Below are 56,850 nucleotides of genomic sequence, written 5' to 3' on the forward strand. Positions count from 1 at the left end.
CGGTCGAATATGAAAAGCAGTATTTCCAGCGGCTCGCGAGTGTCTAGTAAACTCGTGGCGATTCATTTGGGTCTGGAGAAGGCGCATCTTGACCTCAAGATCTCACCAGAAGAATTCGACGAGGTGGCGGCCGAGCTGGGGCGCAGCCTTGACTTCGCCAAAGTACCTGCGCGTGAGAAGAGAGAAGTTCTCGCCGCCTTCGCAGCGCATAAGAAAGAGGTAACGGCTGGCTACAAGACGAAGTGATTTGGGCGATCAGAATAAGGTTACAGTTAGCCGAGCATTTGAAAGATCTGGCGCTATTCAAGTTGGCAATCGACAGTAAGCTCCGTGGCTGCGATCTTGTGAGTCTTCGCGTGAAGGATGTCGCACAATGCCAAAGCAGATCAGGTAGGTGTTTCAAGTTATATTGGCACGGGGGGGAGCCGCGTCTATGTACCGGCGGATGTCTGCTTCGGCATGGTGTCAAGCAGATCGGCGTCGATGACCCGTCGCTGCGGCCTGCACTGTAGGCCGCAGCGCTTGAACTCCCCGACCTGGCCGAGCGCTACTGTGCGTCTGCTTATAACGCTCTGGCGGCACTGCCGGCGCGATCCGCCTGGCGATAGCAGCGGCACGGCGCATTCACCGCGCCATTGGCAGCTAGCTCCGAGCGGGTGGTCCGGCGGTCTGGGACCAGGGCGTCTCGACCACTGGGATCCAAAGCCTGCTCTGCTCGGCCTTGCCCTGGGGGACGTGGCAGCAACACGCATCATCATGCGTGAAACACCGCGCAAAGACCTGTGGCAGCGCCCCTGATCAGTGCCCGGATGGACGCTGGTCCCGGTCCTCTCGGGCGCTGGTGGGAAGACCCCGCCTGTCGTCCTGCAGCTTCTTGCGCAGCTTGGCGGCAGACTCGGCATAGACGAATCCGAATGACACACAGCCATCACGACCCTTTACTGCGTGATGCAACCGGTGGGCCTGGTAGACGCGTTTGAGGTAGCCTTTGCGCGGCACATACTTGAATGGCCAACGCTGATGCACCAGACCGTCGTGCATGAAGAAATACAACACGCCGTAGATCGTTATGCCAATGGCGATCCACCACAATGGCCACAACCAGGCTGCTCCGAAGTACAGTGCAATTGCGAACGCGGCGAAAACAACGGCATAGAGATCGTTTTTCTCCAGCGCTGCATCATGCGGTTCGTGGTGGGACTGATGCCAGCCCCAGCCCCAGCCATGCATGATGTGCTCATGCGACCAGGCCGCAAACCATTCCATGAAAGCTACGGCCCCCACCACGAGCATCATGGGGATAAGGTAATACAACAGGCTATCCATTCCCGACCTCAGGATATTCCCGGTTGATTGTCGACCGGCGCTGCGCCGGCAGTTTCCACCACGGCACCGATGGTGCGTCGTGGTGCTCATAATGGTAGCCGAAATGAAAGCAGGTCAGCAGGGATGCGAAATGCGAAAGGTCGTTGCTGCGGGCGCGGTGCCGGTCGCCGAACGGTATGTCATCGACGCGGTGCGGACGATAGGTGCCGAAATAAAATAGCTGCACAGATGACAGCAGCGCTGGCAAAGCCCAGAACACTAACATGGTCGGGAAGCGCTCACGCAGGATGAGCAAGTACATGACCACGGCGACGGTGAGCATCCCGAATTCACGCCAGCCAAAGTAGTGGCGGAAGAATTTGAAGTACCACGGCCAGAAGCTCCTGGAATGATCGATATCGAAATCGGGATCATCGGCCGTGCCGGCATTGCGATGGTGGGCGTGATGGTTTTCGTAGAGCTTGTCGTACGAAAAGCCGGCATAGATAAAGACGCAGAAGCAGCCGATGGCGCGGTTCAGCCACGGACGTTGCGGCGCCAGTGAGCCGTGCATCGCGTCATGGGCGACAATGAACAGGCCAACGCTCAGCCAGCACTGAAGGGCAACGACAACAGGTGCCGCGAGCCAAAGCCATGTCGCCGTCCAGTCGACCAGGAAGATCGCGCCGATATGGACGGCCAGCCATGTGCCTACAACCAGGCCCGCAAGCACCAGCCCGACCGCTGTAGTAGCACTGCTGACCCGTCTATCGATCGTCGATGTCGCCATGTTGGATATCCCTAGGACCGAGCCTCAAGCTGGACACCAGCACCGCCAGCGTCGTACCCATGATGGCCACGACCAGTAGGCAGCCCAGTTCCGGCAGCAGATCCCTCAGGTCTTCTCCGCGCCAGAGCACCTCATGATAGGCACAGGATTGAAAATGAAACGTTTGATTCGTACGGACGAATGTTAACATAGATGTGCTTGCACCAGCGGGAGACGTCATTGGCAGCTGATCGCAAGAATGAACACCGCGACATTGTCCGCAGCGGGAACGTGGGTTGCGACGGCGACCAACGAAAACTTCGCGATCGCCTGCCAAAACCTGGCTGGCGCTGGCCGTGGGATCGCAGCGGGTTGCACTGGAGAACCGGGAATTTGCGGGGCGTGGCGCTGGGTCGCGCCGGCATGCTCCCGACATACCCCTGCTTGCCAATTTCGGCGCGGCGCAGCTCCATCCAGGTTGCGGTCTCGGCGAGACGGCGCGCGGTGGACATGATCGGTGCCGGAACGGCGAGCTTGCAGAAACGCGCACGGGGATGAATGCGGCGCCAACGCGGTTGGAAAGAATGCGTCCCATCCTGTCTTCGGCCCGTCGCCGCGACGTCCTTCGCAGGCACACCTTTGGCAGAGGCTGTGTGTGCACGATGCATCTGGCACGTTCGATATATCGCTCTCGACCGATCTTTAGACAGATGGCGGTGGGTCGTTGAGCGGACTTTTGAATGGCTTCACGGTTCCGCGAGCCATGAAAACACGCATTTCCGGGCGAGTACTTAAAATAGCGGTTCCGGCGCGCCGCGCCGCCTTTTTTCGGACACCGCATGAACCGTCACCTCCTTGCCAGCGTCGGCCTGGCCTGCCTGGCCGCGACCGCCGCCCACGCCCAGTCGTCCACCGCGCTCGCCGGGTCGCCTGCACAACCGCTGTGGGAGCTGGGCGTGGCCGCCGGCGCCGTCGGCACCCCTTCGTATCCGGGAGCGAGCGACCGCGAAACGCGCGCCTTGGCACTGCCCGTGTTGATTTACCGCGGCAAGGTGTTTCGTTCCGACCAGGGCGGCATCGGCGCGCGCGTGTTCAAGAGCGATACAGCCGAATTCGACATCGGCCTGGCCGCCTCGCTGCCGGCGGAGTCGGACGACGTCGCCGCGCGAACCGGCATGCCGGACCTGGGCACGCTGGCCGAATTCGGCCCGCGCCTGAAGCTGCGCCTGGCGCGCTTCGACGCCTATAGCGGCTTGCGCGCCGACCTGCCGCTGCGCGCGGTGATGGAAGTGCGCGGCGGCGTGCGCCACCAGGGCACGATCTTCGAGCCGCGCCTGGTCTACGAACGACGCAGCGCCGACGGCAAGTGGGCCTTCGACACCCAGGTCGCCGCCGTTGTCGGCGACGGCAAGATCAACCGCTACTTCTATGAGGTGCGTCCCGAATTCGCGACCGCCACCCGCGCCGCTTATAGCGCAGACGCCGGCCTGATCCTGGTGCGTGCCGGCGTCTTCGCCGCCCGCGTGATCAATCCGGACGTGCGCGTCTACGGTTTCCTGCGCGCCGAGAACTATGGCGTCGGCGCCAACCGTAACAGCCCGCTGCACCTGCGCGACAATGGCCTGTCGGCGGGCGTGGGGCTCATCTGGACCCTCAAGCGTTCCACCAGGCTCGCCAGCGACTGAGAACCTGTTCCGGCGGGGAGGAGAAGCTGGTGGCGTAAAGGACTCGGCGCTAGCTTTTCGCAAGACCTTGTTCATCCGCAATCCCGAAGGATTGCAGCAGGGAAGAATGTACTGTTTTCACTTCCTGCCAAGGAACGAACATGCGCATTCGCACCCTGTATCTCTGCTATTGCCTTTGCGTGGTCGGCGTGCTGCTGGCGCTGCCGGCGGCAAGCGCCGCTGCCGACCCCTACCTCGACCATAACGGCCACACGCCGCCCCGTTCGGACTATGCCGGGCCGCTTTTCAAGCTCAGCCACGCCTATCCCTCCGGACTGCCGGCACCCGCCATGCCCTGGCGCGCGGCGATTGGCAATGCACCGATCACGGTCGCGAACGCCCCCGTTTATGTCCAGGCGCTGAAAGACCATGTTGCACAGGACATGCTGGCCTTGCTGGCCGGCGACGGCGGCTGGGACCCCGGCCGGCGCGGCTGGTTCAACGACCCCTGGCTGGGACCGCAGCGCGAGGCGATCCACGGCATGCTGCTCGGCCACGAACGCGTCGACGACGGCCTGTTCAAGAAGAGCGGGCTGACGAAACCGTTCACGACCTATGTCATCACCTATTACAACCGCACGGCGGCGCAGACGATCGGCGCCATCTGGCGCGATCCGCATGTGCCCCGGCTGGGCGGCGGCGCCACGCAATATGCGGACGGCTCGATCACGGTGAAACTCGCCTTCACGACGGCCGGGCCGCACGACTGGCCGGCAATGCGCGGCGCGCCGAGCTGGCCCATGATGATGACGGCCAACGCCACCACCGGCCACTACGACCGTCCGACGCTGGGCAAGGCCTACCTGATGCAGCTCGATATCGTGGTCAAGGACAGGCAATCGGCGCCGCAGACCGGCTGGGTGTTCACGACCCTGGTCTACGACCGCGCGGCGCGGCCCGGCAGCGACGGCGTGTGGGACCAGATGGTGCCGCTGGGCGCGCAATGGGGCAACGATCCGCGTGTCGACAGCGCCGCCAATCCGGGCGCGCCCTTGTTCGAATCGTGGATCAACCGCAACGCGCCGCCGTACGCGCTCGAGACCCTCGGCTGGGGAGGGCGCCTGTCGGGACCGAACGACCTTGGCGTGAACGATCTCTCGGTCGTGGCGGCAGGGCGCCGCAGCCTGGTGCGGCGCGCGCCCAATTCGTCCTGCCTCAGCTGCCACGGCGCCTCGCAGTGGAACCCGGCCAATCCGGCCAAGGGCATGGCCTCGTTCATGATGCCGCTGGTGCCGCCCGCGCCGGACGCGGCCGCGAACGCCGGCGCGCCCTACCTGAATTCGCCCGCGCCCGGCGCGGCGGCCTGGCTGCGCTGGTTCCAGAACCGCGCCGGCGACGTGCCGATGGACGCCGGCAGCATCGCCGGCGACTACGACCTGGCGCTGACCTTCCGCGTACTGCCGGCCTGGCACGCAGCGCGCAGCGGCAAAAAGCCTCCGCCGCAAGAGCGCGATGCCGGCGCGCAGGCGCTGCCGCGCGACTAGACGTCGCGCTCCGCCAGGACGCAGGCAGGGCGCGGGCGCCAACCCGGGATGCACCGGTACCGCCTGCCGCCTACGCCTTTGCACCCTGCCGGTCAGCGCGATTTCACGAACGGCTTGCCTACCGCCTTCGGCGCCACCGACTTGGCCATCAGGCCCGCGAGCACGATCACGGTGACGACATACGGAATCATCTGGATCAGCGAGCCCGGAATGCGGCCCACCAGCGGCAGGTCGACGCCTTCGATCTGGATCTGCACGGCCGAGAAGAAGCCGAACATCAGGCAGCCGAGCACGGTCTGCAGCGGACGCCAGTTGCCGAACACGAGGGCCGTCAACGCGAGGTAGCCGGCGCCGGCCGACATGTCGCGCAAGAAGAAGCCGCTCTGGACGATCGCCAGGTAGGCGCCCGAGAACGAGCACAGCACGCCGGCGACCAGCATCGCCAGGTAGCGCGTCTTGTCGACCGAGACGCCGGCGGCATCGGCCGCGTGCGGATTTTCTCCGCAGGCGCGCAGGCGCAAACCGAAACGGCTGTGGTAGACCACCCAGTGCACGAGCGGCAGCAGGGCGAAGGCGAGGTAGACCAGCGGCGAATGACCGCCCAGCACACTGCCGTAGAACCAGCCGAGGAAGGGAATATCGGCGAGAAGCACGGTGCCCGGCAAGACGACGTCCGACAGGCGCGCCGCGCCCAGGTCCGGCGTGCGGCCGCCCTGCTGGAAGATGTACTGGGCGACGACGAAGGTCAGGCCGCTCATGGCGATGTTGATGGCGATGCCGGCCACCAGCTGGTTTCCTTTTTGGGTGATCGACACGAACGCCTGCACCATCGCGAGCGCGACGGAAACGGCGATGCCGGCGGCAATGCCTGCCCACGGGTTTTGCGTCGTGTAGCCGACGGCGGCCGACACGAAGGCCGAGGCGAGGATCTTGCCCTCGAGGCCGATGTCGACCACGCCGCTGCGTTCGGCGAAGAGGCCGGCCAGCGCTGCGAACATCAGCACCGGCGCGTTGCGGATCGTCGAGACGACGATGCTGGCGATATGGAAGTCTTCCATGGCTTAACCCTTGCGCGTTGCGTTGATCAGTTTCAGGACTGCCGGGGCATAGAAGTTTTCCATCGCGCCGCAGAACAGGATGATCAATCCCTGGATGAAGACGAAGGTCTCGACCGGGATGTTCGGTTTTTCCAGCGACAGGTCGAAGCCGCCCTGGATCAGCGCGCCGAACAGCACCGAGGACAGGAAGATGCCGACCGGATGCTGGCGTCCCATCAGCGCGATGGCGATGCCGACGAAACCGGCGCCGGCCGGGAAGTTCAGGCTCAGGTAGTGGGTCGAGCCCATCACCGAGTTCACCGCGGCCAGGCCGGCGAGGGCGCCCGAGATCAGCATCGCCACGATGATCATGCGGCTGATGCGCACGCCCGCGTAATGGGCCGCGTGCTGGTTCAGGCCGGTGGCCTGCAATTGATAGCCCCAGCTCGAGCGCGAGACCACCACGCCGTAGATCACCAGCGCCACGATCGCCACGGGCAAGCCGATGTTCAGGGGCGTGTCGCCGAAGAGGGGGAACCAGGCGTTCAGGGTCGGCAGGGCGGCGGAGTCCGCGAACACGCGGCTGGCCGGGTTCTGCTCGCCCTCGGGAATGAGGTATTTCACGATGATGAAATTCATCAGGCTGGCGGCGATAAAGTTGAACATGATGGTCGTGACCACCACGTGGCTGCCGCGTTTCGCCTGCAGGTAGCCCGGCAGGAAAGCCCACAGGGCGCCGAAGAGCGCGCTGCCCAGCATGGCCAGCGGGATCAGGAGCCAGGGCGGGAGCGTGGCGTCGAACGCGAGCACGGCCAGCGTCAGGCCGAGGCCGCCGAAATACATCTGGCCTTCGGCGCCGATGTTGAACAGGCCCGCCTTCATGGCGATCGATACCGCCAGGCCCGTGAAGATGAAGGTACTGGCATAGAACAGCGTATAGGCCAGGCCTTCCGGGTTGATGACGGCCGAGTCGACCAGGATCTTCATCGATTCGGCCGGGCTTTCGCCCAGCAGGTGGATGACGAGCGCGGCGACCAGCAGCGCCGACAGCAAGTTCAACAGCGGCAGGACGAAGCCGGTGGCCCAGCGTGGCAGTTCGGTGGTTTTCATCTGTTTCATGACTTGTGCATCCCGCCCATCAACAGGCCGATGCGGGTAGTGTCGAATGCGTCGATCTCCAGTTCGCCGGTGATGCGCCCGCCCGACATGACGACGATGCGGTCGGCCAGCGCCCGCACTTCTTCCAGCTCCACCGACACCAGGAGGATCGCCACGCCTTCGTCGCGCAGGCGCAGCAACTGGGTGTGGATCGATTCGATGGTGCCGATGTCGACGCCGCGCGTCGGCTGGCCGACCAGCATCAGTGTCGGCTGCGCCGACACTTCGCGCGCGATCACGACCTTTTGCTGGTTGCCGCCCGAGAGCAGGCCGATGCGCAGGTGGGGATTATTCGGACGCACGTCGAAGGCTTGCAGCAGGTGGGCGCAGCGCCTGGCGATGGCGTCGAAGTCGAGCAGGCCCCAGCGGTTCTTCACGCGGTCCTGGTAGCCGAACACGGTGTTTTGCATCACCGAGAAATCCTTGATGACGCCGTCGCGCAGGCGGTCTTCCGGCACGTGGCCGATGCCGAGCTTGCGGAAGGTGGCCGGCAGGCCGTCGGCATTCGCGCGGCGCCCGAAGGGCAGGGGTTTGCCTGCCAGCTCGACCTGGCCGGAGCTCGGCAGGCGCATGCCCGCCAGGATTTCCATCAGTTCGCTCTGGCCGTTGCCCGAGACGCCGGCGATGGCGACGATCTCGCCGGCACGCACGCTCAGGTCGATGTCGGCCAGCAGCTGGACGCCATTGGCGTCCTTCAACTGCAGATGCGATACCTTCAACACCGGCGCGCCGGGAGCGAAGGGTTCGCGCGGCAGGTTGCCTTCGATCGGGCGGCCGACCATCATGTTGGCAAGCTGCTCTTTCGAGGTGGCGCCGGTGGCGACGGCGCCCGACACACGGCCGGCGCGCAGCACCGTCACCTGGTCGGTGATGTCCATGATCTCCTGCAGCTTGTGGGTGATCAGGATGATGGTCTTGCCCTGCTCCTTGAACAGGCGCAGGATGTCGAACAGCGAGGCCGTCTCCTGGGCGGTCAGCACGGCGGTCGGCTCGTCCAGGATGAGGATGTCGGCGCTGCGGTAGATTTGCTTGAGGATCTCGACGCGCTGCTGGGCGCCCACCGACAGGTCGGCGACGGTGGCGAGCGGGTCGACGTCGAGACGGTAGCGGCTGCAGATCGCGCGCAGCTTCGCTTCGACTGCGGGACGCCTGGCGGCCAGCTTGAAGCCGCCCTCGGCGCCCAGCATCACGTTGTCGAGCACGGTCATGTTCTCGACCAGCATGAAGTGCTGGTGCACCATGCCGATGCCCAGAGCGATGGCTTCCTGGCTGTTGCGGATCGAGCGTGCCTGGCCGTCGATCAGGAGCTGGCCACTGTCGGCATGGTAGTAGCCGTACAGGATGCTCATCAGGGTGGACTTGCCGGCGCCGTTCTCCCCGATGACGCCATGGATGGACCCCTTGGCGACCGTGAAGCTGACGTCGGCGTTCGCTTGCACCGGCCCGAAGGCCTTGCTGATGTTGCGAAATTCTACGGCTGGCTGCATAGCGATGAGTAATGAAAAAGAGATTGCATTCATTTAAAAGCGCGCCGGACCGGAACATCCGGTGCGGCGCGCTCTTGTAGTGAGACGCTGTAGCTTAAACCGGGCAGCTGCCGCCGGCGCGGTAGTCGATGACCTTGATCTTGCCGTTGATGATGTCGGCCTTCACGCCATTGACGCGCTTTTCGATCTCGGGCGAGACGACCTTGCGGTTGTCCTTGTCCAGCACCCAGTCGACGCCGCCTTCCTTCAAGCCTTTATACGTGGTGCCGGCCTTCCAGGTGTTGTTCTTCACTTGCATGAACGAGTCGTACACGGCCAGGTCGACGCGCTTGACCATCGAGGTCAGCATCGAACCCGGGTACAAGTAGTTCTGGTTCGAATCGACCCCGATCGCCAGCTTGCCTTTTTCCTTGGCCATCTGCAGCGCGCCCATGCCCGAACCGCCGGCGACGGCGAACACGACGTCGGCGCCGCGGTCGAACTGCTGGCGTGCCAGCTCGCCGCCCTTGGCCGGGTCGTTCCATGCCGCGCTGGTGGTGCCTACCATGTTCGACATGATGTCGATCTTCGGCAACTGGGCTTTCGCGCCCTGGCTGTAGCCGCAGGCGAAAGCGCGGATCAGCGGAATGTCCATGCCGCCGACAAAACCGATTTTCTTGGACTTTGAGGCCATGGCGGCGGCAACGCCGACCAGGTAGGAGCCTTCCTGTTCCTTGAACATGATCGAGTTCACGTTCGCGCCCGGCGCGATCGAGTCGATCAGGACGAATTTCACCTTCGGGAATTCCTTGGCGACCTTGGCCACGGCCTGGGTTTGCGAAAAGCCGACCGCGGCGATCAGGTCGAGCTTCTTGCGCGCCAGGCCGCGCATGACCTGCTCGGCCTGGGTATCGCTGTTGGCCTGGACTTCGATATACGGGATGTTCGTCTCTTTCTTGAAGCGCTCGGCGCCTTCGAAAGCGGACTGGTTGAACGACTTGTCGAACTTGCCGCCGGCATCGTAGACGATACCCAGCTTCGGTGCGCCGGCGGGGGCTTGCGCCATCGCGCTGCCGGCGATGAACAACGCCGCAATCGTCGTGCTGAGTTGCTTGAATTTCATGAATGGGCTCCTGGAATTTCGATATTGTACCCGGCGCAACGGCTGCGTTGGCAGGGGCAACCTAGAGGCAAGGCTCGGCGCGCCTTGTTATTAGGCAAGGGCGCGGCGGCGGTGCCGTGCGGATTGTGTCAGTCCCCGACATTCCATGTGGTTACGATTTGTATCGCCCGATTCCTCCCAACGTGCTGCGGGCGCCGATTGTCGCGTCATCGCAACAGCAAACGGAGGGAAAGGCCGCCGTGCGCCGCGGGGCGCCGGGTAGCGACATCCGGCGCAGCTCAACCCGTCAAATATGCATCAGCCGGGCGATGGCAGGCAAATACGATTTTACTTGGCGATTTATTCGACAGAAATATAAATGCCGGCCAGTGCCGGCATCCTGTCGGCTCACGCCACAGTCTGGATGAGCTCGGGCGTGGACAAGGGCTGGCTGAAGCGCCCGGTGAGAAAGCCCGCGATGCGGCTTTGCGTCGCGTCGAGATAGGGGATGTTCATGTGATCGGAATCGGGCACGATGTCGTCGAGGATAAGGTTGGCGAGCTTTTCGCACAGCTGGTCGGTATGCGAGTGCGGCACGATATCGTCGCTGGCGGCGCGCAGCACATAGGTCGGCACCTTCAGTGAAGGCGCGTGCTTGATCGACTCGAAGCGGTGGCGCAGCATGTATTCGATCGGCATCGCGCGGAACTTGCGCTTGGCAATGGCTAGGATCGAATCGTAGGGCGTAATCAGGACCACCGAGTGGGCGGCGCGCTCTTTCGCCACCTGCACCGCCACGCCCGAGCCGAGGCTGCGTCCCACGACGGCGATGCGGCGCGCGTCGACCTGGCCGAGGGCGGCGAGCCAGTCGAACAGGGTGCAGCCGTCTTCGACGAGCAAAATCTCGTCGGGAATGCCGTGCGAATTGCCGTAACCGCGGTAGTTCAGCGCCAGCACCGTCATGTTCGGGAACAGATTGCCGGCGTCGCGCACGACCCAGGAGACTTCTTCCGACCGTCCGCCGAAATACAGCACGGCCGGACGCGGACCGGGAACGCGCGGCGTCATCAGCCAGCCGCACAGGCGGGTGCCGTCTTTTGCGCGCAGCACGATCGGGCGGGTGCGATGGCCGCTGCTGCGCGGGTTGTTGACTTCAGGCGTGATGGTCGGATTGAACACCAGCCGGCGCTGATTCGCGGCAACCGCGGCCGTGAGCCCCAGCCACAACACGCTGGCGAAACCCGCCATCCCCGCCGCCATTTTTTTGCTTGATGTGTTCATGGTGACAGTCTACCTCGGCGTTGGAATTTGTTCTGTGCGTCATGTCGCAATGCACTGCAGCATGAAAGATGGTCGGCGCGGTAGTGTGTTTTTCGCTACACATGCTGGGAACGCGCTAACCTGGCCTCCTGCAAGCCGAGGGCGCGCCGAGGCGTCAATCGCGTACCATGGGCAGGTCAGCTTGCCAATCCATCCACGAAGAAGGAATTCCCGTGCATTTCCTGCTCACCTATGACCTCGCCCCCGACTATCTGGAGCGCCGCGCCGAATTTCGCAATGCTCACCTGAAACTTGCCTGGGAAGCGCAGGCGCGCGGCGAACTCGTACTCGCCGGTGCGCTCGACGAACCCGCCGACCGCGCCCTGCTGGTGTTTCACTGCGACTCGCCGCAGACCCCGCAACTGTTCGCGGCCACCGATCCCTACGTCACCAACGGCCTGGTGCGCGCCTTCCATGTCCGGCGCTGGAACACGGTCGTGGGCGACCTGGCCGCCACGCCGGTGCACCCGACTGGGACCTGACTCGGCAGCGAGCGCAGCTGAGATAGGTTCTTAGCGCGGCACCAGTTTCAACACCAGGTTCTGCGAGGTCACGGCAAGCGCATCGATGCCGAGCACCGCGATGCCGCGCGGCATATTCAAGCCGCCGGGCAGGGGACCGAGCACGTTGTTCTGGCTGCCGGGCACCCCGATCACGGTCGTCACCGCGTTCGCCACATTGATGCGCCGGACGGTGCCGTTGCCGGTATCGGCCACGAACAGGCTGCCCCCGCCGTCGAGCGCCAGCCCGGCCGCGCGGCACAGGCGCGCGCTGCCGGCCGTGCCGTCGGCGCTGCCGCATTGCTCGGCCGCGCCGGCGATGGTGCGCACCTCGCCGTTCGGCGCGATTTCGCGGATCGTCGAATTGGCCGTGTCGGCCACGTACAGGTAACCGGCCGAATCGACCTCGATGTCCTGCGGTTCGCAAAAGCGCGCCGCGCTCCCGCGCCCGTCGCTGCTGCCGCAGGCACCGGCCACGCCCGCGATTGTGGTGACCACATTGGCGCGGTCGATGCGGCGCACCGTGTGGTTCAGCGTGTCGGCCACGTACAGATTGCCCTGGCGGTCGAGCGCGATTCCCTGGGGCGCGCAGAAGCGCGCATTGCGCGCGTCGCCATTGGCGCTGCCGCATTCGCCCGCCGCGCCGGCAAGGGTGGTGACGGCGCCGGCGGCGCTGATCCTGCGGATCGTCGAGTTGCCGGTATCGGTGACGTACAGGTTGCCGTCGGCATCGGCCTCGATCCGGGTCGGCATATTGAAACGGGCTCCCGTGCCGGCGCCGTCGCTGCTGCCGGGCGCCCCGACGCTGCCGGCGAAGGTGACGGCGACGCCCTGGGGCGAGACCCTGCGGATGGTCGCGCTGTTCTTTTCCGCGACATACAGGTTGCCGTCGGGTGCGGTGACGATGCCTTCCGGCGCGTCGAAGCGGGCGCTCGAGCCGGAACCGTCGAACGAGCCGCCGCAGGTGGGGCACAGGCCGCCCGCGATCAGGAAGACGCCCGATTCGCGGACGGGCGGCCCGTGCCGGTCGGGCTTGTCCGGGTGGCCGCCGTCGTGGTCGGAGTAACCGAGGCCGATTGCCACGCTGCCGCCGCAGGCGGCCAGCGTCGCGCACAGGACCACGGGACCCAGGCGCCTGGCGAAGCGGCGCAAGGCGTCCAGGAAGTCGGGCAGGCGCATGGTGTCTCCTTGTCGATGGCGGGGCATCCCGCCGCTTGTGAGCCGAGATTAATGTCCGATCAAGCCTCGAGTATGCGCGCGATCAAGCGTGCGCGGGTGCGCGGGGCGCGTGGCGGGGCGGGCGCTGCGCCGGCGCCACAAACCGCTGGGCCGGTCGCGCTGGCGGCGCGACGCGGCATGTTTCGTTCGCGCAAGCTTCATTCGGTTACACTTGCCGCGCCAATCACCAAGCCGGAGAATGCATGCAAACCGCCGTCAACCTGTGGCCGCTGCTGGGCGTGGCCGTCATCGCCGCCGGCTTCCTGCTGCGCGCGAACCCCGTGCTGGTCGTCGTCGCCGCGTGCGGGGTCACCGGCGCCGCCGCCGCGATGCCCGTCATGGGAATGCTCGAGTCGCTCGGCACGGCCTTCCTCAAGACGCGCAACCTGCCGCTGGTGCTGCTCTTGCCGCTGGCGGCGATCGGCCTGCTCGAACGCTTCGGCTTGAAGGAGCACGCGATGGCGAGCATCGCCAGGATCCGTTCCGCCACCGCCGGGCGCCTGTTGATCGTCTACCTGTTCCTGCGCGAGACCTCGGCCGCCGCCGGCCTCACCAGCCTGGGCGGGCAGGCGTCGATGGTGCGTCCGCTCGTGGCGCCGCTCGCCGAGGGCGCCGCCGAGGCGCGCAACGGAACGCTGCCGGACGCGCTGCGCTACCGCATCCGCGCGATGACGGCGGCGACCGACAACGTCGGCCTCTTCTTCGGGGAAGACATTTTCGTCGCCTTCGGGGCGATCGTCCTGATGCAGACCATCCTGCGCGCCGAAGGCATCGAGGTCGATCCGCTGCACATGGCCCTGTGGGGCATCCCGACGGCGGTCTGCGCTTTCATCATCCACGCCTGGAACCTGCGCCGGCTCGATGCCGCGATCGCCCGCGAAGGAGGTGGCCGATGATCTTCTCGCTGGACCTGCTGTATGCGCTGGTGGGCCTGCTGCTGGCGTTCGTGGCGCTCTTGACCGCCTTCGACCGCGCCCACCCGCGCCGTTTCACGTCGGCCCTGTTCTGGGGACTGTACGCGGCCGTCTATCTGGCCGGCGACTTCATGGCGCCGGCGCTGGCCGGTGCCTTGATGATCGCGATGGCGCTGCTGGCCGGCTGCGGCCTGGTGACACCGGGCAGGCACGGCACGCTCGAAGCGGATGCGCGCCGCGCCAGCGCTGCGCGCCTGGGCAACCGGTTGTTCCTGCCGGCGCTGGTGGTGCCGCTCGTGACGGTGCTGGGCGCGACCGTCCTGAAAGACGTGCACATCGGCCGCTTCGCCCTGTTCGACCAGGCCCACCTGACGCTGGCCAGCCTCGGCCTGGGCTCCCTGCTGGCCCTGGGCGCGGCTTGCTGGCTGACGCGCGCCAGTCCCGTGCAGGGCCTGCGCGAGTCGCGGCGCCTGATCGACGCCATGAGCTGGGCGGTGACGCTGCCGCACATGCTGGCCGTACTGGGCCTGCTGTTCGCGCAGGCCGGCGTCGGCAAGGCGGTGGCCGAGGTGACCACCGCCTGGTTCGCGGTCGATTCGCGCTTCGCCGCGGTGGCCCTGTATTGCATCGGCATGGCGCTGTTTACTGTCATCATGGGCAATGGCTTTGCAGCCTTTCCGGTGATCGCCGGCGGCATCGGGGTCCCGGTGCTGGTGGGGCAGTACGATGCCAATCCGGCGGTGATGGCTGCCATCGGCATGTTCAGCGCGTATTGCGGTACCCTGATGACACCGATGGCCGCGAACTTTAATATCGTCCCCGCGGCCTTGTTGGAGTTGCCTGACAAAAACGCGGTGATCAAGGCGCAAATCCCGACGGCGCTGCCCTTGCTGGCGGCGAACATCGTCCTCCTCTACTTCCTGATGAATCGATAGCCATGAAAAAAACGGTGCTGCTGACGGGTTTCGAACCGTTCAACGGAGCGACGATCAATCCGGCCTGGGAGGCGGTGCGCTCGTTCAAGGGCTGGGTGGACGAGGACTACCTGGTCGAAATCCTGCAGCTGCCCTGCGTGTTCGGCCAGGCCAACCGGGTGCTGTGCGGGGCGGTCGACGAGATCAGGCCGGACGTCGTGCTCTGCGTCGGCCAGGCCGGCGGGCGCGCCGACCTGACGGTGGAGCGGGTCGCGATCAATGTCGACGATGCGCCGATCGTGGACAACGGCGGGCAGCAGCCGGTCGATGCGCCGATCGCCGAGGACGGCCCGGCGGCGTATTTTGCGACGCTGCCGGTGAAGGCGATCGTCGGCGCCATGCGCGCGCGCGGGCTGCAAGCGTCGGTGTCGCAGAGCGCCGGGACGTTCGTGTGCAATCACGTCTTCTATGGCTTGCTGCATCACCTGCAAGGGCGGGCGGCGGTCGGCGGCGTCGTACACGTGCCGTATCTGCCGGAGCAGGCGGCGAGCGGGGCAGTGCCGTCGATGCCGCTGGCGCAGATCGTCGAGGGCTTGCGGGTGGCGATGGAAGTGGCGGTGCGCGGCGGCGGCGCGCACGCTCAGGCCAGCGGGGCTACCCATTGACCTAGCAGTCCGGGTGCCGGTGCGCCGCGCCGGACGAGGGCGCGTCAATCCCCGTCCGGTTTCAGGATTTTCAGGAAGGCGCGCACCACCGGCGCGTCGTCCTGGCTCGTGTAGGTGATATATAAGTTCGCCGACGGCGCATGCGTCCGGATCGGCAGGAAGGCCACCCCCGGCCAGCCGATCCGGCTGGTGGTCTCGGGCATCAAGGCCACGCCAAGGCCCGCTCCCACCATCGCCAGCAGCGTCTGCGGCTCGGCCGCTTCCTGGAAAATCGTCGGCTGGAATCCCGCGTTGACGCAGCACTGGACCAGGTAGCGCGGCTCGGCCGACTGATTCAGGCGCAGCGTCAGCATCGGTTCGCTGGCGATGTCGATCAGGTCGATCGCCTCGCGCGCGGCCAGCGCATGCCCCTTGTGCACGGCCACGCAGACGTCCTCGCGAAAGCACAGTTCCTGGTGCAGGCGGGCGTTCCTCAGCGCTTCCTCCTCGAGCCGCGGCTCGCGCCAGAAGCCCACGTCGATCTGCTTGGCGCGCAGCGCCTCGAACTGTTCGTCGGGGCCGAGTTCGTGGATGGTCCAGGTCACGCGCGGGAACTCGCTCTGGAAGCGTTCCAGCAGGCTCGGGATCGGCCCCCACATCGCCGAGCCGACGATGCCCACGCGCAGCCGGCCCACTTCGCCGCGGTCGATCTGGCGGATGGTGTCGATCGTCATGCGCATCCGGCCCAGCAAATCCGACGCTTCCGCCATCAGCGCCCTGCCGGCCACGGTCAGCTCGAAGCTGCGCGTGGTGCGCGCGAACAGGCGCACGCCGAGTTCGGCTTCCAGCTTCATGATCTGCTGGGACAGGGGCGGCTGCGAGATGTGCAGGCGCTCGGCGGCGCGGCTGAAGCTTTTTTCCTCGGCCACGGCCAGGAAGTATTTCAGCTGTTTCAGGTCGATCGACATGGCCGGTCGATCACGCCGGGTGGGCGTGCAGGGCCACGGCCAGGCGCGCGCCGACCAGGGCGTTGTGCTCGACCAGGGCGATGTTCGTCGCCAGGCTGCGCCCCCCGGTCAGCGCCTTGATGCGCGCGAGCAGGAAGGGCGTCACGTTCTTGCCGGTCACGCCCTGCCGCTTCGCTTCTTCCAGCGCCTGTTCGGTGATGCGGTCGATTTCCTCTTTCGGCATCGCGAACTGCTCCGGCACGGGATTGCCGACCACGACGCCGCCCTCCAGGCCCAGCTGCCACTTGGTGCGGATGAAGCCGGCCTGGCTGGCGGGGCTGTCGAGCCGGAAGTCGGCGTCGAAGCCGCTGTCGCGCGTGAAGAAGGCCGGGAAGCCAGGCTGGCCGACGCCGACCACCGGCACGCCGTGGGTTTCCAGGTATTCGAGGGTGAGGCCGATGTCGAGGATCGACTTGACGCCGGCGCAGACCACGGCGACGCTGGTCCTGGCCAGTTCCTGCAGGTCGGCCGAAATGTCGAAGCTCGTCGCGGCGCCGCGGTGCACGCCGCCGATGCCGCCGGTGACGAAAACCTCGATGCCGGCCAGCTTCGCACAGATCATGGTCGCCGCCACCGTGGTCGCGCCCAGCAGGCGCTGCGACAGCACGTAGGCCAGGTCGCGCCGGCTCACCTTGACGGCATCGGGCGCGGTGCCGAGCCGTTCCAGCTGTTCGCTCGACAAGCCGATGCAGACCTTGCCGTCCATGATGGCGATCGTGGCCGGCACGGCGCCGGCCTCGCGGATGACCTGTTCGACCCGGCGCGCGGTCTGGACGTTCTGCGGATAGGGCATGCCGTGCGAGATGATGGTCGACTCGAGCGCGACGACGGGGAGGCCGGCGTTGCGGGCGGCGGCGACTTCGGGGGAAAACAGCAGGAAGGAGTGCATGGAAATTCCGATTGTCAGAGGAGGGCGCCGAAGGTCTCGGGCGCCAGTTGCGGACAGACTGTCTCGCGGCAGGCGATGGTGAGCGCGGCCAGCCGCAGGCCGCGGCGGCAGGCCAGCGCCAGGTCGGAGCCGCCGCTGTGCAGCGACAGAACGACGCCAGCCGCAAAGGCGTCGCCGGCGCCGGTGACGTCGACGACATCGGCCGGCGCCGCATCGAGCCGTTCGACCGTGCCGTCCGCGCCGGTGAAGAGCACGCCGCGCGCGCCGCGCGTGACGACGACGTCTTGTGCGCCTTGCGCCTGCAGCGCGCGGCAGGCCTCGGCCAGTGCGGCTTCGTCCGGCGCAGCGCGGCCAAGCCGCGCGCCCAGTTCGCCTTCGTTCAGGATCAGCAGGCGCACGCCGGCCAGCGAGGCGGGCAGCCGGTTCATCTTCGGCTCCGACACCGCGACGATCACCAGCGCGACGCCGTCGCGCGCCGCATCGCGCTGCAGCGTCTGGATGGCGTCGTGCGTCAGGTTCAGGTCGGCCACGATCAGCGAGCTTGCCGCGCGCTGCTGCTCGCGCAGGGCCAGGAAGCCCGGCGTGATGCGGTCGTACAGGGCCATGTCGGCCAGGGCCACCGCCATCTGGCCGTCGTGGTCGAGCACCGCGGTATAGGTGCCGCTGGCGGCGTCGTCGAGCTTGAGGGCGCCGCGCGCGTCGATGCCGAGGCCTTCGGCGTGGGCGAGCAGGGCGGTTCCCGAGGAATCGTTGCCGACCGCCGTGATCAGCGCGGTCGGCGCGCCCATGCGCGCCAGGTTCTCGGCGATGTTGCGGGCTACCCCGCCGAAGGATTCGACGGCGCCGGCCGGATTCGAGGTGCCCATCGCCAGCGGCTGCACCGCGCGCAGCTTGCGGTCCAGGTTGGCCGCGCCGATGCACAGGATCGGGCGCTCGCCGGGCAGCACGTAGGCGCGGCCGAGCAGGCGCCGTTCGCGCACCAGGGCCGCGACATGGCCCGCCACGGCCGAGCGCGACAGATTCAGCTCGGCGGCGATGTCGTGCTGCGCGATGAACGGGTTGGCGCGGATCAGGGCGTACAGTTGTTCTTTTTTCGACGGTTCGGTCACGGCGGGTGCGCTCCTCAACATATGTTTGCCAATGCTAGACAAATGTTCGAAGCGAGTCAATCGTTATCCCGGCTGCGCCATACGGTCGCGGCCCCGGGTGTCGAACGACTGTACCGCGACTTATTCGACCGTCGTATAAATGGATAAGGGAAATGGTATTTGCCATACATATCCGGGATAATGCATAGTTTCATCGTTCCTGGCTTGTCTGCGCCCCTTCGACGGCGCCGGGCCGCTCCTGCGCCGGCCCGCGCGACTGCCTGTCCCCATTTCGGATTCAAAGAAGGAAACCTCATGTCCAGCAATACCCCATTCGACGCTGCCGATATCATCCGCGCCCGCAAGCCGGGCTTCGCGCCGCGCGTGGCGATGATCCTCGGCTCCGGCCTTGGCGTGCTTGCCGAACAGATGCTGGACGCCGTCACGATCAGCTATGCGGAGCTGCCGGGCTTCCCGATCAGCACCGTGCACGGCCACGCCGGCGAACTGGTGCTCGGCCTTCTGGCCGGCGTGCCGGTGGTCTGCATGAAAGGCCGCGGCCACTTCTACGAAGGCTATGGCGCCAGCGTCATGACCTCGGCCGTGCGCACCTTCAAGCTGCTCGGCTGCGAGATGCTCCTGGTGACGAACGCCGCCGGCTCGCTGCGCGCCGAGGTCGACGCGGGCAGCGTCGTCGTCCTGAACGACCACATCAACATGCTGCCTGGCAGCCCGATGGCCGGCCCGAACGACGAGCGCTTCGGCCCGCGCTTCTTCAGCATGGCCAACGCCTACGATGCCGAACTGCGCGCGCTGGTGAAGGCCACCGCGCACGACAAGGGCATCGCCATCGCCGAAGGCGTGTACCTCGCCGTGCCCGGTCCGAACTTCGAGACCCCCGCCGAAATCCGCGCTTTCCGCTCGATGGGCGCCGACGTCGTCGGCATGTCGGTGGTGCCGGAAGTGATCGCGGCGCGCCACTGCGGCCTGAAAGTGGTCGGCATTTCGGCGATCACGAACCTGGCCGAAGGCTTGAGCCCGTTCGCGCTGTCGCACGAACAGACCCTGAAGTACGCGGCTGTCGCGGCCAAGGACCTGGTCACCCTGATCCATTCGTTCACCGAGCGCCTGGGTGCGATCCAGGGTGTCGCAAACCCGGCGGCTCAATAATCGAGGACATCCATGTCACGCGCATTCATCCTCCTGCTCGACTCCTTCGGCCTGGGCGCGCTGCCCGACGCCGACAAGTACGGCGACACCGGCGCCAATACCTTCGGCCACATCGCCGCATGGGCGGCGAAGGAAGGCAAGCCGATGTCGCTGCCGAACCTCGAGCGCCTGGGCCTGGCCGCCGCCGCCCACAAGGCATGCGGCGAATGGGCTCCCGGCTTCGACCGGCGCGACGGCTTCACGGGCGCCTGGGGCGTCGCGCGCGAGCAGTCGACCGGCAAGGACACCCAGAGCGGCCACTGGGAAATCGCCGGCGTGCCGGTACTGTTCGACTGGGGCTACTTTCCGAAGACCGTGCCGTCCTTCCCGCCAGCGCTGACCGATGAACTGCAGGCGCTGACGGGCGTGCCGGGCTGGCTCGGCAACTGCCACGCCTCGGGCACCACCATCATCGACAAACTGGGCGACGAGCATGTCGCGAGCGGCAAGCCGATTCTCTACACCTCGGCCGACTCGGTGCTGCAGATCGCCGCGCACGAAGCGCATTTCGGCCTCGATCGCCTGTATGCGGTCTGCGAAGCGGCCTATGAACTGGTCAAGCCCTACAACATCGGCCGCGTGATCGCGCGTCCCTTCCTGGGCGAGAAGGGCAAGTACAAGCGCACGTCGAACCGCCACGACTACGCCGTGCCGCCCACCGCGCCGACGCTGCTCGACCACGTCGCCGACGAAGGCGGCGAAGTCATCGCCCTGGGCAAGATCAGCGACATCTTCGCCGCGCAGGGCGTGACGCGCCTGATCAAGGGCGTCGACAACATGGCCCTGTTCGACCGCCTGCTGGAAGTGGCCGACGAGGCCCCTGAAAAATCGCTGTCGTTCGTGAATTTCGTCGACTTCGACATGCACTTCGGCCACCGCCGCGACGTCGCCGGCTACTCGAACGCGCTGCACGAACTGGACGCGCGCCTGCCCGAGTTCATGGCCAGGCTGAAGGACGGCGACCTGGTGGTGATCACCGCCGACCACGGCTGCGACCCGACCGCGCCGGGCTCGGACCACACGCGCGAACACATCCCGATGATCTTCTTCGGCCCGAACGTGGCGCCGCGAGAACTCCCGATCGCACCGACCTTCTCCGACATCGGCGCCACGCTGGCCAAGCACCTCGGCGTCAAACCCCTCTCCAACGGAACCGCACTGCTATGACCCAGAACCCGGACTTCAAACGAAACACCGCCGTCGGCCTCGACCTCGGCTGGGTGAACCACATCAGGGTCAACCGCAATGCGGCCGACCGCCGCGCCGCCAGCCTGGCCAACCGCCGCACGGTCAAGAAGGAATACCAGGCCGCCTGGCTGGTCCGCGCCGTGCAGTGCATGGACTTGACGACCCTGGGCGGCGACGACACGCCGGGCCGCGTCGAGCGCCTGTGCATGAAGGCGATGCGTCCGCTGCGCGCCGACCTGATGCAAGCGCTGGGCCTGGAGTCGCTCACCACCGGCGCCGTTTGCGTCTACCACGAGATGATCGCGCCGGCCGCCCGGATCCTGCGGGGCCGCCTGCCGATCGCCGCGGTGTCGACCGCGTTCCCGGCCGGCCTGGCGAGCCTGGAAACCAAGCTGCGCGAAATCGAACTGTCGGTCGCTGCCGGCGCGACCGAGATCGACATCGTCATCACCCGCCAGCATGTATTGACCGGCAACTGGCAGGCCCTGTACGACGAAATGCTGGCCTACCGCCAGGCCTGCGGCGAAGCCCACGTGAAGGCCATTCTCGCCACCGGCGACCTGGTCACGCTGGAGAACGTGGCCAAGGCTTCGTGGGTCTGCATGATGGCCGGCGCCGACTTCATCAAGACCTCGACCGGCAAGGAAGGCGTCAACGCCACCATCCCCGTGTCGCTGGTGATGACGCGCGCGATCCGCGAATACTACGAGCAGACCGGCTTCCAGGTCGGCTACAAGCCGGCAGGCGGGGTGTCGACCGCGAAGGCCGCCCTCCAGTACCTGACCGTCATGAAGGAAGAGCTGGGCAACGACTGGCTGCAGCCGCACCTGTTCCGCATCGGCGCGTCCAGCCTGATGACCGACATCGAGCGCCAGCTCGAGCACTACGTGACAGGCGCCTACTCGGCCGCACATCGCCACGCGCAACCTTAAATACCGAACGGATTCGTCATGCCAACAATTAACGAGATTTTGCACACCATGGATTACGGCCCCGCACCCGAAAGCACCAAAGAAGCACAGGCGTGGCTGGACCAGCATGGACGCCGCTTCGGCCTTTTCATCGACAACGCGTGGACCGGCGCGAACGACACCTTCGCCACCACCAACCCGGCCGACGGCGTCGAGCTGGCGCAGGTAACGCAGGCCACCCCGGACGATGTCGACCGCGCCGTCGAAGCGGCGCGCCGCGCGCAGCCGGGCTGGGTCGCGCTGGGCGGCCACGGCCGCGCCAAGATCATGTACGCGATCGCGCGCCTGCTGCAAAAGCACGCGCGCCTGTTCGCGGTGCTCGAAACGCTCGACAACGGCAAGACGATCCGCGAAACGCGCGATGCCGACCTGCCGCTGTCCGCACGCCATTTCTACCACCACGCCGGCTGGGCCCAGCTGCAGTCGGAAGAATTCGCCGACTACCGCGCCGTCGGCGTCGTCGGCCAGATCGTCCCCTGGAACTTCCCGGTCCTGATGCTGGCCTGGAAAATCGCGCCGGCCCTCGCCGCCGGTAACACCGTCGTCTTCAAGCCGGCCGAGTACACTCCGCTGACGGCCTTGCTGTTCGCCCAGATCTGCCTGCAGGCGGGCGTGCCGCCGGGCGTGGTCAACATCGTCACCGGCGACGGCCGCGTGGGCGAGGCGATCGTCAACCACCCCGGCATCGACAAGATCGCCTTTACCGGTTCGACCGAAGTGGGCCGCATCATCCGCAAGAGCACGGCCGGCAGCGGCAAGAAGCTGTCGCTGGAACTGGGCGGCAAGTCGCCGTTCATCGTCTTCGACGACGCCGACCTCGACGCCGCCGTCGAAGGCCTGGTCGACTCGATCTGGTTCAACCAGGGCCAGGTCTGCTGCGCCGGCTCGCGCCTGCTGGTGCAGGAATCGGTCTACGACCGCTTCATCGCCAAGGTGAAGAACCGCATGCAGAACCTGCGCGTCGGCTCGCCGCTGGACAAGTCGAACGACATCGGCGCCCTGGTCGATCCGGTGCAGCAGCAGCGCATCCACGGCCTGGTGGAAGCCGCGCGCGCCGAGGGCTGCGAGATCTGGCAACCTGGCTGCGCGGCGCCGGCCGCCGGCTCGTGGTACTTGCCGACCCTGATCACCGGCGCGTCGACCTCGGCCGCCGTGGCCCAGACCGAAATCTTCGGACCGGTGCTGGTCGCGATGAGCTTCCGCACTCCCGGCGAAGCCGTCCAGCTGGCGAACAACACCGTCTATGGCCTGGCCGCCTGCGTGTGGTCGGAATCGATCTCGCTGGCGCTGGACGTGGCGCCGCAGATCAAGGCCGGCGTCGTGTGGATCAACACCGCCAACCAGTTCGACGCGGCCTGCGGCTTCGGCGGCTACAAGGAATCGGGCTTCGGCCGCGAAGGCGGCAAGGAGGGCATGTACGAGTACCTGACGCCGCTGTCGGAAGATGCGCGCCCAGGCGCGCCGGTCGTCGCCGAAAAAGGCCAGGTACGCCAGGCCGAGGGCGCCAGCCCGTTCGCCGTCGACCGCACCGCCAAGCTCTACATCGGCGGCAAGCAGGTTCGCCCCGACGGCGCCTACAGCCGCGCCATCGGCGGCGCGGACGGCGCCTTCCTGGCCGATGTCGGCGAGGGCAACCGCAAGGACATCCGCAACGCCGTGGAAGCGGCGCACAAGGCCGCCGGCTGGGCGAAGGCCAGCGCGCACAACCGCGCCCAGGTGCTGTACTACATCGCCGAAAACCTGGCCATCCGCGCCGAGGAATTCGCCGCCCGTCTGAGCGCCATGACCGGCGTGCGCGACCCGCAGCGCGAAGTCGCGGCATCGATCGAGCGCCTGTTCTATTGGGCAGCCTGGGCCGACAAGTACGACGGCCAGGCCCACCAGCCGCCGATGCACGGCATCACCGTCGCATTGAACGAGCCGGTCGGCGTGATCGGCGTGATCTGCCCGAACGAGAACCCGCTGCTCGGTTTCATCTCGCTGGTGGCGCCCGCGCTGGCGCTGGGCAACCGCGTCGTCGCGGTGCCGTCGGAAGCGCATCCGCTGGCCGCGACCGACCTGTACCAGGTGCTCGACACCTCCGACCTGCCGGGCGGCGCGCTCAACATCGTCACCGGTTCGGCCGACGAGCTGGCGCGCACGCTGGCCACCCACGGCGACGTCGACGCGCTGTGGCGCCACGACGGTACGGCGCAAGGCTGCGCCGAAGTCGAGCGCCTGTCGTCCGAGACGCTCAAGCGTACCTGGGTCGGCGGCGGCAAGGGGCGTGACTGGTTCGATCCGAAGCAGGCCTGCGGCCGCACGCTGCTGCAGCACGCGAGCCAGGTCAAGAACGTCTGGATCCCCTACGGCGTCTGAGCGGTCCGGCAGGGTGGGCACGGGGCGTCCACCCTGCGTCGTTTTCGGCGTGACCGGGATGGTCGCGTCCTGCCCCGATTCACATTGAGAGGCGCCTACGCCATGTTCCTTCCCCAAGAAATCATCCGCAAAAAACGCGACGGCGGCACCCTCAGCGCCGAGGAAATCCGGTTTTTCGTGCGCGGCATCCCCGGCGGTGAAGTCACCGAAGGCCAGATCGCGGCCCTTGCCATGGCCGTCTATTTCAACGACATGGACATGGACGAACGCGTCGCCTTCACGCTGGCGATGCGCGACTCAGGCCAGGTGCTCGAATGGAAATCGATGGACCTGCCGGGCCCCGTGCTCGACAAGCATTCGACCGGCGGCGTCGGCGACGTCGTCTCGCTCATGCTCGGACCGATGATCGCCGCCTGCGGCGGCTTCGTGCCGATGATCTCGGGCCGCGGCCTGGGCCACACCGGCGGCACGCTCGACAAGTTCGATTCGATCCCCGGCTACAGCACCGTGCCCGACCCGGCGCTGTTGCGCAGGGTCGTCAAGGAAGTCGGCGTCGCCATCATCGGCCAGACCGCCCAGCTGGCGCCGGCCGACAAGCGCTTCTACAGCATCCGCGACACCACGGCGACGGTCGAATCGGTGGCCATGATCACCGGCTCGATCCTGTCGAAGAAGCTCGCGGCAGGCCTCGACGCCCTGGTGATGGACGTGAAGGTCGGCAACGGCGCCTTCATGCCGAGCTACCAGAAATCGGTCGAACTGGCCGAGAGCATCGTCAGCGTCGGCAACGGCGCGGGCACCCGTACCTCGGCCATCCTGACCGGCATGGACGAGTCGCTCTGCCACGCCGCCGGCAATGCGGTGGAGGTGCGCGTCGCGATCGACTACCTGAGCGGCAAGGCACGCCCGGCGCGCCTGCACGAAGTGACGATGGCGCTGTGCGCCGAGATGCTCGTCATCTCCGGCCTGGCCGCCGGCGATGCGGCGGCGCGCGCCCGGCTGCAGGCCGCGCTCGACTCGGGCGCAGCGGCGGAACGCTTCGCGCGCATGGTCGCGGCACTCGGCGGCCCCGCCGACCTGATGGACAAGCCGGATGCCTACCTGGAAACCGCACCGGTCATCGTGCCGGCCCCAAGCCTGCAAGCCGGGTACGCCAGCGCCGTCGATACCCGCGGCCTCGGCCTGGCGGTGGTCGCCCTGGGCGGCGGGCGCGTGCGTCCGCAAGACACGATCGACTTCGCGGTCGGCCTGACCGGCCTGGTCGAACTGGGCGACACGATCGCCGCCGGCCAGCCGCTGGCGATGGTCCACGCGCGTTCCCGGGAAGCCGCCGCGCAGGCCGTACGCCAGGTGCAGGCCGCCTATCGGATCGGCGCCGACAAGCCGGCCGCCGCGCCGATGATCTACCGCACCATCCGCCCACGATAAGGACCCGCCATGCGCTACCAAAAACTGATCGACGAAGCGAGGGCGGCGCGCGAACTGGCCTACGCGCCGTACTCGCAATTCCAGGTGGGCGCCGCCCTCGAATGCAGGGATGGCCGCATTTTCCGTGGCTGCAACGTCGAGAACGCCTCCTACGGCCTGTGCAACTGCGCCGAGCGCACCGCTTTCTTCAGCGCCATTGCTCACGGCTACAAGCCGGGCGACTTCGCGGCGCTGGCCGTGATCGGCCAGACCGAGGACCCGATCGCCCCCTGCGGCGCATGCCGCCAGGTGATCCTGGAACTGGGCGGGAATGCGCTGCCGGTCGTATTGAGCAACCTGAAGGGCGACATCTTCGAGACCACCGCGGCCGCCCAGTTGCCGAACGCGTTTGGCGGGCGGGATCTGAACAAGTAATCGCCGCTTCGCCCCCGCCAGGCAGCGCGCAACGGCGGCAATCGTGTCACATCTGCTGGAACAGGTGCGTATGGTTGCGGCTGACTTCCAGCTCGTGCGGGTAATTGCGCACCCTGAGCATCTGGCGCCCGCGCAGGTCGCGCGCCACCTCCGCGATCGCATCGACCCGCACCAGGGTCGAGCGGTGGATGCGCCAGAATTCGTCCGGGTCGAGTTCGTCCGCCAGTTCCTTGAGTGTCTTGCGGATCAGCAGTTCGGCCGTTGCCGTCTGCACGCGCGTGTATTTTTCGTCGGACTGGAAAAACAGGATTTCGCGCGTACTGACCATGCGCAGGCTGGCGCCGACTTGCGCCTGGATCCAGCGCAGGCAGGAACGTTTCGGCGTCGCGCCCTGCTGCAGCAGGCTGCCCAGCCGCGCCAGCTGGGCGCCGATGTTCTGCGGGGCTTGCGGCAAGCGGCGCCGCAGGCGCTCGCAGGTGGTCGCCAGGCGCTCGGCCGTGACTGGCTTGAGCAGATAATCGATCGCGCCATGTTCGAAAGCGTCCACGGCGTACTGGTCGTAGGCGGTGGCGAAGACGATGTGGCAGCGGTCGTATAGCTGGCGCGCCGCCTCGATGCCGCCCATGCCCGGCATGCGGATGTCGAGGAAGGCGATGTGCGGCCGGTGGCGCGCGGCCAGTTCGAGCGCCTCGATGCCGTTCGAGGCGATGGCGACCACGTCGAGTCCGGGCCACGCTTGCGCCAGGCGTGCGCGCAGCTGGTCGCGCATCGCCGCTTCGTCGTCGGCGATCAGGGCGGTGACCGGGTTCATGCGCCCTCCATCATCTTGTAGGGAAGGCGCACCGAGGCGCAGGCGCCGCCGCCCGGAGGCGCTTCGATCACCAGCTCTGCTTCGGTGCCGTACAGCAGGTGCAGGCGTTCGCGGATGTTGGCCAGGCCGACGCCGTCGCCGGCATGCGGGTCGATGCCGATGCCGTCGTCGCAGACGTCGACGACCAGCGTGGCGCCGTCGACCCGGGCGCGCACCGTGACGGTGCCGCCTTCGATCTTCGGTTCCAGCCCGTGCTTGATGGCGTTCTCGATCAGGGTCTGCAGCATCATCGGCGGAAAGGGCGCGCTGCCCAGGAAGTCCGGCACGTCGACGCGCAAGGCGAGGCGCTCCTTCATGCGTGCCTGCATGATGGCGAGATAGGCGCGCGACAGTTCGAGCTGCTTGCCGAGCGTGGCGCCACCCGCGGATCGCATCTGCGGCAGGCTCGAACGCAGGTAGGAGATCAGGTGGGCATGCACCTTGGCCGCTTCCGGCGGATCGGTCTCGATCAGGCGCCCGATCAGGGCCAGGGTGTTGAACAGGAAATGCGGTTCGACCTGGGCTTGCAGGGCCGCCATTTGCGCCTCGGTCAGGCGCCGCTCGAGCGTGGCGACTTCGGCCTTGAGTGTCGCATCCTTCGCCACGAGATCGGCGCGGCGCTTGCCGCCGGCCAGCACCTTGATGCCGAAGGAAACGAAGATGTACCAGAACGCCGGCTCGGGCGTGCTCACGACGGCGAAGAAGACGAAGGCGAGCAGCCAGGTGATGGCCAGCTGGCGCCATTCGACGACGGCCAGCCAGTCGAAAAAGGACCAGCCGAGCCTGCTCGCTTCCCTGCAGGCTTCGCGCGTGAAGTCGAGGGTCCGGTTGATCTGGCTGGCATGCATGGTCAATCCTCGAGCGGGATAGTCTTGTCGCCATTGATCGCCAGCACTGCGTACTTGATGGCGAGAAAGAGCGCGAACAGCATCAGGGCCGTCGGGATGACGGCGATTGCGCAGGCCGCCAGGATGGCCGCCAGCAGCAGCGCCGGCCAGGGCAGGGCCGAGAAGGTGCGCAGGCCGCCGCGAAAAACGCGCAGGCAGCTTGCCGCGGCGTCTTCGAGTTCGGCGGCGAAGGATCGGAAGGTCGTCGTTTTCATGGGGATGCTCCGCTTGTCAATGGTCGATGGAGGCACTGTATCCCCGCTCGCGAATGCGGACGAGCCGACTGCGACGAAACGCGGTTTTCGTGGGCTAACCGGCAGCGGCAAGCGACGAACGGGCCAGGGCGCGCTCGTCCCAATAGCGCTTGAGCAAGCCATAGAAGGCGGTGTCGGCCTTTTCGCCGTCGACGATCCAGCGTTCCGGCATGAAGCCTTCCTGGCGAAAGCCCAGGCGCTCGAGCAGGCGCGCCGAGGCATCGTTGCGCGGATCGATGTCGGCCTCGATGCGGTTCATGCCGAGCGCCTCGAACGCGTGGCCGAGCAGGGCCTCGAGCGCCTCGCCGGCATAGCCGCGGCCCCAGTACGCGCTGCCCAGCGCGTAGCCGAGTTCGCAGCGGCGGTTTTGCTCGAAGAAGCCGCGCAGGTTGCAGATGCCGATCAGCTCGCCGGTAGCGCGCAGCGTGATCGCATACCGTGACAGGCCGCCTCCCCGATAGGCCAGCATGGCTTCCTCGATCATCCTTTCGGCCTGGCCGATCTCGGTCCAGGCGCCGGCCGACCAGAAACGCACGACTTGCTGGTCGGAAAAGATTCCAAATAGCGCTGTGGCGTCGTCCCGGTGGAAGGGGCGCAGCACCAGACGCCGGGTGCTCAGGACATCGGGCAGGGTAGCGGACATTGGCGGTCTCCGGTAAGCATCGCGCTCCTTGGCCGCGATGGCTGAGTTTGCGTCAGATCAAAAGCGTTGTCATTCTCACACTGGCAGCGGGCCCGGTGATTTAGCATGCCTGTTCATCGCCGTTGACTTCGCATATATTCATTACGCTATGACGGCATCGCGGCGCACGGTTATATTATCGGATCGGCAGGTTTTTTTGCATTTTTGCAACGTACTCCGTGCGGCCGGCAAGCCTTGCGTCCCTCCCGGGCTTTACATTCGCGGCGCCGACGTGCACATTGCTATGATTGCCTCATCGTTTTGCCATACAGACCAATAATTGGCTGCAAACAAGGGAGAGCCCGCATGAACGAGTCCAGACCTGAATCGATGTCCGCCTTCTGGATGCCGTTTACGAACAACCGCGACTTCAAGGCCAGTCCGCGCCTGCTGGTCTCGGCCCAGGGCATGTACTACAAGGACGTCGACGGCAACCAGATCCTCGACGGCACCGCCGGCCTCTGGTGCGTGCCGTGCGGCCACTCCCAGCCGAAGATCGTCGGCGCCGTGCGCGAAATGATCGGCCAGCTCGATTTCGCGCCCACCTTCCAGATGGGTCACCCGGCCGCCTTCGACCTGGCCGAGCGCCTGATGGACTACACCGGCCACAAGTTCGGCCACGTCTTCTATACCAACTCCGGGTCCGAGGCGGTCGATACCGCCCTCAAGATCGCACTGGCCTACCACAGGGCGCGCGGCGAGGGCGGGCGTACCCGCCTGATCGGGCGCGAGCGCGGCTATCACGGGGTCGGCTTCGGCGGCCTGTCGGTCGGCGGCATCGGCCCGAACCGCAAGCAATTCGGGCCGCTGCTGAGCGGCGTCGACCACCTGCCGCACACGCACAACCTGCTGAAGAACGCGTTCTCGCGCGGCGAGCCCGACTTCGGCGCCGAGCTGGCGGACGAACTCGAGCGTCTCGTCACCCTTCACGACGCTTCCACCATCGCGGCCGTCATCATCGAGCCGGTGTCGGGTTCGACCGGGGTGCTGGTGCCGCCCAAGGGCTACCTGAAGCGCCTGCGCGAGATCTGTACCAAGCACGGCATCCTGCTCATTTTCGACGAAGTCATCACCGGTTTCGGGCGCCTGACGACGCCGTTCGCCGCCGATTATTTCGAGGTCGAGCCGGACTTGATAACGACGGCGAAGGGCTTGACGAACGGCGTGATCCCGATGGGCGCGGTGTTCAGCAAGAAATATATCCACGATGCCTTCATGGACGCGCCGGCCGGCATCGAACTGTTCCACGGCTACACCTATTCGGGCCACCCGGTCGCCTGCGCGGCGGCCCTGGCCACGCTCGAGGTGTTCCAGGACGAGCGGATCCTCGACCACGCCCGGGGCATCCAGGCGTATTGGGAAGACGCGGTGCATGCCCTGAAGGGCTTGCCGCACGTGATCGACCTGCGCACCATCGGCCTGATCGCCGGCATCGAGCTCGAACCCATTCCCGGCAAACCCGGCGCGCGCGCCTACCAGGCGTTCAAGCGAGCGTTCGCCGACGGCGTCCTGATCCGGACCACCGGCGACATCATCGCGCTGTCGCCGCCCCTCATCCTCGAAAAACAGCATATCGACGAATTGTTCGGCAAGCTCACTGCCGTATTGAAAACCCTGGACTAGAAGAGATAAGACATGAACCAACTTGAAACCATTGGCCACTTCATCGGCGGCCGCGTCGTCGACACGGCGGGCGACCGCTATGCGGACGTCTTCAATCCCGCCCTGGGCGAGCCTTGCGCCCGCGTGAAGCTTGCCAGCGTCGACGAAGTCGATGCCGCGGTCCTGGCCGCCCAGGCCGCCTTCCCGGCCTGGTCGGCCACGCCGCCGCTGGGGCGCGCGCGCATCCTGTTCAAATACCTGCAGCTGTGCCAGCAGCATATCGACGAATTCGCGGCGATGATCACGCGCGAGCATGGCAAGACCTTCAGCGACGCCCAGGGTGAAGTGGCGCGCGGCATCGAGGTCGTCGAGTTTGCCTGCGGCATTCCGCAACTGCTCAAGGGAGAATTCACCGACCAGATCGCGCGCGGCATCGACGCCTGGTCGATGCGCCAGCCGCTCGGTGTCGTGGCCGGCATCACGCCTTTCAACTTCCCGGTGATGGTGCCGATGTGGATGTTCCCGGTGGCGATTGCCTGCGGCAACACGTTCGTCCTGAAACCGTCCGAACGTGATCCGTCGCCGTCGATGCTGCATGCGCGCCTGCTCAAGCAAGCCGGACTGCCAGACGGCGTCTTCAACGTGGTCCATGGCGACAAGGTCGCCGTCGACGCGCTGCTCGACAACGCGGCCGTGCAAGCCATCAGCTTCGTCGGCTCGACCCCGATCGCCGAATATATCTACGCCCGCGGCAGCGCCAACGGCAAGCGCGTGCAGGCCCTGGGCGGCGCCAAGAACCACATGGTCGTCATGCCCGACGCCGACATGGACATGGCGGTCGACGCCCTGATCGGCGCCGCCTACGGCTCGGCCGGCGAACGCTGCATGGCGATCTCGGTGGCCGTGGCCGTCGGCGACGCCGCCGACAAGCTCGTCGCCACGCTGGCCGAGCGCACGTCGAAGCTGAAAATCGGCGACGGCATGAGCGAGGGCGCCGAAATGGGCCCGGTCGTCACGCAGGCGGCGCGCCAGCGCATCGAGCGCCTGATCGGCGAAGGCGTGGAGCAGGGCGCGACCCTCGTCGTCGACGGCCGCAACTTCAGCGTCGCCGGCCGCGAGAACGGCTTCTTCGTCGGCGGCACCCTGTTCGACCATGTCACGCCCGAGATGAGCATCTACCAGGAAGAAATCTTCGGCCCGGTGCTGTGCGTCGTGCGCCTGCCCGATGTCGGCAGCGCGGTCGAACTGATCAACGCCAACGAATACGGCAACGGCGTGGCCGTCTTCACCCGCGACGGCGGCGTGGCGCGCGAATTCGTGCGCCAGATCCAGGTCGGCATGGTCGGCGTGAACGTCCCGCTGCCGGTGCCGATGGCCTTCAACAGCTTCGGCGGCTGGAAGCGCAGCATGTTCGGCGACCACCATGCCTACGGACCCGAAGGCGTGCGCTTCTACACGCGCCACAAGGCGGTGATGCAGCGCTGGCCGAATACGGCGAGCGCCGGCGTGGAATTCGCCTTCCCGCAGATGAAATAAGGGGCGCATTACCCACGGGCGGGCATGCGCCGTGCCGGCGGTATCGGCGCAAGGCCCGTGGCGCCGGGCGCGTCGCCCGCGCGCCGAGCGCCGTCGCGCGACCGGCCGCGCGACCGGTCGAAGTATCGAGCACCGCCAGCATCGCCAGCACCGCCAGCACCGCCAGCACCGCCAGTATCGCCAGCAACAGGTAAGCAGCAGTCGAACACCAGCACTCCACCTCAATAAGGGATGCACATGATCGAGACTCTCTTGCACCTGCCGCCCGCAGCCGATTCCCACGACGCACTCGCGGCGCAATTCACGGACCTGGCGCCGCCCCTGACCAGCCGCCAGGCGGCCATCGAAGCGGCGCGCTGCCTCTACTGTTACGACGCCCCCTGCACCCGCGCCTGCCCGACCGGCATCGACGTCGCCAGCTTCATCCGCAATATCCACGACCGCAACATCGACGGCGCCGCCGTCGGCATCCTGGGCCAGAACATCTTTGGCGGCAGCTGCGCGCGCGTCTGCCCGACCGAGATCCTGTGCGAGGACGCCTGCGTGCGCAACCACTACGCCGAGCGCGAGCCGGTGAAAATCGGCCTGCTGCAGCGCCACGCGATCGACAATGCCAGCTTCCATGGCCACCCCTTCGCGCGCGCGCCCTTGACCGGCAAGACGGTCGCCGTAGTCGGCGCCGGCCCCGCCGGCCTGTCCTGCGCGCACCGCCTGGCCATGCTCGGGCACGACGTCGTCGTCTTCGAGTCCAGAACCAAAGCCGGCGGCCTGAACGAATACGGCATCGCCAGGTACAAGCTGCCTGGCGACTTCGCCCAGCAGGAAGTCGATTTCCTGCTCTCGATCGGCGGCATCGACATCCAGTACGGCCAGGCGCTGGGCGACAACCTCCAGCTGCACGACCTGCATGCGCGCTTCGACGCCGTGTTCCTGGGGCTGGGCCTGGGCGCCAGCCGCCGTCTCGGCCTCACCGGCGAAGACGCGCCCGGCTTGCTGGCGGCGACCGACTACATCGCCGCCTTGCGCCAGGCGCGCGACCTGTCGACCCTGCCGGTGCCGCGCCGCGCCATCGTGATCGGCGCCGGCAACACCGCGGTCGACATGGCGGTGCAGCTCAAGCGGCTGGGGGCCGACGAAGTGACCCTGGTCTACCGCCGCGGCTTCGATGCCATGAGCGCGACCGGCCACGAGATCGAGATCGCCAAGCTCGACTCGGTGCGCATCAAAACCTGGGCGTCGCCGCTGGAAGTGCTGGTCGACGACGCCGGCCGCGTGGCCGGCATGCGCTTCGAGGAAACGCGCATGGACGAAGGCCGCCTGGCGCGTACCGGCGCCTTCATCGAGATCGCCGCCGACGCCGTCTTCAAGGCGATTGGCCAGGCGATGGCGCCGCCCTCCGGATTCGATACGCTGGCCCAGGGACTGTGGCGGGGCGGCGAACGGATCGTCGTCGACGGCGCCCTGCGCACCCGGGTCCCCGGCATCTATGCGGGCGGCGACTGCGTGGCGCTGGGACCCGACCTGACGGTGCAGGCGGTCCAGCACGGCAAGCTCGCCGCGCTGGCGATCCATCACGACATCCTGGAGGGGGCAGCATGGCCGACCTGAGCATCGATTTCTGCGGCATCAAATCGCCCAATCCGTTCTGGCTGGCCTCGGCCCCGCCAACCGACAAGGCCTATAACGTGGTGCGCGCCTTCGACGCCGGCTGGGGCGGCGTGGTGTGGAAGACGCTGGGCGAAGATCCGCCGGCGGTCAACGTCTCGTCGCGCTATTCGGCCCATTACGGCAAGAACCGTGAAGTGATCGGCTTTAACAACATCGAACTGATCACCGACCGCAGCCTGGAAATCAACCTGCGCGAAATCACGGCCGTCAAGCAGGCCTGGCCCGACCGCGCCATGATCGTGTCCTTGATGCTGCCCTGCGAGGAAGCGCCGTGGGCGGCAATCCTGCCGCTGGTGGAAGCGACCGGCGCCGATGGCATCGAACTCAATTTCGGCTGTCCGCACGGCATGCCCGAACGCGGCATGGGCGCGGCCGTGGGCCAGGTGCCGGACTACGTGCGGATGGTCACCGCCTGGTGCAAGAAGCATACGCGCCTGCCGGTGATCGTGAAACTCACCCCCAACATCACCGACGTGCGCGCCCCGGCAAGGGCCGCGCTGGCCGGCGGGGCCGATGCGGTCTCGCTGATCAACACCATCAACTCGATCACCCATCTGGATCTGGACAACATGGTTGCGTTTCCGGCCGTGGGAAACGCCAGCACCCATGGCGGCTATTGCGGCGCAGCCGTGAAACCGATCGCACTGAACATGGTGGCGGAAATCGCGCGCGATCCCGCTACCGCCGGCTTGCCCATTTCCGGCATCGGCGGAATCGGCAACTGGCGCGATGCGGCCGAATTCATCGCGCTCGGCGCCGGCTCGGTGCAGGTGTGCACCGCGGCGATGCTGCATGGTTTCCGCATCGTCGAGGAAATGAAGGACGGCCTGGCGCGCTGGATGGACGGCAAGGGATATGCGAACATCGCCGCCTTCTCGCGCAAGGCGGTGCCGAACACGACCGACTGGAAATACCTGGACATGAATTTCCAGACGATCGCGCACATCGACCAGGACAAATGCATCGCCTGCGGCAAGTGCTTCGTGGCCTGCGAGGACACCTCGCACCAGGCCATCGGCCGCTCGGTGCTGGAGAACGGCGCGCGCCGCTACGAAGTGCTGCGCGACGCCTGCGTCGGCTGCAACCTGTGCGAAATCACCTGCCCGGTCGACACCTGCATCACGATGGTGCCGCAGGAAACCGGCAAGCCCACCATGAACTGGACGCAAGACCCGCGCAATCCGCACGCCGAGACGCGGCCGCTGCTGACCGTCGTGGGCGCGGCGGCCGCCGTCGAAACGGCCTGAACCGATAGGTACGCGCGATGTTTTTGAAAGGAAACAAACGTGAAACCGTGTAAGCAGGGGCGGAGGCGGTGCAGGCACGCTCCGGTGCGGCAACGCGCCGCTTCCGGCAGCCGGGAAGCTGTTTATTCCTGGGTGAGTGCTTTAGACTGCGTCGCAGTTTCAACCTGATTGGAGAAATCTACCGTGACGCAACACCCTGTCAGCCCTGAATTGTGGAACCACGACCTGGCGCCCACCAGCGCCGCCCAGCGTACCTGGCGCTGGTACCATTTCGCCGCGCTCTGGGTCGGGATGGTGATGTGCATCCCCGCCTATACGCTCTCGGCCAGCCTGATCGAGGCCGGCATGTCGGGCTGGCAGGCGGTATGGACAGTATTCCTGGCAAACGCCATCGTGCTGCTGCCGATGCTCCTGATCGGCCACGCCGGCACCAAGTACGGCATCCCCTACGCGGTGCTGGCGCGCGCCTCCTTCGGCACGTCCGGCGCCAAGCTGCCGGCGCTGATGCGCGCCATCGTCGCCTGCGGCTGGTACGGCATCCAGACCTGGTTCGGCGGCAGCATGATCTACACGCTGCTCGGGGTGCTGCTGGGCCACCCGGTCGGCGGCGAGCCGATCGCCGGCCTCGGCATCAACCTTGGCCAGCTGCTCTGTTTCCTGGCCTTTTGGGCGATCCAGTTCTATTTCATCGTGCACGGCATGGAATCGATCCGCAAGCTCGAGACCTGGACCGCGCCCCTGAAAATCGCGATCTGTTTCGTGTTGCTGGGCTGGGTGTACGAGAAGGCGGGCGGCTTCGGCCCGCTGCTCGACCAGCCTTCGCAGTTCGTCGAAGGCGGCAAGAAAGCCGGCCAGTTCTGGACCACCTTCTGGCCTTCGCTGACCGCCATGGTCGGTTTCTGGGCCACGCTCGCCTTGAACATTCCCGATTTCACCCGCTTCGCCAAATCCCAGCGCGACCAGATCGTCGGTCAGACGATCGGCCTGCCGGCGCCGATGGGTTTATTGGCGGCATTGGCGGTGATTGTCACCTCGGCCACGGTCGTCCTGTACGGCAAGGCGCTGTGGGACCCGGTCGACGTCGCCAGCCGCATGACGGGCGTGGCGGTGCTGGTGGCCCTGATCGTGCTCCTGATCGATACCGTCAGCGTCAATCTCGCGGCCAACCTGGTGGGACCGGCCTACGATTTTTCCGCGCTCGCGCCCAGGCAGGTCAGCTACCGCGCCGGCGGCTACCTGACGGCCGGCATCGCGCTGGTGATGATGCCGTGGAAAATCCTGGAGACGACGCAAGGCTATATCTTCACCTGGCTGATCGGCTACTCGGCGCTGCTCGGGCCGATCGCCGGGATCATGATCATCGACTACTACTTCATCCGCAAGACCACGCTCGACGTCGACCAGCTGTACCGCCACGGCGGCATCTACTCGTACGGCAGCGGCTGGAACGTGGCGGCGATCGTGGCCTTCCTGCTGGGCGTGGCGCCCAACATCCCGGGCTTCCTGAACGCCGCTTTCCCGGCCTCCTTCCCCGGCGTGGGCGACACCTTCAAGACCATCTACACCTATGCCTGGTTCGTCGGCGTGCTCATTTCCGGCCTCGCCTACGGCCTGATGATGAAAGGGCGCGCGCTGCCGGCACTGCGCCCGGCGAGAACCTGAACCTCCGGAGCGCTCCATGACGACGATTATCCGCGGCGGCACCATCGTCAACGCCGACCGCGCCTTCCGCGGCGACGTGCTTTGCTACGGCGACAGCATCGTGGCCGTCGGCGAGAACCTGGAGGCGCCGGTGAACGCCACCGTGATCGATGCCGGCGGCCAGTACGTGATGCCGGGCGGGATCGACCCCCATACCCACATGCAGCTGCCCTTCATGGGCACGGTCAGCGCCGACGATTTTTTCACCGGCACCGCGGCGGGCCTGGCCGGCGGCACGACGACGATCATGGACTTCGTCATTCCCGACCCGAAGCAGCCGCTGATGGAAGCCTGGCGCGCCTGGCGCGGCTGGGCGAAAAAATCGGCCGGCGACTACACCTTCCACGTGGCCGTGACCTGGTGGGACGATTCGGTCCATGCCGACATGGGCACCCTGGTGCGCGAGCATGGCGTGAACAGCTTCAAGCACTTCATGGCGTACAAGAACGCGATCATGGCCGACGACGGGACGCTCGTGAAGAGCTTTCGCCGTTCGCTCGAACTGGGCGCGATCCCGACGGTGCACGCGGAAAACGGGGAGCTGGTCTACCAGCTGCAGCAGGAGCTGCTGCAAAAAGGGATCACCGGCGCCAGGGCGCATCCGCTGTCGCGCCCACCGGAAGTCGAGGCCGAGGCGGCCAACCGCGCGATCGCCATCGCCAATGTGCTCGGCACGCCGGTGTACATCGTGCACGTGTCCTGCGCCGAATCCCTAGAGGCCATCACCCGCGCCCGTGCCAAGGGCCAGCGCGTGTATGGCGAAGCGCTGGCCGGCCACCTCGTCATCGACGACAGCGTCTATGCCAGCGCCGACGAGGACTTCGCGCGCGCCCATGTGATGAGCCCACCGTTTCGCAGCCCGCGGCACCAGCTGGCACTGTGGCAGGGCTTGCGCGGGGGCAACCTGCATACGACAGCGACCGACCACTGCACCTTCTGCGCCGAACAGAAGGCGGCCGGCGCCGGCGACTTCACGCGCATTCCGAACGGCTGCGGCGGGGTCGAGGAACGCATGGCGGTCGTGTGGGACGCAGGCGTGAACACGGGCACGCTCACGCCGTCGGAATTCGTGCGCGTCACCTCGACCAACGCGGCGCAGATCTTCAACATGTATCCGCGCAAGGGCGTGATCGCGGTCGGGGCCGATGCCGATATCGTCGTCTGGGACCCGCACGGCACCCGCACCCTATCGAGCAGGACCCAGTTCGCGAAAGGCGGCTTCAACGTCTTCGAGGGCCGCACCGTGCGCGGCATCCCGACCCATACCGTCGCCGCCGGCAAGCTCGTGTTCGAACGCGGCGACCTGCGCGCGCAAGAGGGCGCCGGCCGCCACATCGACCGGCCGGCTTTCGCGCCGCTGTAAACCGCCACCCCCATAACGGAAAGCGACCATGCCCGACACGCTGCGCATCAACGGCCAACGCCTGTGGAACTCGCTGATGGAACTGGCGCATATCGGCGCCACCGCCAAGGGCGGCGTCAAGCGCCTCGCCCTGACCGATCTCGACCGCCAGGGCCGCGACCTGGTGGTCGGCTGGGCCCGCGAAGCCGGCATGGCCGTCACCGTCGACAGGATCGGCAACGTCTTCATGCGCCGTGCCGGCCGCGACGACAGTCTGGCGCCGATCGTCACCGGCAGCCACGTCGACACCCAGCCCACCGGCGGCAAGTTCGACGGCAACTACGGCGTGCTGGCCGGCATCGAGGTAGTGCGCACCCTGAACGACCATCGCATCGTCACCGAGGCCCCGGTCGAAGTCGCCATCTGGACCAACGAGGAAGGTTCGCGCTTCGTGCCGGTGATGATGGGCTCCGGCGTCTTCTGCGGCGCCTTCAGCCTGGATACCGCCTATGCCGCGCAGGACGTCGACGGCAAGACCGTGCGCGAGGAGCTGGAACGCATCGGCTACCTCGGCGGCGAGGAGCCGGGCCGGCACCCGATCGGCGCCTATTTCGAAGCCCACATCGAGCAGGGTCCGGTGCTGGAAGACGCCGGCAAGGTGATCGGCGTGGTGCCGGCGGTGATGGGCCTGTCCTGGTACGACTGCACGGTGTCCGGCATGGAAGCGCACGCCGGACCGACTCCGATGGGCCTGCGCCGCGACGCGCTGCAGGTGGCCGCCGGCATCATGCAGGAGGTGGTGGCGATCGCGCACCGCTATCCGCCCTACGGACGCGGAACGGTCGGCATGGTGCAGGTATTCCCGAACAGCCGCAACGTCATCCCGGGCGAGGTGAAATTCAGCATCGACCTGCGCAACGTGAACGACGAACTGCTCGACACGATGCACGAGGAAATGCTGGCCTTCGTGGCGAAGACGCGACGCGAAACGGGACTGGGCATCGAACTCGAACGGGTTTCCTACTACCCGCCATGCACGTTCCATCCGGTGTGCGTGGACGCCGTGCGCGCCGCGACCGGCAAGCTCGGCTACTCGACGATGGACGTCGTCTCGGGCGCAGGGCACGACGCCATCTATGCGGCGCGCGTGGCGCCCTCGGGCATGATCTTCGTGCCCTGCAAGGACGGCATCAGCCACAACGAGATCGAGGACGCCCAGCCGGCGCACCTCGAGGCCGGCTGCAACGTGCTGCTGCATGCGATGCTGGAACGCGCCGGGGTTGTGGGCTGAGCGGCTAAAATGCCAGCATGCCGAGCAAATCCCCAAGCTTTCCCGGACCGCTGACCGCGCGTGGCGCCGTGCTGGCCGTCCTGCTGTCCGACGAAGACCAGACCGGCGCCGAACCGCTGCGCGGACGCGTCACGCTGGCGGCCATCGTCCGCACCCTGAAACGCAAATACAACTGGCCGATCGAAACGAGCAGCTTTCCGTCGAACGGCGCGGACGGCCGCGCCACCTGGGCAACCGTCTACAGCCTGCCGCCGGCCGTCGTGGCCCAGGCCCTCGATGCGGGCGGACGCGACTGGCTGAAAAGCCGTGCCGGCGCGCGGCGTGCGCCGCCGCGCGCATTCGAATGAACCAACCGTCCGGGTAGCCGCCCGGACGGGAGCATCCAGATCAACCACCGGCCGGAAGCAGACCATGCGTGACCACTCGTCAGAAACGCCGCACCTTGCCACCCTGGCCTTCACGGCGGCCGCCATGCTGGCCTTCGCCGCCAATTCGCTGTTGTGCCGCCTGGCCCTCGCCGGCGGCGGCATCGATCCGGCCAGCTTCGGCGCAATCCGGATCGCATCGGGCGCGCTCGCGCTGGTCATCATCGTGCGCGTACGGGCGGGCAGTGGAGCGGCCGGCGGCGACTGGCTCTCGGCGTCGATGCTGTTCGCCTATGTCGCCTTGTTCTCGTTCGCTTATGTGGGCTTGAGCGCGGGAACCGGCGCGCTGATCCTGTTCGGCGCCGTGCAGCTGACCATGTTCGGCTGGGCCATGCGCGGGGGCGAGCGCTTTACGCCGCTGGCCTGGTGCGGGCTGGCGCTGGCGGCGGGGGGGCTGGTTTGCCTGGTGCTGCCGGGCGTGAGCGCGCCGCCGCTGGCCGGTGCGGCCTCCATGGCCCTGGCGGGGGCGGCCTGGGGCGTGTACTCGCTGCGCGGTCGCGGCGCGCCCGACCCGCTGGGTGCCACGGCCGGTAACTTCCTGAGGGCGGCGCCACTGGCGCTGGTGTCATGGCTGCCGTTCATAGACGGCGCGCATGCCGACGCATCGGGCATCGTGCTGGCGGTGGCGTCGGGGGCGCTGACCTCGGGCGTCGGTTATGCGCTGTGGTACACGGCGCTGCGCGGGTTGACGGCGATGCGGGCGGCGACGGTGCAGCTGTCGGTGCCCTTGATCACGGCGGTCGGCGCGGTGGCTTTCCTGGCCGAGCCGGTGACGTGGCGGCTGGTGCTGGCGTCGGCGGCGATACTGGGCGGGATCGCACTGGTGCTGGCGCGTCGGCCAAAACAATAAGGATCGCTGGACGATGCGCGTCCGGAAGCATCGATGACAGGCAGGACGCAATCCGATCATCCGTAATCCTTGACATGCTTGCCAGTGTCTTTAAAGTGGCAATGACAGCGGTCAGCGCCATGGCCCGCCTGCCGCATGACTTTTCTTCGCACCACATGACATCGACGTGCAACCGATGGAGTAGCGAACATGGAAATGATCTATTGCCCGGGTTGTGCCAGCGGTTTGCATGACAGCGGCGCCTGCCCCGTATGCGGCGCACTGCGCACGGGTCAGCAGGCCCAGGCCGTCCAGCGCAATCCGTTCAAGCTGATTGCCTGGTGCGTGCTGTGGGCCGTGGTATTCTGGCTCGGTTCCCTGTTCTTGAGCGGCGCCTTGGCGGGCGCGTCCGATCCGGGACAGGCCGCCGCGCTCGGCCGGCGGTTCGACGAGTCGCTGGGCGGCCCCCTGCTGCTGCTGTCCATCGGCCTGTCGATCGTGCTGACGGTGCGCGGCGCGCTGCCCGGCACCGCGAAAACCTTCCCGCCTACTCCCTGACCTCGATGCTGCGCAGGAAATCGAGCAGCACCTGTCCCGCCAGTTCGGCGTCGTCCGCCGTCATCGTCTCGAGCCGATTGTGGCTGATGCCGCCATTGCCGCAGCGCGTGAACAGCATCGCGACCTCGGTGATCCGCGCCATCTGCATCGCATCGTGGCCGGCGCCGGAGAGCAGATCGCAGCGCGGCACGCCCTGGCGCTCGACCGCGGCGCCGAGCTGGTCCATCAGGCGCGGAGCGCAAGGCGCCGCATTTGCCTCGACGATCTTCCACAGCTTCCGGTCGATCCCGCGCCGCGCGCAAATGGCGCCGATCCCCGCCAGGATGTCGTCCACGGCCGCCAGGCGCACCCGGTCGTCGGCGGCGCGGATGTCGAGCGAGAGCCTGCAGGCGCCTGGCACCACGTTGACCGAGCCGCCCGGCACTTCCAGCTGGCCGACGGTGCCAACGAGCGATTCGACGCCGCCGCAGCGTTGCTCGACCAGCAGCACGATCTCGGCGGCGGCGGCGGCGGCATCGCGGCGCATGCCCATCGGCGTGGTGCCGGCATGGCTGGCCACGCCCGCCAGCTCGACGCAATAGCGCGAGCTGCCGGCAATGGCCGTCACCACGCCCACCGGCAGGCCGCGTTCGAGCAGCACCGGCCCCTGTTCGATGTGGACCTCGACGAAACCGAGCAGTTCTTCGGGCTTGCGCGCGATGGAGGGGATCGCGGCGGGATCGTGGCCGCTCGAGACGAGCGCCTCGCGCAGGGTCACCCCATCCGCGTCGGCCGCATCGAGCAGCGCAGCGTCGAAATGCCCGGTGATCGCGCTGCTGCCCAGGAAGGTGCTGCGAAAGCGCACGCCTTCCTCCTCCGCGAAGCCGACCACGTCGAGATGGAAGGGCAGGCGCTCGCCACGCGCGTGCAGGTGGGCGGCGACCGCGATCGGGAGCAGGATGCCCAGGCGCCCGTCGTACTTGCCGCCATTGCGCACCGTATCGTAGTGCGAGCCCGTCATCAAGGTCTTCGCATTGAGGTCGAGCGCGGCGTAGCGGCCGACCACGTTGCCGACCGCATCGATGTGCGCGTCCATGCCGGCGTCGATCATCCAGTTGACGATGCGCGCGGCCGTGCGCCGGTGCGCCGGCGTCAGGTAGGCGCAGGTCAGGCCCTCGTCGGCGTCGCTCCACTCGCCGATCGTGTCGCACCAGTCCATCACCTGCGCGCCCAGCGCCGGCGTCAGGCCCAGCAGGACGTCGAGGCGGATCTCGGCAATGCGGTGCACCTGGCGCAGGGCCTCGGCCAACTCGTCGGCGCGTCCGTTCTCCAGGCGCCGTGCGAAGGTCTCGATGATGGCGCCGCGTGCGAGGCCGCGTCCGGTCGGGCCTTTCACGGCCAAAATGAAGGGAAAGCCGAACTTGGCGTTGTACTGGCCGTTCAACTGCTGCAGGCGCGTATATTCCTCGGCGCTGCACGCATTCAAGCCGGAGGCGGCCTGTTCGTCCGTCGATTCCTGCGTCAGCGCGCCGGCGATCGCCGCCTTGCCCGCCAGTTCCGGGTGCGCCCGCAGCAGCACCAGGCGCTCGTCCGCGGATGCCGTGTCGACGACGGCCTGCAGCGCAAGCTTGAGCGCGGCCAGGGTGGCGAACGGACGCCGGCCGGCAGCGCGTTCGGCGACCCAGGGCGAGTGCTCGTAGATGCCGCCGAGCGCCGCGGCGAAGGCGGCAGGGTCCAGGGTGTTCAGGGTGGCAAGGGTCGTCATGGCCGGTCTCGTGAATATCCGAAGCAGTCGATGCTAAATCCTGCGCGCGATTCGATCATAAGTCCAGGCCCTTGCGCCTCGTCGCCGCGCGCATATACCGAGGCCCAGGCCCTAGTCGCTCACCAGTGCCCGCGCCGCCTGGCTGACCTGGTCGCGCAGCCATTTGTGTTCCGGCGACTGGTGCACGCGCTGGTGCCAGAGCTGGTAGAAGCGCATCGGCGGGAATTTGAGCGGCATGCTGAAGGTCTTGAGCGGCAGCGTCTTCTCGTACGAGCGCATGAACTGGCGGCCGGTGGTGAGTACCAGGTCGGTCTGGGTCAGCATGTAGGGGATCAGCCCGAAATAGGGCGACTCGACCGCGATCCTGCGCTGCATGCCCTGGCGCGCGAGGAAGGCATCGATCACGCCGTGGTAGCCCGGCAGCGTCTGCGAGGGTGCCACGTGCGGCAAACCGAGGTAGTCTTCGATGGTCATCGCGTCGACGCCGGTGCGCTTGGCATACGGGCTGTCGGCGCGCATGGTGCAGACGATCGGGTCCTCGAACAGTTTCGAGATGTGCAGGTGCGCGGGCGGCTCGTCCCAGTTGGCGATCACCAGGTCCATCTCGCCGTCAGAGAGCATGCGCAGGTAGTCGGCCCCCGCGCCCATGCCGTGGATCGCGACGCGGCTGTTGGGCGAGCCGCGGCGCACGGCCGCCACCACGTTCGGCAGGAACCGGGTGTCGAGGTAGTCGGGCGCGGCGATGTGGAAGGTGCGCGCCGCCTCTTCGGGCACGAAGGCCGACTTCTTGATGAACAGGCTTTCGGTCTCGTCGAGGATGCGCTTGGCCGGCTTGAGCAGGCTCTCGCCGTGCTGGGTCGGCACCATGCCGCGCGCGCCGCGCACCAGCAGAGGGTCGCCGGTCAGCTCGCGCAGCTTGCGCAGCGAGGCCGAGATCGAGGGCTGGGGCTGGTTCAGCTTGAGCGCGACCCGCGAGACATTCTTTTCCACCAGCAGCAGGTAGAGGATACGGATCAGGTGAATATCCAGGTGCTGGGGCAGGCCGGCCATGTTTGTCATATATCCGATCAGGTATGTCGAATATACGTCAATTTCCAAGTTGTATAAAATGAAATCGGTTTATCGTCAACCAATTGCTGCGACAAGGATCGGTACATGGACGTGTTCGGACACCTCGGGACCTATGCCCTCGAATGGCTCAATCTGCTGGTGCGCTGGCTGCACATCATCACGGGCATTGCCTGGATCGGCGCCTCCTTCTATTTCGTCTGGCTCGACAACACCATCCGGCCGCCGGCGCCGGACTCCGACCTGGCGCGCAAGGGCGTGGCCGGCGAACTTTGGGCCGTGCATGGTGGCGGCTTCTACAATCCGCAAAAATACCTCGTGGCCCCCGCCACGCTGCCGCAGGAATTGCACTGGTTCAAGTGGGAAGCCTATTCGACCTGGCTGTCGGGCTTCGCGCTGCTCGTCATCGTCTACTACCTGAACGCGCAGGCGATGATGGTCGACCGCAGCGTGCTCGAACTCACCGGCTGGCAAGCGGTCGGCATCGGCCTGGGTAGCCTGGTGGCCGGCTGGCTGGTCTACGACCTGCTGTGCAAGTCCCCGCTCGGCAAGCACGACCTGGCCTTCGGCGCCGTCATCTTCGTGTTCCTGGTGGCGGCCAGCTATGCACTGACGCACCTGCTCAGCGGCCGCGCGGCCTACCTGCACGTCGGCGCGATGATCGGCACCATCATGGTCGCCAACGTGGCGCACGTGATCATTCCCGGCCAGCGCAGGATGGTCGAGGCCATGCGGGCCGGCCGCAAGCCCGATCCCGCCTACGGCATCCGCGCGAAGCAGCGCTCGGTCCACAACAACTACTTCACGCTGCCGGTACTGTTCCTCATGATCAGCAACCATTACGCGATCACCTATGGCCACCGACATGCCTGGGCGGTGCTGGCCGTGATCATGGCGGCGGGCGTGCTGATCCGCCACTTCTTCAACCTGCGCCACAAGGGTCGCGTCGAGTGGAAGTTTCCAGCCGCGGGCGTGGCGCTGCTGGCCGTGCTGGCGGTGCTGATCGCGCCGGAGGCGCCCGGCGCGCGGCAGCCGGGGCCCGACGCCGCGGCCCAGTTCACCCGGGTGAACGCCATCGTCGGCCAGCGCTGCGCAAGCTGCCATGCGGCCCAGCCGACCCAGCCGGGCTTTTCCGCCGCGCCGGCCGGCGTGATGCTCGACTCGCCGCAGCGCGTCGCGCAGCACGCGGCGCGCATCTACCAGCAGACGGTGCAGCTCAAGACCATGCCGCTGGCCAACCTCACCCGGATGACGGACGCCGAGCGGGCCCAGGTCGGCGCCTGGTTCGAAGCCGGCGCAAGCACAGGGAAAACACCATGACCGCACGACAGCAGCTGCTCGACTGGATCGACGCCCACTTCGACGAACAGGTCGCGTTCCTGCAATCGGTCGTGCGCATCCCGACCGATACGCCGCCCGGCGACAATGCGCCGCATGCCGAAGCCGTGGCGGACATGCTCGCCGGTTTCGGCTGGAAGGTCGAGCGCCACGCCGTGCCCCTGGACGCGGTGCGCGACTACGGCATGCAAAGCATCACCAACCTGATCGTGCGCCGGCCCTATGGCGGCGCCGGCCCGACGATTGCCCTGAATGCCCACGGCGACGTGGTGCCGCCGGGCGAAGGCTGGAGCCATCCGCCTTACGGCGCCGAGATCGAGGACGGCTTCCTGTACGGGCGCGCGGCGGCCGTCTCGAAGAGCGACTTCGCCACCTACGTCTTCGCGGTGCGCGCGCTCGAAGCCACGGGAACGCACCTGAAGGGCGGGGTCGAACTGCATTTCACGTACGACGAGGAATTCGGCGGCCTGCTGGGTCCCGGCTGGCTGCTCGGGCAAGGCCTGACCAGGCCCGACCTGGTGATTGCCGCCGGCTTCAGCTACCAGGTCGTCACCGCCCACAATGCCTGCCTGCAGCTGGAAGTGACGGTGCACGGCAAGGCCGGCCACGGCGCCATGCCCGACACCGCGCACGACGCGCTGCAGGCGGCCACGCGCATCCTGAATGCGATCTACGCCGAGCTGCCGGAGCTGAAAAAAATCAGGTCGGGCGTGCCCGGCATCGACTCGCCGACCATGCTCGTCGGCCGCATCGAAGGCGGCACCAATACCAATGTCGTGCCCGGCAAGGTCGTGCTCAAGCTGGACCGCCGCATGATTCCGGAAGAAGACCCGGCTGCGGTGGAAGCGGACGTGCGCGCCCTGATCGAAGGCGCGGTGGCCGGGCTGCCGGGAATCCGCGTCGAGATCCGGCGCCTGCTGTTGTCGCAGGCGCTGCGCCCGCTGCCGGGGGGCGAGCGGCTCGTGGCCAGCCTGCGGCGCAATGCGCAGGCTGTGCTGGGCGAAGCGATTCCCGCCGTGGGCACGCCGCTGTATGCGGACGCGCGCCTGTACGGCGAACGCGGGATTCCGGCGGTGATGTACGGCGCCGGGCCGCGTACGGTGCTCGAATCGAATGCGAAGAACGCCGACGAAAAGCTGGCGCTGGAGGATTTGCGCCGCGCGACCAAGGTGGTGGCGTTGACGCTGTTCGATCTGCTGGCCGCGTAGCGCCCTTCAGCGCGGCACGATCGCGAACTGCGGACTCTTGCCGTAATCGGGCTGCACGCTGCGCGCCTTGAACAGCGCCCACGCCTTGCGGCCCGCTTCGCCGCCGACGCTGGCGGCGTAGGCCAGCGCCGGCTGCATGTTCGACGGGAAGCCGGTCGGCTCTGCCGCGTAGCCGCCCATGTCGCCCGGTTTGCGCTTCAGGCCAGCCGCCAGCTGGTCGCTGGCACAGGGCAGTGCGGCCAGCTCCGGGCCGACCGTCGCCGCGTACGCATCCGCGATGGACTCGAAATAGGGAGCGTTCGGGGCCGCCCGCACAGCGTAGGTATAGTTCGCTCCCGCTATCCAGCACGCCCCCTCGCCCACCATGCGTTGCACCGGAAAACGCGCCTTCCACTTGAGCAGCGGCTCGGCGTCCTTGAAGCCCAGTTCGGCCAGGTGGCCGACGGCGGCGGTGAAGAAGTCGTCCTGCCAGGGCGCGACCGCGGTCTTGCCCTTGTACACGACCGCATAGCCGTGGGCGATGATGCCCAGCTTGTTGGCGTCCGGGTTGTGGCTGTAGGCGGCGTTGTACCAGGCCAGGTTGCTGTCGAGGATGGTGGCGAAGTGGCGTTTGAGCGGGTGGCTGTCGGGCGTGATGTAGGCGGCCTGGCCGAGCGTGCGCAGGTTCCAGGCCTGGCCGCGCACCTGGCCCGGCGCGAACAGGCCCTGGATATTCTTGCGGTAGCCCGGATTCGACTCGAAGACATTGTGCATGGCCCAGAACTGCAGCTCTTCCAGGTAGTAATGGTCGCCGGTGACGAGGTAGGGAAGGTAGGCCAATCCCGGCTGGTGCGAACTGTCCGGTGTATTCGGTGACTTGCATGCGCTCTTCGGGCAGCGCGGGAAGGCCTCGGACTTGCCGCTCTTGCGGTTGCGCGTGTCGCCCGGCCGGCCGAGGATGGTCATGTAGGGATAATCGATCAGGCTGACCGGCAGGCCGGTCTGCTTGTCGCGGTAATGGATCGGCCAGCTGCCGGCCAGGTCCGCCGTGCCGAGCGTGACCTGCTTGGCGCGTGCGTCCATGCTGAGCAGGTATGCGGCGGCCCAGCCGGGCAGCAGGCCGATATCGGGACGCCCGCCGGGGCCGGGCATCGTGCGCGCGGCCAGGCCGACGCCCATCGGTTCGGTGTTCGCGCCGTTCCATTTCGCCGCCAGCGCGGCCAGCGCGGCGTCGTGCACGACGACCGAGCGGTCGTAGTTCGGCAGCGCGCGCGAGCCGATCAGGTAAGCGGTGTCGTGGCGCAGGTGCAGCGCCGGCGCCTCGCCCGTCCAGGCCAGGGCGCGCCAGCGCGCATGGTGCAGGTGGGTCAGGCCCTGCCTGGCATAGACCTGCTTGCCGCCGGCCGCGATCGTCACATCGTAGGTGATGTTGCGCGGGTCGGGTTCGTAGGCCCAGTTGTTCTCAACGACGACGTCGACCCGCGCCTGCCTGGCCCCGCCATAGGTGCGGACTGCGAAGCGCGCCGCCAGGTGCGGGTGCTCCTCGCCCTGCGCGTCGACCAGCGGCGCGGCCACCTGCAGTTCGGTCACGATGGGGCCCTGGAGCCAGACCTGCGCCTTGCGCGCCTTGAGCAGGGCCGCGCTCGAGGCGCTGAAGCGCTCGCCGTCGACGACGACCGTTACCACCGTGTCGGGCGCGCTGCCAGGCTTGGCAGCGTCGGCGTTGTCCGCCTTGTCGGTCTTCCTTGCGCTCTTGACCAGCGCCAGGCCGAGCTCCTTGCCGGCCCCGAGGCGCGGCAGGATCGCCGAGACGACGGCGTGGCGCACCGAGCCGTCCGGGTGGCTTGCCTTGACGTCGAGCTGCAGCGGCAACAGGGTGCCGTCGGCCAGCTTGCCGGCGAGGCCGGCGCCGCGCGGCAGGTCGCCCGGCGCGAACACCTGGCCGAAGCTCAGCGGGACGTCCGACTGGTCGGCACGCCCGGTGCCCTGGACGACCACGCCGGTAATGCCGCCGGCGGGAATGGCGAAGGCCCGCGCGGGTGCGGGCGCCTCGGGCCGTTCGCGCTCGGGTGCGTGCTTGGCCGCGTCCTTGCGCGGGCGTGCCTTGTCCGCCGGCTCCTTGTGCGCGGCCTTGTCGTCTTCCTGCGGCGCGTTTGCGCCATGGCGCGATTCCAGGACGCGGCTGGCATCGAGCCTGCCGGTGCTGGGCAGGCCGACGAAGTCCGGCTGGGGTTCGTGGGCGTGGACGCCGCAGGCGAGGGCGCTCAGCAAGCTGGCAAGGCAGAGACGAAACGGCGGGCGCGCAGGAGTCATGAGGACCGATGGAAAACGAAAAGAGACTGAACAGTAAAACAAAAGGCGCCCCGCGGGGCGCCCGCTTGTCCGCGGCGGGTGCGCCAACTACTGCTTGAGCGTGCGCTCGAACAGCTTGTAGATGCGGCGGTACTGGTCGAACCAGCTTTCCGGCTGGGTATAGGCGTGGCGTTCGAGCGGGTAGCTCGCCAGCTCCCAGTTATCCTTCTTCAGTTCGATCAGGCGCTGCGCCATGCGCACCGAATCCTGGTAGAAGACATTGTCGTCCACCATGCCGTGCGCGATCAGCAGGTTCCCCTGCAGCTTGTCGGCGTACTCGATCGGCGACGAGATCTTGTAGGCGCGCGGATCGAGGTCGGGCGTGTTCAGGATGTTGGCCGTGTAATCGTGGTTGTAGGTGGTCCAGTCGGTGACCGGGCGCAGGGCCGCGCCGGACTTGAACACTTCCGGCGCGCGCATCAGGGCCATGAAGGTCATGAAGCCGCCATAGCTGCCGCCGTAGATGCCGACGTTGGCCGCATCGCCCTGGTGATTGGCCACCATGTACTTCACGCCGTCCTGGTAGTCCACCAGTTCCGGGTGGCCCATCTGGCGGTAGATCGCGGTGCGCCAGTTGCGGCCGTAGCCTTTCGAGGCGCGGTAGTCCATGTCGAGCACGACATAACCCTTCTCGACCAGCAGGTTGTGGAACATCTGCTCGCGGAAGTAGACCGGGAAGCGCCTGGTCGTGTTCTGCAGGTAGCCGGCGCCGTGCACGAACATCACGACCGGGTATTTTTTACCCGGCTCCATTTTCGCGGGGCGGTACAGCTTGGACCAGACCGGATCGCCGCCGTCGCTCGACGGCACGGCCACGTATTCGGGCTCGATCCATTCGCGCGCCTTGTACTCGGCATTGCGGGTATCGGTCAGCTTGACGGCGGTGCCGCCGGAGACGGGCACGGTGGCCAGCTGGGCCGGCATGTAGCTCGACGAGTAATGCACCAGCAGCTTGCGGCTGTCCGGCGACAGCGCGAAGCGCTCGACGCCTTCCAGGCTCGTCACTTCGCGCGTGGCGCCATCCTGCGCGTTCACGGCGCACACCTCGTAGATGCCCGGGTTCTTGCGGTTGCAGAGCATGTAGGCGGTGCCGCCGTCGAAGCTCCACTGGATGTCGCCGGCTTCCCATTTGCCGCCCGTGAGCGCGCGCGCGCGGCCGTCCGGGCCTTGCGTGTACAGGTGCGCGTAGCCGCTTTCCTCCGACACGTACCAGAGCGTGCGGTTGTCGGGCAGCCAGCCGAAGTCGCTGTTGTCGAAGTTGACCCAGGCTTCGTCCGAGAGGCGGTGCCGCGGCTGCAGCTTCGCCGCTGCCAGGTCGATGGCGGCGATCCAGCGGTCCTTGTTGTCGACCGCGCGCAGCATGACGGCGGCCTGCTTGCCGTCCAGGCTCCAGCGCACCGCGTCGGCGCCGTCGGCGATGCGCAGCGGGCGGTTGCCCTTCAAGGGATCGAGCCTGGCCTCGAGGCGCAGCTTGGCCAAGGGGTCGACGGCGATGCCGGGCAGGGTGTCGAAGGACAGGTCCTGCACGCGGCTGGAAGCCAGGTCGATCAGTTTCAGGGCGTGCGGCGCCGGGTTGGCACGCCCGACGCGGGTGCGCTGGTCGTCCATCTCCTCGTAGCCCGATTCGGTCACGTAGCGCGGCATCTTGCCGACCCGGCCCTTCGCGGCATCCTTGGCGGCGGTGACGACCACCAGCCAGCGTCCGTCCGGCGACAGGGCGCTGCCTTCGATCGCGACCTTGTCGCCCAGGTAGAGCGGACCCGGCGCGCGCGTGGCGTCGAAGCGGCGCTCCTCCTCGGCGCGGGCTCTGGCGGCGTCGCGGTCGTCCCTGGCGCGCTTCAAGGTCGTGATCAGGCGCAGCTGCATGTCGCGCAGCGCGTCCGGGTCCTGGACCGCCGGGTCCTTGGCCGCGCGCGGCAGGGCGATGGGGGCTTGCAGGCGGCTGGCGCGGTCCCAGCTGAACCAGTCGTGGCCGACGCGGAACTGCACCGCGCGCTCGTCGCTGGAGAATTGCGGATCCTCGGCTTTCACCCCGCGCGTGACCTGGACCAGTGTGCCGCTTTTCAGGTCGCGCTCGAACAGGTCGCCATTGCGCACCATGATGGTGCGTTTGCGTGCGCGGTCATAGACCACGGTCGGGCTGTCGAGCCTGGACAGCTCGGTATCGGCCACGCGCCGCGGACCGCCCTCGGCGGCGATAAAGGTGTCGCGCAGTTGCGAGCCGGGACGCTTTTGCATGAAGTACACATCCTTGCCGTTCCACCCCCACCATGCCGCTTCCGCCGGATTGCCGATCCAGTCCGGATGGGCCATGGCCTGGTCGAGGGTAATGGGCGTGGGCGCTGCCAGGGCCGGGAGCGCCAGGAGCGCACACAGCGCAGCAGCAAGGAAGGTCAGTGCAGGAAGTCGCATCGTCGAGGTGAACTGGGTGAGAGGGAAGGTTTTTCTGGCGATAAAAATGCGCTTGCATTCTAGCGCAGCCGTCATGCAACAGGGATATTGATACAAGAATCCAGGCTCCCGCCGCCGACGCTGCCCGCATCCATGGCCTGTTTCTTGCATGTTGCAGTGCATGACACGAGCCGATCCATCTTCCAGCCTGCGCATCGTCGTCGTCACCGGCGGCGACAAGCGGGCCGGCGACGCTGCCCTGGCCGCCCGGGCCTGCCGTAGCGCGGCGTTGCGCGCCGGCCTGCTCGAGTCCGGCCATGAGCTCGTCGCCTCGCTTCCTCCGGACATCTTCCTGGCCGAGCGCATCGCCCAGTTCCAGCCGGACCTGATCATCATCGACAGCGAGTCCGACGCGCGCGACGTGCTCGAGCACATCGTGAGCGCGACCCGCGGGACGCGGCGCCCGATCGTGCTCTTCACCGAGGACGACAGCGCCGCGACGATGGAAGCGGCGGTGGCGGCGGGCGTGTCGGCCTATGTCGTGGCGGGCCTGCGCGCCGAGCGTGTGCGTCCCGTGCTCGACGTGGCGCTGGCGCGCTTCAAGCACGAGCAGAAGCTGCTGGGCGAACTGGCCGACACGCGCCGCATGCTGGCCGAGCGCAAGGTGATCGAGCGCGCCAAGGGCGTGCTGATGAAACGCCACGGCCTGCTCGAAGAGGAAGCCTACGGCCGCCTGCGCAGCCTGGCGATGAACAAGAACATGAGACTGGCCGAGGTCGCGCAGCGCATCCTCGACGTCGAGGACTTGCTGGGCTAGGCGCGGCAGAAGGAGCCGCATGACAGGCCCGGTGGCGACCGGCGCCGACGGTGCGCACAGTGCGCAGGCGGGATCGTCCGCGATACATCGGCGCGATCCCGCGCGGCCTGCAACGCGCGGGCTGATGCGCCGGCCAATGCAGTGCGGCCTGCCGCATCATTCCAGCGCATTGTGCACTGCAATGTGGCGCCTCCCGGGCAACTCTCCCGCCAGCGGCCCCGCAGCGCCACTGGCACGGCTCTTGCAATCACTGGGGGCAGGATCAACGACGATCCCTTCAGTAAAAAACAATGTTGGTCCAATGCTGGACCGGCCTTTCGGACAACGGCGTCCGCCTCCCTGGGTGACCACCTCGGGACGCGGACGCCGTTTTGTTTTCCAAGAACGAGGGATACCATGGCCAGCAAAGCAAGCAGCATCACACTCACCGACTTCCATACGCCGCAGATGCGGGCGTTCCACCTGACCTGGGTCGCCTTCTTCATCTGCTTCTTCGCCTGGTTCGCCTGCGCGCCGCTGATGCCGGTCATCAAGGGCGAGTTCGGCCTGTCGGTGGCGCAGATCGCCAACATCAATATCGCCGCCGTCGCCATCACGATCCTGGTGCGCCTGATCGTCGGCCCGATGTGCGACCGCTACGGGCCGCGCAAGACCTACACGGCGCTGCTGGGCTTGGGCGCCATTCCCGTGCTCGGCGTCGCCTTTGCGCAGAGCTACGAAAGCTTTCTCCTGTTTCGCCTCGGGATCGGCGCGGTCGGCGCCAGCTTCGTCATCACCCAGTACCACACCTCGGTGATGTTCTCGTCCAGGGTCGTCGGCACCGCCAACGCGGCCGCCGCCGGCTGGGGCAATGCCGGGGGCGGCGCGGCGCAGGCGGCCATGCCGCTGCTGCTGGGCGCCCTCGTCATGGCGGGCGTGAGCGAAACGCTGGGCTGGCGCGTCGCCTTGATCGTGCCGGGCGTGGCGATGCTGGTCATGGCCTGCGTTTACTGGCGTTATACCCAGGACTGCCCGAGCGGTAACTTCAGCGAGCTGCGCGCGGCCGGCATCCCGTTCGAGGGTGGCGGCAAGGGCGGCATGGCCAGCTTCAAGGCGGCCTGCCGCAACCACCGCGCCTGGCTCCTGTTCGTCACCTATGGCGCCTGCTTCGGCATCGAGATCTTCATCCACAACATCGCCGCCATCTATTACGTCGAACACTACGGCCTGTCGCTGGGCGCGGCCGGCATGGCGGCCGGCAGCTTCGGCCTGCTGGCGCTGTTCGCCCGCGCCCTGGGCGGCTGGCTGTCGGACCGCAGCGCCGCGCGCGCAGGCGGCGACCTCAACAGCCGCGTCACGGTGCTGTTCGTGCTGATGGTCGGCGAGGGCCTGGGCCTGCTCTGGTTCGCGAATGCGGACGGCGTCGCCTTCGCACTGATCGCCATGCTGATCTTCGGCCTGTTCACCCACATGGCCTGCGGCGCCACCTACGCGCTGGTGCCGTTCGTGGCGCCGGGCGCCCTGGGCGGCGTGGCGGGCATCGTCGGCGCCGGCGGCAACGTCGGCGCGGTGCTGGCCGGCTTCCTCATGAAGGGGACCGGCGACGTGCGCCAGACCCTGATGATCCTCGGCGGCCTGGTCGTCGTCGCCAGCCTGTGCGCACTCGGCGCCCGTTTCAGCAGTACCGCCGCCGCTGCCGATTCCGCCGCGGCGCGTGCATAAGGAGAGCGGCATGAACATCATCGTCATCGGCCACGGCATGGTCGGCCACAAATTCGTCGAGTCGCTCGCCAGCGCGGCGCCTCACCTGCACATCACCGTGCTCGGCGAAGAGCCGCGTCCTGCCTACGACCGGGTGCACCTGTCCGAATTCTTCGCCGGGAAAACAGCGCAAGACCTGTCGCTGGTCGCTCCCGGCTTCTTCGAGCGCGGCAACCTGACGCTGAAACTGAATGCGAAAGCGGTCGCCATCGATCGCGGCGCGCGCCGCGTCACCCTGGCCGACGGCGAAGTTCTCTCGTACGACAAGCTGGTGCTGGCCACCGGTTCTTCCCCTTTCGTGCCGCCGGTGCCGGGCCGCGAGCGCGCCGACTGCTTCGTCTACCGCACCATCGAAGACCTGGAAGCGATGCGCGAATGCGGCGCCCGCGCGCGCACCGGCGTCGTGGTCGGCGGCGGCCTGCTGGGCCTGGAATGCGCCAAGGCGCTGCGCGACCTGGGCCTGGAAGCGCATGTCGTCGAATTCGCGCCGCGCCTGATGGCGGTCCAGGTGGACGATTCCGGCGCCGGCGTGCTGCGCCGCCGGATCGAGGAGCTGGGCGTGACCGTCCACACCGGCAAGAACACGCTCGCCATCGTCGACGGCGAAGAGGGCCGGCACCGGATGGAATTCGCCGACGGCAGCCATCTCGACACCGACATGATCGTCTTCTCGGCCGGCATCCGCCCGCGCGACGAGCTGGCCCGCGCATGCGCGCTGACCCTCGGTCCGCGCGGCGGCGTCGCCATCGACGACGACTGCCTCACTTCCGACCCGCACATCTACGCCGTCGGCGAATGCGCGAACTGGCGCGGCCAGCTGTTCGGCCTGGTGGCGCCCGGCTACGACATGGCGCGCACCGCCGCGCGCCATGTGCTGGGCGCACCGGGCGGTTTTGCCGGCGCGGACCTGAGCACCAAGCTCAAGCTGATGGGCGTGGACGTGGCCAGCATCGGCGACGCCCATGGGGCGACGCCGGGCAGCCGCAGCGTCCAGTACCTCGACGAGCGGCGCCAGACCTACAAGAAACTGGTCGTCAGCGACTGCGGAAAGCGCCTGCTGGGCGCGGTGCTGGTGGGCGACGCGGCCGAATACGGCACGCTCCTGCAGATGGCCCTGAACGGCATCGAATTGCCGGAAGCGCCGGAAAGCTTGATCCTGCCGCAAGCCGGCGGCGCACCGAAGCGCGGCCTCGGCGTCGAGGCGCTGCCCGATTCGGCCCAGATCTGCTCCTGCAACGACATCTCGAAAGGCGCCTTGTGCGCGGCCGTGCGGGAGGGGGCGGCCAGCATCGGCGCCCTGAAAAAGTGCACCACCGCCGGCACCGCCTGCGGCGGCTGCGTCCCGCTGGTGACGCAAGTGCTCAACGGCGAGCTGGCCAGGCAGGGCGTCACCGTCAGCCGCGCGCTGTGCGAACACTTCGACCACACGCGCCAGGAACTGCATCACCTGGTGCGCGTCGGCCGCATCAAGAGCTTCGGCGAACTGCTGGCGCGCCACGGCAAGGGCCTGGGCTGCGACATCTGCAAGCCGGTCGCCGCGAATATCCTGGCGTCGACCTGGAACGACTTTGTCCTGAAGCCGGAGCACGCGAGCCTGCAGGATTCGAACGACTACTTCCTCGGCAACATCCAGAAGGACGGCACCTACTCGGTGGTGCCGCGAATGCCGGGCGGCGAGGTCACGGCCGACGGCCTGATCGCGGTCGGGATGATCGCCAAGAAATACGGCCTGTACACCAAGATCACCGGCGGCCAGCGCGTCGATCTGTTCGGTGCGCGCGTGGACCAGCTGCCGCCGATCTGGGAAGAACTGATCGCGGCCGGCTTCGAGTCGGGCCACGCCTACGGCAAGTCGCTGCGGACGGTGAAATCCTGCGTCGGCTCGACCTGGTGCCGCTACGGCGTGGGCGACAGCGCCGGCTTCGCCATCGCGCTGGAGCACCGCTACAAGGGACTGCGCACGCCGCACAAGGTCAAGTTCGGCGTCTCCGGCTGCACCCGCGAATGCGCCGAAGCCCAGGGCAAGGACGTCGGCCTGATCGCCACCGACAAGGGCTGGAACCTCTACGTGTGCGGCAACGGCGGCATGAAGCCGCGCCACGCCGAATTGCTGGCCTCGAACCTGGACGAAGCGACGGTGGTGAAACTGGTCGACCGTTTCCTGATGTTCTACGTGCGCACGGGCGACCGCCTGCAGCGCACCAGCACCTGGCGCGAGCACCTCGAGGGCGGCCTGGACTACCTGAAAGAGGTCGTGGTCGACGACAAGCTCGGCATCGCGGCCGAACTCGAAGCCGACATGCAGGCGGTGGTCGACACCTATGCCTGCGAGTGGAAGAACGCGGTCGAGGATCCGGACGTGCGCAAGCGTTTCCGCCATTTCGTCAACAGCGAAGCCAGGGACGACAATGTCGTCTTCATGGCCGAGCGCGGCCAGGTCCGTCCCGCCACCATCGAAGAACGCCGCCGCACGATTCCCATCGTCGCCGCCAACTGAAGGAGCATGTCATGCACCGGGATATTCAACTCCACAACTGGAACGCGGTCTGCGCGTTCGACGAAATCGTTCCCGACACCGGCGTGTGCGCTTTGCTCAACGGCCGCCAGGTGGCCGTCTTCCGCGTCGGCGACGAACAGCTCTTCGCCATCGACAACTACGACCCCAACTCGAATGCGGCCGTGCTTTCGCGCGGCCTGGTGGGCAGCCTGGGCGGGCGCATCGTCGTCGCTTCGCCGATCTACAAGCACCATTTCGACCTGCAGACCGGCGAATGCCTGGAAGCGCCGGCGCATTCGGTCAGCAGTTTCCCGGTGCGGGTCGAAAACGGCACGGTATGGGTCGCGGTATGACGGATACCGGAACGCGGCCCCGCCTGGTCGTGGTCGGCAACGGCATGGCCGGCATGCGCACGGTCGAGGAACTGCTGAAACTCGATCCTGGGCTCTACGACATCACCGTCTTCGGCGCCGAGCCGCATGGGAACTACAACCGCGTGCTGCTCTCGCCGCTGCTGGCGGGCGACAAGAACGTCGACGAGATCATGCTCCATCCGCGCCCCTGGTATCTGGAGCACGGCATCACCCTGCACGCGGGCGACCCGGTGGTACGCATCGACCGCAAGCGCCGCGTCGTCGTCGCCCGCTCCGGCATGGAAGCGCCTTATGACCGGCTGCTGCTGGCGACCGGCTCGACGCCCTTCATGTTGCCGATACCGGGCAATACGCTGCCGGGCG

General features: G+C 67.2%; 49 protein-coding genes and 1 pseudogene (1 of these 50 only partly in view). 31 read left to right on the forward strand and 19 right to left on the reverse strand.

Features of this window, described 5'->3' with window-relative positions:
• Together ACFPOU_RS01430 and ACFPOU_RS01435 are read left to right on the forward strand one after the other, a co-directional pair.
• Positions 1-246, forward strand: a 246-nt coding sequence (locus ACFPOU_RS01430; RefSeq protein ID WP_379716082.1) for a globin family protein, incomplete at its 5' end; no start/stop codon positions are given.
• Positions 246-368 (forward strand): annotated as a pseudogene (locus ACFPOU_RS01435) (tyrosine-type recombinase/integrase); the annotation flags it as partial. The gene ACFPOU_RS01430 and the pseudogene ACFPOU_RS01435, both read left to right, overlap by 1 nt.
• 430 nt (positions 369-798) lie before the next feature.
• On the opposite strand, the gene ACFPOU_RS01440 reads toward ACFPOU_RS01435, so the two are convergent.
• A complete protein-coding gene (locus ACFPOU_RS01440; protein ID WP_379716085.1) occupies positions 799-1,326 on the reverse strand; it encodes a sterol desaturase family protein in 528 nt (175 codons plus the stop codon).
• On the reverse strand, positions 1,319-2,095 hold the full coding sequence (locus tag ACFPOU_RS01445; RefSeq protein WP_379716089.1) for a fatty acid desaturase: 777 nt from the start codon (positions 2,093-2,095) through the stop codon (positions 1,319-1,321). The genes ACFPOU_RS01440 and ACFPOU_RS01445 overlap by 8 nt, the downstream gene beginning before the upstream one ends.
• Before the next feature lie 818 nt (positions 2,096-2,913).
• Here ACFPOU_RS01445 and ACFPOU_RS01450 point away from each other — a divergent pair.
• The gene (locus ACFPOU_RS01450) at positions 2,914-3,759 is read left to right on the forward strand and encodes a MipA/OmpV family protein (RefSeq protein ID WP_379716092.1); all 846 of its coding nucleotides are present in this window, start codon (positions 2,914-2,916) and stop codon (positions 3,757-3,759) included.
• A gap of 140 nt (positions 3,760-3,899) precedes the next feature.
• A complete protein-coding gene (locus ACFPOU_RS01455) occupies positions 3,900-5,282 on the forward strand; it encodes a hypothetical protein (protein WP_379716095.1) in 1,383 nt (460 codons plus the stop codon).
• Between the two features lie 92 nt (positions 5,283-5,374).
• On the opposite strand, the gene ACFPOU_RS01460 is transcribed toward ACFPOU_RS01455, so the two are convergent.
• The 5 genes from ACFPOU_RS01460 to ACFPOU_RS01480 form a co-directional block, all read right to left on the reverse strand.
• On the reverse strand, positions 5,375-6,340 hold the full coding sequence (locus ACFPOU_RS01460) for an ABC transporter permease (RefSeq protein ID WP_379716098.1): 966 nt from the start codon (positions 6,338-6,340) through the stop codon (positions 5,375-5,377).
• Positions 6,341-6,343: 3 nt separating this feature from the next.
• A complete protein-coding gene (locus tag ACFPOU_RS01465; RefSeq protein ID WP_379716612.1) occupies positions 6,344-7,429 on the reverse strand; it encodes an ABC transporter permease in 1,086 nt (361 codons plus the stop codon).
• 5 nt (positions 7,430-7,434) lie between these two features.
• Entirely contained in the window at positions 7,435-8,964 is a 1,530-nt protein-coding gene (locus ACFPOU_RS01470; RefSeq protein ID WP_379716102.1) for an ABC transporter ATP-binding protein, read from the reverse strand.
• A gap of 94 nt (positions 8,965-9,058) precedes the next feature.
• Positions 9,059-10,066, reverse strand: a complete 1,008-nt coding sequence (locus ACFPOU_RS01475; protein ID WP_379716105.1) for a BMP family lipoprotein — start codon at positions 10,064-10,066, stop codon at positions 9,059-9,061.
• Positions 10,067-10,453: 387 nt separating this feature from the next.
• On the reverse strand, positions 10,454-11,326 hold the full coding sequence (locus ACFPOU_RS01480; protein WP_379716108.1) for an alpha/beta hydrolase: 873 nt from the start codon (positions 11,324-11,326) through the stop codon (positions 10,454-10,456).
• A 212-nt stretch (positions 11,327-11,538) separates the two neighbouring features.
• On the opposite strand from ACFPOU_RS01480, the gene ACFPOU_RS01485 reads away from it, so the two are divergent.
• Positions 11,539-11,847 carry a YciI-like protein gene (locus tag ACFPOU_RS01485; RefSeq protein WP_379716111.1) on the forward strand — a complete coding sequence of 103 codons (309 nt, stop codon included), beginning with the start codon at positions 11,539-11,541 and terminating at the stop codon, positions 11,845-11,847.
• 30 nt (positions 11,848-11,877) lie between these two features.
• Here the strand turns inward: ACFPOU_RS01485 and ACFPOU_RS01490 are convergent, their stop codons facing one another.
• A complete protein-coding gene (locus ACFPOU_RS01490) occupies positions 11,878-13,044 on the reverse strand; it encodes an NHL domain-containing protein (RefSeq protein WP_379716114.1) in 1,167 nt (388 codons plus the stop codon).
• 242 nt (positions 13,045-13,286) lie between these two features.
• On the opposite strand from ACFPOU_RS01490, the gene ACFPOU_RS01495 reads away from it, so the two are divergent.
• From ACFPOU_RS01495 to pcp, 3 genes are read left to right on the forward strand one after another with little or no spacing between them, the layout of a single operon-like run.
• Positions 13,287-13,979: a DUF969 domain-containing protein gene (locus ACFPOU_RS01495; protein ID WP_379716117.1), complete on the forward strand. Its 693-nt coding sequence runs from the start codon at positions 13,287-13,289 to the stop codon at positions 13,977-13,979.
• Positions 13,976-14,932 carry a DUF979 domain-containing protein gene (locus ACFPOU_RS01500; protein ID WP_379716120.1) on the forward strand — a complete coding sequence of 319 codons (957 nt, stop codon included), beginning with the start codon at positions 13,976-13,978 and terminating at the stop codon, positions 14,930-14,932. The genes ACFPOU_RS01495 and ACFPOU_RS01500 overlap by 4 nt, the downstream gene beginning before the upstream one ends.
• 2 nt (positions 14,933-14,934) lie before the next feature.
• Positions 14,935-15,576, forward strand: coding sequence for a pyroglutamyl-peptidase I (pcp, locus tag ACFPOU_RS01505; protein WP_379716123.1), 642 nt, complete (start codon positions 14,935-14,937; stop codon positions 15,574-15,576).
• 44 nt (positions 15,577-15,620) lie between these two features.
• Here pcp and ACFPOU_RS01510 read toward each other — a convergent pair whose 3' ends face one another.
• Genes ACFPOU_RS01510 through ACFPOU_RS01520 form a run of 3 tightly spaced genes read right to left on the reverse strand, consistent with a single transcriptional unit; the run spans position 15,621 to position 18,560 of the window.
• Entirely contained in the window at positions 15,621-16,523 is a 903-nt protein-coding gene (locus ACFPOU_RS01510) for a LysR family transcriptional regulator (RefSeq protein ID WP_379716126.1), read from the reverse strand.
• Between the two features lie 10 nt (positions 16,524-16,533).
• Positions 16,534-17,451 (reverse strand): pseudouridine-5'-phosphate glycosidase, encoded by a 918-nt coding sequence (locus tag ACFPOU_RS01515; protein ID WP_379716129.1) that lies wholly within the window; start codon positions 17,449-17,451, stop codon positions 16,534-16,536.
• A 14-nt stretch (positions 17,452-17,465) separates the two neighbouring features.
• Positions 17,466-18,560 carry a carbohydrate kinase gene (locus ACFPOU_RS01520; protein WP_379716132.1) on the reverse strand — a complete coding sequence of 365 codons (1,095 nt, stop codon included), beginning with the start codon at positions 18,558-18,560 and terminating at the stop codon, positions 17,466-17,468.
• 294 nt (positions 18,561-18,854) lie between these two features.
• On the opposite strand from ACFPOU_RS01520, the gene xapA reads away from it, so the two are divergent.
• The 6 genes from xapA (at position 18,855) to ACFPOU_RS01550 (ending at position 26,107) form a co-directional block, all read left to right on the forward strand.
• A complete protein-coding gene (gene xapA, locus ACFPOU_RS01525) occupies positions 18,855-19,709 on the forward strand; it encodes a xanthosine phosphorylase (RefSeq protein ID WP_379716135.1) in 855 nt (284 codons plus the stop codon).
• A 12-nt stretch (positions 19,710-19,721) separates the two neighbouring features.
• Positions 19,722-20,915 carry a phosphopentomutase gene (locus tag ACFPOU_RS01530; RefSeq protein ID WP_379716138.1) on the forward strand — a complete coding sequence of 398 codons (1,194 nt, stop codon included), beginning with the start codon at positions 19,722-19,724 and terminating at the stop codon, positions 20,913-20,915.
• Entirely contained in the window at positions 20,912-21,868 is a 957-nt protein-coding gene (deoC, locus tag ACFPOU_RS01535; protein ID WP_379716141.1) for a deoxyribose-phosphate aldolase, read from the forward strand. The genes ACFPOU_RS01530 and deoC overlap by 4 nt, the downstream gene beginning before the upstream one ends.
• Before the next feature lie 18 nt (positions 21,869-21,886).
• Positions 21,887-24,265 carry an aldehyde dehydrogenase family protein gene (locus ACFPOU_RS01540; protein ID WP_379716144.1) on the forward strand — a complete coding sequence of 793 codons (2,379 nt, stop codon included), beginning with the start codon at positions 21,887-21,889 and terminating at the stop codon, positions 24,263-24,265.
• 102 nt (positions 24,266-24,367) lie between these two features.
• Positions 24,368-25,693 (forward strand): thymidine phosphorylase, encoded by a 1,326-nt coding sequence (gene deoA / locus ACFPOU_RS01545; protein WP_379716147.1) that lies wholly within the window; start codon positions 24,368-24,370, stop codon positions 25,691-25,693.
• Positions 25,694-25,702: 9 nt separating this feature from the next.
• A complete protein-coding gene (locus ACFPOU_RS01550; protein ID WP_379716150.1) occupies positions 25,703-26,107 on the forward strand; it encodes a cytidine deaminase in 405 nt (134 codons plus the stop codon).
• A gap of 46 nt (positions 26,108-26,153) precedes the next feature.
• Here the strand turns inward: ACFPOU_RS01550 and ACFPOU_RS01555 are convergent, their stop codons facing one another.
• The 4 genes from ACFPOU_RS01555 to ACFPOU_RS01570 all read right to left on the reverse strand — a co-directional run bounded on the left by ACFPOU_RS01555 (position 26,154) and on the right by ACFPOU_RS01570 (position 28,741).
• Entirely contained in the window at positions 26,154-26,918 is a 765-nt protein-coding gene (locus ACFPOU_RS01555) for a LytR/AlgR family response regulator transcription factor (protein WP_379716153.1), read from the reverse strand.
• Positions 26,915-27,805: a sensor histidine kinase gene (locus ACFPOU_RS01560; protein ID WP_379716156.1), complete on the reverse strand. Its 891-nt coding sequence runs from the start codon at positions 27,803-27,805 to the stop codon at positions 26,915-26,917. Before ACFPOU_RS01560 ends, ACFPOU_RS01555 begins: the two co-directional genes overlap by 4 nt.
• A gap of 2 nt (positions 27,806-27,807) precedes the next feature.
• Positions 27,808-28,059, reverse strand: a complete 252-nt coding sequence (locus ACFPOU_RS01565) for a hypothetical protein (protein WP_379716159.1) — start codon at positions 28,057-28,059, stop codon at positions 27,808-27,810.
• Between the two features lie 94 nt (positions 28,060-28,153).
• Positions 28,154-28,741: a GNAT family N-acetyltransferase gene (locus ACFPOU_RS01570; protein ID WP_379716162.1), complete on the reverse strand. Its 588-nt coding sequence runs from the start codon at positions 28,739-28,741 to the stop codon at positions 28,154-28,156.
• Positions 28,742-29,086: 345 nt separating this feature from the next.
• Here ACFPOU_RS01570 and aptA point away from each other — a divergent pair, with 345 nt between their 5' ends.
• From aptA to ACFPOU_RS01620, 10 genes are all read left to right on the forward strand, one after another.
• The gene (gene aptA / locus ACFPOU_RS01575) at positions 29,087-30,403 is read left to right on the forward strand and encodes an omega-aminotransferase AptA (protein WP_379716165.1); all 1,317 of its coding nucleotides are present in this window, start codon (positions 29,087-29,089) and stop codon (positions 30,401-30,403) included.
• Between the two features lie 12 nt (positions 30,404-30,415).
• Positions 30,416-31,918 (forward strand): CoA-acylating methylmalonate-semialdehyde dehydrogenase, encoded by a 1,503-nt coding sequence (locus ACFPOU_RS01580; RefSeq protein ID WP_379716168.1) that lies wholly within the window; start codon positions 30,416-30,418, stop codon positions 31,916-31,918.
• Between the two features lie 237 nt (positions 31,919-32,155).
• Positions 32,156-33,526 carry an NAD(P)-dependent oxidoreductase gene (locus ACFPOU_RS01585; protein WP_379716171.1) on the forward strand — a complete coding sequence of 457 codons (1,371 nt, stop codon included), beginning with the start codon at positions 32,156-32,158 and terminating at the stop codon, positions 33,524-33,526.
• Positions 33,514-34,833, forward strand: coding sequence for an NAD-dependent dihydropyrimidine dehydrogenase subunit PreA (gene preA / locus ACFPOU_RS01590; protein WP_379716174.1), 1,320 nt, complete (start codon positions 33,514-33,516; stop codon positions 34,831-34,833). The genes ACFPOU_RS01585 and preA overlap by 13 nt, the downstream gene beginning before the upstream one ends.
• Before the next feature lie 183 nt (positions 34,834-35,016).
• Positions 35,017-36,495, forward strand: coding sequence for an NCS1 family nucleobase:cation symporter-1 (locus ACFPOU_RS01595; protein WP_379716177.1), 1,479 nt, complete (start codon positions 35,017-35,019; stop codon positions 36,493-36,495).
• Between the two features lie 16 nt (positions 36,496-36,511).
• The gene (gene hydA / locus ACFPOU_RS01600; RefSeq protein WP_379716180.1) at positions 36,512-37,897 is read left to right on the forward strand and encodes a dihydropyrimidinase; all 1,386 of its coding nucleotides are present in this window, start codon (positions 36,512-36,514) and stop codon (positions 37,895-37,897) included.
• A gap of 28 nt (positions 37,898-37,925) precedes the next feature.
• Positions 37,926-39,167, forward strand: a complete 1,242-nt coding sequence (locus tag ACFPOU_RS01605; RefSeq protein WP_379716183.1) for a Zn-dependent hydrolase — start codon at positions 37,926-37,928, stop codon at positions 39,165-39,167.
• Positions 39,168-39,184: 17 nt separating this feature from the next.
• Complete coding sequence (locus tag ACFPOU_RS01610; RefSeq protein WP_379716186.1) at positions 39,185-39,514, forward strand: hypothetical protein; 330 nt, start codon at positions 39,185-39,187, stop codon at positions 39,512-39,514.
• A 64-nt stretch (positions 39,515-39,578) separates the two neighbouring features.
• Positions 39,579-40,442, forward strand: coding sequence for a DMT family transporter (locus tag ACFPOU_RS01615; protein WP_379716189.1), 864 nt, complete (start codon positions 39,579-39,581; stop codon positions 40,440-40,442).
• Between the two features lie 189 nt (positions 40,443-40,631).
• Positions 40,632-40,979: a hypothetical protein gene (locus tag ACFPOU_RS01620; RefSeq protein WP_379716192.1), complete on the forward strand. Its 348-nt coding sequence runs from the start codon at positions 40,632-40,634 to the stop codon at positions 40,977-40,979.
• Here the strand turns inward: ACFPOU_RS01620 and ACFPOU_RS01625 are convergent.
• Both ACFPOU_RS01625 and ACFPOU_RS01630 read right to left on the reverse strand, forming a co-directional pair.
• Positions 40,969-42,723, reverse strand: coding sequence for an allantoate amidohydrolase (locus tag ACFPOU_RS01625; RefSeq protein ID WP_379716195.1), 1,755 nt, complete (start codon positions 42,721-42,723; stop codon positions 40,969-40,971). The genes ACFPOU_RS01620 and ACFPOU_RS01625 overlap by 11 nt on opposite strands.
• A 111-nt stretch (positions 42,724-42,834) precedes the next feature.
• Positions 42,835-43,773 carry a LysR substrate-binding domain-containing protein gene (locus tag ACFPOU_RS01630; RefSeq protein ID WP_379716615.1) on the reverse strand — a complete coding sequence of 313 codons (939 nt, stop codon included), beginning with the start codon at positions 43,771-43,773 and terminating at the stop codon, positions 42,835-42,837.
• 105 nt (positions 43,774-43,878) lie between these two features.
• Between ACFPOU_RS01630 and ACFPOU_RS01635 the strand changes: the two genes are divergently transcribed.
• The gene (locus ACFPOU_RS01635; protein ID WP_379716198.1) at positions 43,879-45,111 is read left to right on the forward strand and encodes a urate hydroxylase PuuD; all 1,233 of its coding nucleotides are present in this window, start codon (positions 43,879-43,881) and stop codon (positions 45,109-45,111) included.
• Positions 45,108-46,337 carry a M20/M25/M40 family metallo-hydrolase gene (locus tag ACFPOU_RS01640; protein WP_379716201.1) on the forward strand — a complete coding sequence of 410 codons (1,230 nt, stop codon included), beginning with the start codon at positions 45,108-45,110 and terminating at the stop codon, positions 46,335-46,337. Before ACFPOU_RS01635 ends, ACFPOU_RS01640 begins: the two co-directional genes overlap by 4 nt.
• 6 nt (positions 46,338-46,343) lie before the next feature.
• Here the strand turns inward: ACFPOU_RS01640 and ACFPOU_RS01645 are convergent, their stop codons facing one another.
• Together ACFPOU_RS01645 and ACFPOU_RS01650 are read right to left on the reverse strand one after the other, a co-directional pair.
• A complete protein-coding gene (locus ACFPOU_RS01645) occupies positions 46,344-48,587 on the reverse strand; it encodes a hypothetical protein (RefSeq protein WP_379716204.1) in 2,244 nt (747 codons plus the stop codon).
• A gap of 129 nt (positions 48,588-48,716) precedes the next feature.
• Entirely contained in the window at positions 48,717-51,080 is a 2,364-nt protein-coding gene (locus ACFPOU_RS01650) for a S9 family peptidase (protein WP_379716207.1), read from the reverse strand.
• A gap of 160 nt (positions 51,081-51,240) precedes the next feature.
• On the opposite strand from ACFPOU_RS01650, the gene ACFPOU_RS01655 reads away from it, so the two are divergent.
• The 5 genes from ACFPOU_RS01655 to ACFPOU_RS01675 all read left to right on the forward strand — a co-directional run.
• Complete coding sequence (locus tag ACFPOU_RS01655) at positions 51,241-51,876, forward strand: ANTAR domain-containing response regulator (RefSeq protein ID WP_379716210.1); 636 nt, start codon at positions 51,241-51,243, stop codon at positions 51,874-51,876.
• Positions 51,877-52,272: 396 nt separating this feature from the next.
• On the forward strand, positions 52,273-53,577 hold the full coding sequence (locus tag ACFPOU_RS01660) for an MFS transporter (RefSeq protein WP_379716213.1): 1,305 nt from the start codon (positions 52,273-52,275) through the stop codon (positions 53,575-53,577).
• 10 nt (positions 53,578-53,587) lie between these two features.
• Positions 53,588-56,113, forward strand: a complete 2,526-nt coding sequence (nirB, locus tag ACFPOU_RS01665; protein ID WP_379716216.1) for a nitrite reductase large subunit NirB — start codon at positions 53,588-53,590, stop codon at positions 56,111-56,113.
• A gap of 11 nt (positions 56,114-56,124) precedes the next feature.
• On the forward strand, positions 56,125-56,466 hold the full coding sequence (gene nirD / locus ACFPOU_RS01670) for a nitrite reductase small subunit NirD (RefSeq protein ID WP_379716219.1): 342 nt from the start codon (positions 56,125-56,127) through the stop codon (positions 56,464-56,466).
• Positions 56,463-56,850, forward strand: the start of a protein-coding gene (locus tag ACFPOU_RS01675) for an NAD(P)/FAD-dependent oxidoreductase (protein WP_379716222.1). 842 nt of this gene lie beyond the right edge of the window; 388 of the gene's 1,230 nt are visible here — the first part of the coding sequence; it begins with the start codon at positions 56,463-56,465; the stop codon falls past the right edge of the window. The genes nirD and ACFPOU_RS01675 overlap by 4 nt, the downstream gene beginning before the upstream one ends.

Source organism: Massilia jejuensis, from assembly GCF_042656795.1.
GTDB classification, from domain to species: domain Bacteria; phylum Pseudomonadota; class Gammaproteobacteria; order Burkholderiales; family Burkholderiaceae_D; genus Telluria; species Telluria jejuensis.

Excerpts from the sequence above, each read along its gene's own strand:
- ACFPOU_RS01610 (WP_379716186.1), top strand. The coding sequence starts at position 39,185 with ATGCCGAGCAAATCCCCAAGCTTTCCCGGACCGCTGACCGCGCGTGGC.
- pcp (WP_379716123.1), top strand. The coding sequence starts at position 14,935 with ATGAAAAAAACGGTGCTGCTGACGGGTTTCGAACCGTTCAACGGAGCG.
- ACFPOU_RS01465 (WP_379716612.1), bottom strand. The coding sequence starts at position 7,429 with ATGAAAACCACCGAACTGCCACGCTGGGCCACCGGCTTCGTCCTGCCG.
- ACFPOU_RS01515 (WP_379716129.1), bottom strand. The coding sequence starts at position 17,451 with ATGCACTCCTTCCTGCTGTTTTCCCCCGAAGTCGCCGCCGCCCGCAAC.
- aptA (WP_379716165.1), top strand. The coding sequence starts at position 29,087 with ATGAACGAGTCCAGACCTGAATCGATGTCCGCCTTCTGGATGCCGTTT.
- ACFPOU_RS01585 (WP_379716171.1), top strand. The coding sequence starts at position 32,156 with ATGATCGAGACTCTCTTGCACCTGCCGCCCGCAGCCGATTCCCACGAC.
- ACFPOU_RS01450 (WP_379716092.1), top strand. The coding sequence starts at position 2,914 with ATGAACCGTCACCTCCTTGCCAGCGTCGGCCTGGCCTGCCTGGCCGCG.
- ACFPOU_RS01495 (WP_379716117.1), top strand. The coding sequence starts at position 13,287 with ATGCAAACCGCCGTCAACCTGTGGCCGCTGCTGGGCGTGGCCGTCATC.
- ACFPOU_RS01615 (WP_379716189.1), top strand. The coding sequence starts at position 39,579 with ATGCGTGACCACTCGTCAGAAACGCCGCACCTTGCCACCCTGGCCTTC.
- ACFPOU_RS01455 (WP_379716095.1), top strand. The coding sequence starts at position 3,900 with ATGCGCATTCGCACCCTGTATCTCTGCTATTGCCTTTGCGTGGTCGGC.
- deoA (WP_379716147.1), top strand. The coding sequence starts at position 24,368 with ATGTTCCTTCCCCAAGAAATCATCCGCAAAAAACGCGACGGCGGCACC.
- ACFPOU_RS01475 (WP_379716105.1), bottom strand. The coding sequence starts at position 10,066 with ATGAAATTCAAGCAACTCAGCACGACGATTGCGGCGTTGTTCATCGCC.
- ACFPOU_RS01470 (WP_379716102.1), bottom strand. The coding sequence starts at position 8,964 with ATGCAGCCAGCCGTAGAATTTCGCAACATCAGCAAGGCCTTCGGGCCG.
- ACFPOU_RS01490 (WP_379716114.1), bottom strand. The coding sequence starts at position 13,044 with ATGCGCCTGCCCGACTTCCTGGACGCCTTGCGCCGCTTCGCCAGGCGC.
- ACFPOU_RS01635 (WP_379716198.1), top strand. The coding sequence starts at position 43,879 with ATGGACGTGTTCGGACACCTCGGGACCTATGCCCTCGAATGGCTCAAT.
- ACFPOU_RS01655 (WP_379716210.1), top strand. The coding sequence starts at position 51,241 with ATGACACGAGCCGATCCATCTTCCAGCCTGCGCATCGTCGTCGTCACC.
- ACFPOU_RS01565 (WP_379716159.1), bottom strand. The coding sequence starts at position 28,059 with ATGAAAACGACGACCTTCCGATCCTTCGCCGCCGAACTCGAAGACGCC.
- preA (WP_379716174.1), top strand. The coding sequence starts at position 33,514 with ATGGCCGACCTGAGCATCGATTTCTGCGGCATCAAATCGCCCAATCCG.
- ACFPOU_RS01660 (WP_379716213.1), top strand. The coding sequence starts at position 52,273 with ATGGCCAGCAAAGCAAGCAGCATCACACTCACCGACTTCCATACGCCG.
- ACFPOU_RS01530 (WP_379716138.1), top strand. The coding sequence starts at position 19,722 with ATGTCACGCGCATTCATCCTCCTGCTCGACTCCTTCGGCCTGGGCGCG.
- ACFPOU_RS01620 (WP_379716192.1), top strand. The coding sequence starts at position 40,632 with ATGGAAATGATCTATTGCCCGGGTTGTGCCAGCGGTTTGCATGACAGC.
- deoC (WP_379716141.1), top strand. The coding sequence starts at position 20,912 with ATGACCCAGAACCCGGACTTCAAACGAAACACCGCCGTCGGCCTCGAC.
- ACFPOU_RS01480 (WP_379716108.1), bottom strand. The coding sequence starts at position 11,326 with ATGAACACATCAAGCAAAAAAATGGCGGCGGGGATGGCGGGTTTCGCC.
- ACFPOU_RS01500 (WP_379716120.1), top strand. The coding sequence starts at position 13,976 with ATGATCTTCTCGCTGGACCTGCTGTATGCGCTGGTGGGCCTGCTGCTG.
- ACFPOU_RS01625 (WP_379716195.1), bottom strand. The coding sequence starts at position 42,723 with ATGACGACCCTTGCCACCCTGAACACCCTGGACCCTGCCGCCTTCGCC.
- ACFPOU_RS01445 (WP_379716089.1), bottom strand. The coding sequence starts at position 2,095 with ATGGCGACATCGACGATCGATAGACGGGTCAGCAGTGCTACTACAGCG.
- hydA (WP_379716180.1), top strand. The coding sequence starts at position 36,512 with ATGACGACGATTATCCGCGGCGGCACCATCGTCAACGCCGACCGCGCC.
- ACFPOU_RS01555 (WP_379716153.1), bottom strand. The coding sequence starts at position 26,918 with ATGAACCCGGTCACCGCCCTGATCGCCGACGACGAAGCGGCGATGCGC.
- nirD (WP_379716219.1), top strand. The coding sequence starts at position 56,125 with ATGCACCGGGATATTCAACTCCACAACTGGAACGCGGTCTGCGCGTTC.
- ACFPOU_RS01550 (WP_379716150.1), top strand. The coding sequence starts at position 25,703 with ATGCGCTACCAAAAACTGATCGACGAAGCGAGGGCGGCGCGCGAACTG.
- ACFPOU_RS01630 (WP_379716615.1), bottom strand. The coding sequence starts at position 43,773 with ATGGCCGGCCTGCCCCAGCACCTGGATATTCACCTGATCCGTATCCTC.
- ACFPOU_RS01570 (WP_379716162.1), bottom strand. The coding sequence starts at position 28,741 with ATGTCCGCTACCCTGCCCGATGTCCTGAGCACCCGGCGTCTGGTGCTG.
- ACFPOU_RS01540 (WP_379716144.1), top strand. The coding sequence starts at position 21,887 with ATGCCAACAATTAACGAGATTTTGCACACCATGGATTACGGCCCCGCA.
- ACFPOU_RS01560 (WP_379716156.1), bottom strand. The coding sequence starts at position 27,805 with ATGCATGCCAGCCAGATCAACCGGACCCTCGACTTCACGCGCGAAGCC.
- ACFPOU_RS01440 (WP_379716085.1), bottom strand. The coding sequence starts at position 1,326 with ATGGATAGCCTGTTGTATTACCTTATCCCCATGATGCTCGTGGTGGGG.
- xapA (WP_379716135.1), top strand. The coding sequence starts at position 18,855 with ATGTCCAGCAATACCCCATTCGACGCTGCCGATATCATCCGCGCCCGC.
- ACFPOU_RS01510 (WP_379716126.1), bottom strand. The coding sequence starts at position 16,523 with ATGTCGATCGACCTGAAACAGCTGAAATACTTCCTGGCCGTGGCCGAG.
- ACFPOU_RS01460 (WP_379716098.1), bottom strand. The coding sequence starts at position 6,340 with ATGGAAGACTTCCATATCGCCAGCATCGTCGTCTCGACGATCCGCAAC.
- ACFPOU_RS01640 (WP_379716201.1), top strand. The coding sequence starts at position 45,108 with ATGACCGCACGACAGCAGCTGCTCGACTGGATCGACGCCCACTTCGAC.
- nirB (WP_379716216.1), top strand. The coding sequence starts at position 53,588 with ATGAACATCATCGTCATCGGCCACGGCATGGTCGGCCACAAATTCGTC.
- ACFPOU_RS01580 (WP_379716168.1), top strand. The coding sequence starts at position 30,416 with ATGAACCAACTTGAAACCATTGGCCACTTCATCGGCGGCCGCGTCGTC.
- ACFPOU_RS01605 (WP_379716183.1), top strand. The coding sequence starts at position 37,926 with ATGCCCGACACGCTGCGCATCAACGGCCAACGCCTGTGGAACTCGCTG.
- ACFPOU_RS01650 (WP_379716207.1), bottom strand. The coding sequence starts at position 51,080 with ATGCGACTTCCTGCACTGACCTTCCTTGCTGCTGCGCTGTGTGCGCTC.